We start from the raw sequence: 40,573 nt of genomic DNA, 5'->3' as shown, positions 1-40,573 counted from the left end.
AAATCCGATTGAGCGCCTAAACGGCGAGATCAAGCGCCGCACGGACGTGGTCGGGATCTTTCCTAATGAGGCTTCGATCCGCCGCCTCATAGGTCGCGATCCTGATGGAGCAGACCGAAGCATGGACCGTCCAGCGCGGTCGATACATGACACTGGAAACGCTGGCGCCAATCTGCGATGATGTCGTGGTCAGCTTGCCTGCAGCGCAGCGCGACTGATCAGCTCGGCCCGCCAGTCAGCACGAGGCCCGCTATGAGCTACACCATCAGTTGGGACACGATCAGAAAGCGGAGCGTCGAGAGGTCAGGGAAGACACGGGCCTTGCAGCTCATGCACTTGAATTTGCCGCGCCGGAGCGGTGTCTTGATCCCAGCGCGCTCCTGATGGAAGCGCGCGAGCTCCGCGCCACGAAAAATGCGCGGTTGATTTGCATCAGGGGGGAGTAGGCCGCTGGCGATCGAATTTCCCAACGTGTTGCGACAGATACTGTAGAGCGAGACCACCTGCTCGACGCTGTAAACGCGATCAAGCTTCGGGCGGATACTGGTATAGTTGCGGCTCATTGCTTGCGCTCCTGTGCCCGCAGGAGATCATGCGCATCGAGATCCGTAATTGCCCAGCGGGTCATGCCGGACCCAAACCGGTAGGGCTGCGGAAATTTATCGATCTTGAGCCAGCGGCAGATGGTCCGCACGGAAACCGAATAGCGCTGGGCCACTTCACCCACGGAGATAAAGCGCGGGCTCGCTTCGGCCACAGGGAGAGCAGCGTTGGCTTGCTTTCGGGTTTCTTGCGGTGCGGAAGGCGTGATGTGCCGCGATTTGGCACCTGCTACAGCGCTAGGCTGGGGCGTGGCACGAGACGGCTCTTTCGCGCGAGTTGGAGTAGGGAAAAGGCTGAATTGGTAGGTGTCATAAGACATGACGACGCCCCTATTAAGGTAGGCGCTCGGTCACATCTTGTGTCCAAGGGATTGGCCGATTCTGAGGGCATCGTGCCACATGAGTTCGACTGATCCTCATCAAAACGATCTGAAAGGATATGGCCAGTGGAGATTTATCGTAAATATTGTGGGGCGCCGGTAGGGATAATCGCAGATTTAATTCAATTAAATCATATTCTTGTGCTGACTTGTTGGCGGATGGGGTGGGATTCGAACCCACGGTACGGTTCCCCGCACGCTAGTTTTCAAGACTAGAGCCTTAAACCACTCGGCCACCCATCCGCAGCGCTCAAGCGAAGCCGCATGCGCCTGAGCGGGTCTAATCGGTTGCGGTGGGGCTGACAAGATCCTGACCGCGATGCGCCTGCATATTTTGCGGGCGCTTGTGGCAGGGAAGGCGCAACCTTCAAGAACTCGCGAGCGGATGCCTTCCATCTTGTGATCGGGCGGGCCTAATATCGGGAAAATTCGGAGCATAGTTACAGGAAGGTTCCGCCAATGACCCGTTTTGCTTTGTTGTCTTCTGCCGCATTCATGGCGCTCGCTTTGCCGGTCGCGGCGCAGACCACTCTGACCGTCGCCAACTGGCTTCCGCCCTCGCATCCGCTGGTCTCGGAGCTGATCGTGCCGATGACGCAGGCGATCGAGGAGGCGACCCATGGCGAGGTGAAAGCCACGCTCCTGCCGGCACCACTAGGGCCGCCCGCTGCGCATTTCGATTTCGCCGTCAATGGGGTGGCCGATATTACCTTCGGGGTGCAAGGCTATAATCCGGGCCGGTTCAAGACCACCAATATTGTCGAGCTGCCTTTCCTGGGCAATTCTGCCGAAGCGATCTCGGTTGCCTACTGGCGCACCTTCCACACCATGCTGCGGGATGCGGGCGAATATGATGATGTCCATGTGCTGGCCGTTTTCAGCCATGGTCCGGGTGAGGTTTTCCTGAAGGAGGGCGATGTCTCGGATGTGGATGTGCTCAAGGGGCGCAAGATCCGCGTAGGCGGGGGCATCGTGCATGAGGTGGTCTCGAAACTGGGTGCTGTGCCTGTCGAGGGACCGTCGTCCAAATCCTACGAGCTGTTGAGCCAGGGCGTGGCGGATGGCATCACCTTCCCCTATGAATCGGTGAATTTCTTCAAGCTGATTCCGCAGCTTGATAAGGCGATTGCCGTTGATGGCGGGCTGTATAACACCTCCTTCTATATCGTCATGAACAAGGCGAAATGGGAGGCGCTTTCGCCGGAAGTGCAGGACGAGATCAATTCGGTGACGGGTGAGGCACTGGCGCGCAAGGCGGGCCAGATGTGGGATGCCGCCGACGAGAAGGGCCGCGCGGCGATGGAAGGCAAGATCGCGATCACGCCCGCAACCGATGCGCAGATGGACGCATGGAAAACCGCACTGCAGCCCCTGGTGGATGCCAAGATCGAGGAGGCCTCCAGCACCGGTATCGACGGGCAGGCGGCCTATGAGTTCCTGACCTCCGAGATTGCCAAAGAAACGGCCGAGTAACCCGTGACCCGAGACAATTTTCCGCGCGTGCCCGAGACGGATCCGTCCTCGGGCCGCAAGGCGCCCGTGGTGCCGCGCAATGGCCCGCGGTTGGCGCTGGGACTATTATGCGGCGCGATGCTGCTGGCGATGATGGGGCTGACGGTGGTGGATGTCATCGGGCGCTATCTGTTCAACGCGCCGCTGATCGGGGCGACCGAACTGACCGAGATGCTGCTCTGTGCGGTAATCTTCCTCGGCCTGCCTGCGGTCTGTTTCGACCGTGACCATGTGACCGTAGATCTGGTGATCGACCGGCTGCCCGCATGGCTCCAGCCATGGCGCGAGCTGGCGGTGTCGGTCTTTTCGGTGGTGGTGCTGGGCGTGGTCTCGTGGCGGATCTGGGTCTATGCGGCGCAGAAAGCCAGCTATGGCGAGGCGACCAATTCGTTGCGCTTGCCGATTGCGCCTCTGGGCTATCTCTGCGCGCTGTGCTGTGCGGTGGGCGTGGTATTGACGCTTGTCGCCGCGCTCCGCCAGTTCCGTCTTCAGGTCAGGGGGCGGTGATGGAGCATTGGCCTGTCGGTCTGGCGATCCTTATCGCATTGTTGTTGGGCGGTGTGCCGATTGCCTTCGCGCTTGCGGGCGTGGGGCTTGTGGGCGTGGCCACGATCATCGGCTGGACGCCCGCGCTGTCGCTGATCGGCTCGGCGTTTTTCGACAACGGGCGCGATTACTCGCTCTCGGTGCTGCCGCTCTTCCTGATGATGGGCAATTTCGTGGTGCAATCGGGCATCGCGTCCGAACTCTACAATTCCGCCTATGCGTGGTTGCGCCACAAGAAGGGCGGGCTGGCAATGGCCACGGTGATCGCCTGCGGGGCATTTTCCTCCGTCTGCGGCTCGTCCATGGCCACAGCAGCCACCATGACGCGGATCTCGCTGCCCTCGATGCGGCGTTTCGGCTATCCCGACCGGCTCTCGACGGCCTCCATTGCCGCCGGTGGCACGCTGGGTATTCTGATCCCGCCCTCGGTCATCTTGGTCTTTTACGGGATCATGACGCAGCAGGATATCGGCAAGCTGTTTCTGGCAGGCATCATTCCGGGGATCATCGGGATCATCGGCTATGCGCTGGCGGTGAAGATCTCGATCCGGATGCGCGGGATCGACCTTCCGGTCGAGGATAAACTGCCGCTGGGCGCCCGTATCCGCGCGCTCAAAGGCACGGCAGGGGCACTGGTGCTGTTTGTGTTCGTGATGGGCGGCATCTATCTGGGCGTCTTTACCCCCACCGAGAGCGCCGGGATGGGCGCGGCGGGGGCGCTGTTGCTGGTGATCGGGTCGGGCAAGTTCTCGTGGGGCGGGCTCGTCAACGTGCTCTATGACACGATGAAGACCACGGCGATGATGTTCTTCATCCTCTTCGGTGCGCTGAGTTTCACCAATTATGTCAACATGTCGGGTATGACGAGTGATATCCAGAGCTGGCTCTCGGTCTTTGGTGACAGCCCGATGGCGATGATCTTGGCCATTCTTGTGATCTATCTGGTGCTGGGCTGCATGCTTGAAGGGCTCTCGATGATCATGCTGACCGTCCCGGTCTTCTACCCGATCGTGGCAGCCCAAGGGTTCGACCTGATATGGTTCGGGATCTTTGTCGTGGTGATCACCGAGATCAGCTATATCACGCCGCCCGTGGGGATGAACGCCTTCGTCCTGCGCTCGGTGGTGCCGGATGTGGCCTTGGGCACGATCTTCCGCGGGCTGGTGCCCTTTGTGGCGATGGATATCGTGCGGATCGGGCTGATCATTGCTTTCCCCGCACTCGTGCTTTTGCTGACCTGATCAGACCACACCGCTGCTGATGGCCCAATAGCCCACACCCACGGCCATCCCGATAAAGCACAGTCCGATCAGGGCGATCAGCCCGTCGCGCACCAGCAAAGAGAGCGCCAGAAGGGTGACGGCCACGCCGAGGATCGACGAGCTGAAGGGCACCAGTTCGAGAAACGGCATGGCGGCCCCGCAGAGAAGGCAGGCCGCCTGCGTCACCCAGCGGAAGGGACGATGGGTGAAAAATCGTAGCCGTTCGCGGGTGTGGCTGTCCATCCACCGTGCCACGCCTTGCAGTTTGTCGGTGGCCTTGCGCAGTTTGTCGCCAGCGATATGACGGTTGGTCAGCAGACCCGGCAGCCAGAGATGGCGCCGCCCGAGCAGCATCTGCGCCGAGATCAGCGCGATCAGGATACCGCAGGCGCTGGAAAAGAGCGGGATGCCCGAAAGCGGGCTGACCACGAAGAGGGCAGGCACCAGAAGCACCGGCACGAAAGAGGCCCCGCCGAGCGAGCCCAGAATATCCTCGATCCGCAGCCTGTCCACGCCTTGGGCGCGGCTGTCGATGGTGCGGACGATATCGGTGACGGAATGATTGTTGTCGCTGGAGTGCTGCATAAAAATACCTCTGCGGGTGAACCCCGCAGAGGTGATCTGGTTCCAGTGAGAAGGGCTGCCTCAGGGCTTCATCGAGCCTGTATCGATGAATCGCTGGTGCCAGCTCAGCGCCTCATTCAGCAGATGCGGGCTCTGCTGCGCATAGCTGCCCTTTTTCGCACGCTCGTAATAATCGCGCAGCATAGGGCGGTAATGGGGATGGGCGCAGGTCTCGATGATCTTCTCGGCACGCTGTTTGGGCGAGAGCCCGCGCAGATCGGCCAGACCCTGTTCGGTCACAATCACCTGCACATCCTGATTGATATGGTCGGTATGGCTGACCATCGGCACGATGGCCGAGATCGCGCCACCTTTTGCCGTGGAGGGCGTCATGAAGATCGACACATAGGCATTGCGCGAGAAATCTCCCGAGCCGCCGATACCGTTCTGCATCTTCGAGCCCATGATCTGCGTCGAGTTGACGTTGCCATAAATATCCGCCTCGATCAGCCCGTTCATCGCGATACAGCCCAGACGACGCACAAGTTCGGGATTGTTCGAGATATCCTGCTGGCGCAGCAGCAGCTTGTCGCGGAAGAAGGCGGCGTTATCATTGAAATACTCGGCCTTTTCGGGCGAGAGCGAGAAGGCCGTGGCCGAGGCCATGCGCAAAGTGCCCGCCTCGAGCATGTCGAGCATCCCGTCCTGGATCACCTCGGTGAAGGCGGTCATATCCTCGAACGGCGTGTCGATCAGGCCGGCCATCACGGCATTGGGCACGTTGCCCACGCCCGATTGCAGCGGCAGGAGCGAATTGGGCAGGCCCGCGCGCTTTGCCTCCCATTTGAGGAAGTCCAGGATATGGCCCGCAATCGCATTGGCGGTGTCATCTGGCGGCGCGAAGGGGGCGTTGCGGTCGGGGCTGTCGGTCAGCACCACCGCCACCACCTTGGAAGGATCGACGTTGAAATAGGGCTGGCCGATCCGGTCGTCGGATTTCAGGATCGGGATCGGTTTGCGATGGGGCGGCAGGGCGGTGCCGTAGTAAATGTCGTGCATCCCGTCCAGCAGCTCGGTCTGCCAGCTGTTGACCTCGAGGATGATCTTGTCGGCCAGTTCGAGCCACGTCTTGTTGTTGCCGACGGAGGAGGACGGGATCAGCTGGCCGTCCTCGGTGATACCGGAGATCTCGATCACAGCGGTATCGAGCTTGCCCAGAAACCCTTCCCATGCCATCGGCGCAACCTGGCTCAGGTGGATGTCGAAATAGGACATCTGGCCGCTATTGATCTGCGCCCGCGCGATAGGGTCGGAGTTGAAGGGGAGGCGGAAGTCGATGCCATTGGCCTTGGCCAAGGCGCCATCCAGTTCGGGGCCGGTAGAGGCGCCGGTCCAAATGGACACTTTGAACTGCTCGCCGCGGGTATGGGCCGCTTCGATTCGGGCGGCCAGTGCCTGCGGCACGGCCTTGGGATAGCCCGAGCCGGTAAAGCCCGACATGCCGATGATGGCGCCCGGATCGATCAGGGCTGCGGCATCTTCGGCGGACATGATTTTCTGTTTGAAAACATCACTGCGAATGCGTGAAGAACTAACTTTTACATCAAAGCTCATTGGGGTCCTCCTCAGGTGCTACCTTCGGGCCGAATTGCAGCGGGGCTCCTCGGCACCCGCCCAGACCAGCGTTTGGTGGTAGCTTATCATAACCAGAGTTCCTTTATGCTCCGTGATTGTCCATAGTCTGGCAGCTATGCGCTGTATGCATATGTATACTATGCCTATGATAATTCTGAATCTTGCGGGACTTTGGCCTAGATGCCGGCACAGTTCCCCGCCGCCCCATATACGGTCCGGAGGGCGTGCCGTGCCTTGATCCTGTCATCTTCCAACCATGCTCCGCCTCGGTCGCACCATTCTTCGGACGCAAAGAAGCGTAGTAATTTATCTAATGATATTTTCGCGTTTAAGGCGAATCGCGTTACATTGAGCGGGGTTACTATAACAGGAGGATATCATGTCATCTGTATTCCGGTTGCCGTCCGTACTGTTCTTTTGTTCCGCGCGTCGTCACGACAGGGTCGATATGCGGCTGGCTGAGCTGGGGCTGCGGCGCCAACGCCGTCATAACTGCCCCATCTCGCCGTTTCGGGTCAATCAGCGGGTGCCGTTCGTGCCTCGGATCGTCTGATGGCGCGTGTGCCGCGGCAGGTGCTCAGAAATCAACCTCGACGCCCGGAAGGTTCAACTCCTTCAGGAGGTCGCGCAGCTCTTGCCGTGCCGCGATATTGGACATGTTCAGGTTCTCGACGCCCAGATCCTTCAGGTCGAGCAGGGTAATTCCACGCGGGAACAGCTCGCGGAAGATCACCCGCTCGGAGAAGCCCGGGGCAACGCGGAAACCGATCCGCTTGGACAGCTGCTCGAGCGCGGCCCCCACCTTGCGCTTGTTGTGCATCTGCTGTGCGCCCAGCCGGTTGCGCAGCACGATCCAGTCGATGGGTTTCATACCAGCGCGGGCCCGCAACTGGCGAGCGGACCAGACCATCTCGGAATAGATCGAGGGTCCGGTGACCTTCGAGGTGTTCGGATCGATCCGCGCCAGAAGGTCGAAATCGATGAAACTGTCATTGAGCGGCGTGATCAGCGTATCGGCCAGCGAATGCGCCACCTGACTGAGGCGCGTATGCGATCCGGGACAGTCGATCAGGATGAAATCACAGATATCCTCCAGCTCTGTCACGGCCGCCGAGAGCCGGTAGTCATAAGGGTTCTCGCCCGCGGGCAGGCTGGCCGGATCGATTTCGGGCAGCACGCGGTAATCCGGGCAGGGCAGGGTTACGCCTTCGCGGGCCATGAAGGCGCGGCGGTTCTCCACATACCGCCCCATTGACCTCTGGCGCAGGTCGAGGTCCAGCGCCCCCACGCGCCAGCCCATGCGCACAAGCGCGGTTGCCACATGCATGGAGGTGGTCGATTTTCCCGATCCGCCCTTTTCATTGCCAGTCACGATGATATGCGCCAACTTCGCCGTCCTCACGTCATCTTGTGGGTGATGTCTCTGCCGTGACTATAGGCAGTAAGGTGCTGCGGGGAAAGCGGTCACGCGCAGGAGAGCTGCCAAGCGCGAAGAGGCGCGGGCAACTGATGTGCGCTTACATCATCCCGCCCGTCTTTCCGGCCAGGACCGCTTGCCGAAATGCAAAAGGGCGCGCCGATGGCACGCCCTTCGTAAATACCGCAAGGGGGATTAGAAGCCCAGACCCGCGTATTTGTTCTTGAACTTCGACACGCGACCACCGGTGTCCATCAGGCGCGAGCTTGCACCGGTCCATGCCGGGTGCGAGGTCGGGTCGATATCGAGGGTCATGGTGTCGCCCTCTTTGCCCCAGGTCGTGCGGGTCTCGTAGGAGGTACCATCGGTCATCTTGATGGTGATGGTGTGGTAGTCGGGATGGATTTCCGCTTTCATCGAACCGCTCCTCAGGCTTTTTTGGGTTTGTAGTTGGTGTCTTCGGCGATACGGGCCGATTTACCGCGACGCGAACGCAGGTAGTACAGTTTCGCACGGCGCACACGACCACGACGGACGACTTCGATCGAGTCGATGTTGGTCGAGTAGAGCGGGAACACACGTTCCACGCCTTCGCCGAAGGAGATCTTGCGGACGGTGAACGACGCAGCCAGCGTTTCGCCGCCTTTGCGAGCGATGCAGACGCCTTCATACATCTGGACGCGCGAACGGGTGCCTTCGGTCACTTTGTAGCCAACGCGAACGGTGTCGCCGGCTTTGAAATCCGGAATGTCTTTGCCGAGGCCGGCGATTTGTTCCGCCTCGAGTTGAGCGATCAGGTTCATCGCATATCCTTTCATATACTCACGGTGTGTCCGTGAAGGTGGTTTCACGCCTCAGAGCTCCGGGTCTTCGCGGGTCCGCCTTCATGCGCCCACCGGAGGATACAGGACATCCTTTATGTACAGATCCGGATGCAGCTTTAGGGCGGTGAAGCCTTCGCCGCGCGGCAAACGAAAAAGGTCCGGTCACCGATTCCGGCACGGACCTGTGCGCTATAGGGCCAAATGCCGTCCCGATCAAGCGCGGAATAGCCTGTGTGGTAAAGCAAATGCGCCCTAATCGGCGTTTTCGACCAGTGTCACCAGATCACGATCGGGGCGCCAGTGGCAGGCTTTCCAGCCGGCCCGCCGCGCGGCGGTAACATTGGCGCGGGTATCATCGACCAGTAGCAGCCCGTCAAGCGGGCAGCCAACCTGCTGTGCCGCGAGGGAAAAGAACCCTGCTTCAGGTTTGCGCAGGCCCAGAGCGGCAGAATACACCATGCCGTCGACATGGTCTGCCAGGCCCTTGTCCTGCATCAGATAGCGTGCGCGGTGGTGCTCCTGGTTTGTGGCCAGATAGATCCGGCAGCCCCTGCGACGCAACGTGTCGCAGGCTGCCAGCACGACCTGATCCAGATATGTATCATGCGAAAACCAGTATTCCATGAAAGCGCGTGCATCAGGGCTGCGGGTCAGATGCGGTAGAACGGCCTCCAGCACCTCGTGCAAATCGGCCCGTCCCGTCACTATATCTTCCCAGTGCTGGCGGAACAGAAGCGCTTTGAGCCGATCGGGATGGATGCCCATATCCTGCGCCAACCCGTCGGTCCAAGCGCCGCCTTTGCGATGCGTCACGATGACCCCATCGACATCCAGCATCAGGCAGCGCATGGCTTAGTCCTTCCGATCAGCCTTCTTGCGTTTGGGCGCCTTGCGGGGCGTGTTGGCCAGATGGGCCTCCCACATATCGGGACGGCGCTCGGCGGTGATCTTCTCGCTCATCTCGCGGCGCCACGTCTCGATATGGCCGTGATGGCCCGACATCAGCACATCTGGGATGGCGCGGCCTTCCCATTCGGCGGGGCGGGTATATTGCGGATGCTCCAGAAGCCCGTTGGAGTGGCTCTCTTCCACAGCCGATTCGGCATTGCCCAAAACGCCCGGTAACAGGCGCACGGTCGCATCGATCATCGCTTGCGCCGGTAATTCGCCCCCCGTCAGAACGAAATCGCCCATCGAGACCTCCTTGATGCCGAAATGCTCCAGCACGCGCTCGTCCACACCTTCAAAGCGACCGCAAAGAATGGTCATCCCGTCGGCCGCCGCAAAGCGCCGCGCCATGGCCTGATCAAACCGCTTGCCGCGCGGCGACATATAGACCACGGGCCAGTCGGCCTTCGGGTCCACCCCACGCGCGGCCTCCTTGAGGGCGGCACCTACCACATCGGGGCGCAGCACCATGCCCGCGCCGCCACCTGCGGGCGTGTCGTCGACATTACGGTGCTTACCCACGCCAAAGCGGCGCAGATCGATCGTATCAAGCCCCCATAGCCCCTGATCACGGGCCTTTCCGGTCAGCGATAGCCCCAGAACGCCCGGAAAAGCATCGGGGAAGAGCGTCACGATCTTGGCTTTCCACGCCCGCGCCAACTGCACCGGCTCGTCCATCAGGGACCGGATCTGGTGGCTCGCGCTGATCGACACCCGCCCATGCGAGCGGGTCGCGCGGGGCGGCGTATTCTCGGCCTGCGCATCAACGCCCATCAGGTTGCCAAGGCGCATCACGCCTTTTTTCGGGGTCTCTTCGGGAATATCACTCATTGTCTCAGACGTCTTCGGGCGGATCAGCCACGATACGGCCTGCGGTCAGGTCAACCGTGGGCACGACGGCCATGGTGAAGGGCAGGAGAAGCGGCTGGCTTTCGCCTGCGGTGGTGATCTCGAGGAAATCACCCGCGCCATAGTTCTGCACCGCCCGCACCGATCCGAGCACCGCGCCGCCGGTATCCACGACGGTCAGCCCGATCAGATCGGCATGGTAGAATTCGTCATCGGGAAGATGGGGCAGCATGTCGCGGTCCACCCAGAGCGAGACGCCCTTCAGCGCATCGGCCTCTTCCTTGGTCTCGACACCGCTCAGATAGGCGCCGATGCCGCCCTTGATCGCGCGCAGATCGGTAAGATCGAAGGCGCGTTTGCCATCCTCGGTATAAAGTGGCGCGTAATCGGCAATGGCCAGCGGGTCGGCGCAGAAGCTCTTCAGCCGCACCTCGCCCTTGACGCCGAAAGCCCCTGCAATTGCGCCCACACAGGTCCGTTCCGTCATTGCCTCATCTCCGTTCCAATCGGGCCAGCCCCTCGCGGGCCTCCCAGCCGAGCTGTTCCAGCTCGGGCGTAGGCTGCGCCTGTTCAGGCCAGCCGATACATAGATAACCGATCAATTTCCAGCTGTCAGGCACATCGAGCGATTTCGCCAGTGCCTCGGGGTCCAGAATCGAGACCCAGCCCATGCCCACACCCTCGGCACGCAGGGCAAGCCACATCATGGTCATGGCCGCAACCACCGAATAGGCGCGCATCTCCGGCATCGAACGGGCTCCCAGACGGGCGCCTTTGGTCGTGGCATCATCGCAGAACACCGCCAGCTGCACCGGCGCCTTCTGCATGCCCGAAAGCTTCAGCCCCGCGTAGAGCGTGGCGCGGTCGATATCGCCACCCGCGCGATAAGCGGCCAGTGCCTCGGCATTGGCGCTCTGGAAATTGGAAAGCGCCGCAGCACGGGCCGCGGCGCTTTCGACATTGACCACGCGCCACGGTTCGGACAGGCCGACCGAGGGCGCGAGGGCGAAAGCGTCCAGACCCCGTGCAAGGATATCGTCCGGCACCGGATCGGTGCGGAAGCGGCGCACATCGCGCCGCCACGCCATCAACCGGTGCAGATCCTCGCGGAACTCGGGGCTGAACGCGTCCAAGATCAGGCCTCGGATGCCTCTGCAGCAGCAGCGGCTTTCTCGGCTTTTTCTTTTGCACGCTCTTGGGCTTTCTTGCCCGGCTCTGCTTTCTTCATGTTCTTACGCTCGGTTTTGGCAACAACGCCGGCGTTTTCGAGGAAGCGGGCAACGCGGTCGGTTGGCTGCGCGCCTTTGCTCAGCCAGTACTGAACGCGCTCCATGTCCATTTTCACGCGCTCTTCGCTGTCTTTTGCCAGCAGCGGGTTGTAGGTGCCGAGCTTCTCGAGGAAGCGGCCGTCACGCGGCATGCGCGAGTCGGAAGCAACGATTGCGTAGAAGGGGCGCTTTTTGGAACCACCGCGTGCGAGACGGATTTTCATAGCCATGGGTTGATCTCCTTTGAATGGCTGGTATCGGACCTGTTTCGGGGTCCGTTACTTTTGGAACTGCTCGTGATGCCGGATGACTTCCGAGATCACGAAATTCAGGAATTTCTTTGCGAATTCCGGGTCGAGACCGCTGTCGTCGGCCAGTTTTTCCAGACGTGCGATCTGGGTCTTCTCCCGGTCGGGATCCGAGGGAGGAAGGTCGTGTTCCGCTTTGAGCTTGCCGACCGCCTGGGTCTGGGCAAAGCGCTCGGCGAGCGTATAGATCATCACCGCATCCAGACGGTCGATACTGTCGCGATGCTCTTTCAGAAGCTCCGCGGCGCGGGCGGTTGCATCACTCATGCAAGGTCCTCCGGCTTGGGATGGCGGTAAACGAGGCAGGTCTTGCCTGCGGGGCCTTGGGCGGTCGCATCAATCGTGCAGCCAAGCCGTTCGGCCAGGGTGATCGAGCGGGCATTGGCGGGGGCGATATAGCTCACCACGCTGTTCCAGCCCAGATCGGTATAAAGATGGCGACGCACTATCTGCGCGGCCTCGGCGGCAAACCCTTTGCCCTCATGGGCATTGTCCCAGATCTGCCACAAGATCTCGGGTTCGGGCCAGCCATGCGGTTGCCACGGGCCCACGAGCCCCAGCCCACGATCGCTTGCGTGGGTGGTTAGCACGAACGGGCCCCAGCCCTTCATGACCCAATGGCCGATCACGGCAGCCCATGCGCGCCAGACAAGCCCTTCGTCGAAGCTCTCCGAGACGCGGATGAAGCTCGGACGGTCCGTTTTGTGGAAGGCCAGCCAATGGGCGTAATCATGGGCGGCGGGCGCGCGCAGCACGAGGCGCGCGCTATGCAGCACGGGGGTGGGGGACAGCGCGATCATGCCTGACCTCCCATCGGATGGCGGTAAACCAGCTGCCCCGGCACGGCAGGCAGCGCATCACGGTCAAGCGTGGCGCCGATCCGCTCGGCCAGCGCGACCGAACGGGCATTGCCCGGCGTGATATAGCTCACCAGAGGGCGTTTCCAGTGCAGCTCGAGCGCCGCGAAATCGCGCATCTTGCGCGCGGCTTCGGTCATATAGCCCTGACCTTCGAAGCCCGTGAACGCGATCCAGCCCAGTTCACGCTCGGGAAAATGCGGCAGATCGTTCAGCGCCACCTGACCCACGACCTGACGGTCGGATTTGCGCACCACGGCTAGCGCGCCGCAGCCCTTGAGCGCCCATTGCGCCACATCGGAAGCAAAATGGAACCACGCCGCCTTCACATCATGAGGCCCGCCCATATAGGCCGCCCGCGCAGATTTCATCACCTCCGCAAAAGCGGGGAAATCCGACATGTCATGCGGACGTAGCGTCAGGCGCTCTGTATGAAGGACGGGCGCGACCATTATTTCTTCTTACCAAAGCCTCCGAGGCCACCGAGGCCGCCCATGCCACCCAGACCGGGCATGTTCTTGGGCAGGGACTGGCCCAGCATCTTGGTGGCTTCTTCCATCTTGGCGGGATCCATCTCGCCCGCCGCCGGCAGACCGCCGAATTTGCCGGTCATCGCGGCCATCGCGCGTTTCAGGGCGCCGCCCTTCATCTTGCCGAGCTTCTTCATGGTGTCGCCCATCTGGCGCTGCATCTTCAGAAGCTTGTTCAGCTCGGCCACATCCATGCCGGCACCCTTGGCGATACGTTCCTTGCGCGAGGCTTTCAGCATCTCGGGCTTGGCGCGCTCTTCCTTGGTCATCGACTGGATCAGCGCGATCTGGCGACGGATCATCTTGTCGTCGAAGCCGGCGGATTCGGCCTGCTTGGCGATCTTGCCCATGCCCGGCATCATCGACATCACGCCCTGCATGCCGCCCATTTTCTGCATCTGCTCGAGCTGGGACTTGAGGTCGTTCATGTTGAAGAGGCCCTTCTGGAACCGCTTCATCATACGCTCGGCGGCCTCTTTCTCGAAGACCTCCTGCGCTTTTTCCACGAGGGCGACGATATCGCCCATGCCAAGGATACGGCCCGCCACACGCTCGGCCTCGAAAGTCTCGAGCGCTTCCATCTTCTCGCCCAGACCGACGAAGCGGATCGGCTTGCCGGTGGTCGCGCGCATCGACAGCGCCGCACCGCCGCGGCCATCGCCGTCCATACGGGTTAGGACCACGCCGGAGATGCCGACTTTTTCCTCGAATTCCTGCGCGACCTCGACGGCAACCTGACCGGTCAGCCCGTCGACCACCAGAAGCGTCTCGCGCGGGCTGGCGATGTCACGGACCTGCTGGACCTCGGACATCAGCACCTGATCGATATGCAGACGGCCCGCGGTATCGAGGATATAGACGTCATAGCCGCCCAGCATCGCCTGCTGCTTGGCACGTTTGGCAATCTGCACGGCAGATTCGCCCTGCACGATAGGCAGGGTATCGACGCCGATCTGGTTGCCCAGAATCGCCAGCTGTTCCATGGCCGCGGGGCGATAGATATCGAGCGAGGCCATCAGCACGCGTTTCTTCTCGCGCTCCTTCAGGCGGCGGGCGAGCTTGGCGGTGGTGGTGGTCTTGCCCGAGCCCTGCAGACCGACCATCAGGATCGGCGCAGGCGGGTTGTCGATCTTCAGCGCACCAGCTTCATCATCACCCGCAAGCATCGCGATCAGCTCGTCATGGACGATCTTCACGACCTGCTGGCCGGGGGTGATGGATTTGGTCACGGCCGCGCCGGTCGCCTTGGCCTCTACGGCCTTCACGAAGGAACGCACCACCGGCAGTGACACGTCGGCCTCGAGCAGGGCAGTGCGCACTTCACGCAGCGCGGTCTTCACGTCATCAGCGGACAATGCCCCCTGCTTGGTCAGCCGGTCGAACACACCGCCAAGGCGATCTGAAAGGCTCTCGAACATGGCTCCCTCCTTGCATAAGGGCATCAGACAAACGACAAGCGCACCAGTGGGCGCAACGCGCTGACTGGTGGCGATCCCCGCCGTGTGCGGGGACCGGAGGGCTAGTCCTCCGGGGAATCTTGGGTGACTTAGTCAAAAAAGGGTGCGGAGTCAACCGCGCAAGGCAGATTAGCGACCCTCAGGGCCCTCATAGTGGCGTTCGACCTGTGCGACCCTGAGCGTGTAATGGTCATACCAGCGGGCTTTGCCAAGCTTCTGTGCCATCAGATGGGTGGAAATCTGTTTCCAGCCCAACACCGCCTGCGCGTCGCGCCAGTAGCTGACAGTGATGCCATAGCCGCGGCTGTCACGCAGCGACTCGGCCCCGATATAGCCGGGCTGTTTGCTGGCCAGATCCGCCAGAAGCTCGGCCATTTCATGATAGCCCGCGGTTTCCGCCCCCAGTTGCGAGGAAAAGATCACCGCGTGATAGGGCGGGTCGGGCATCGGCGCAAAGGTCGACATGGGCGGTCCTTATGAAAAAGGCCCGCAGCGCGAAGCTACGGGCCTGTGATGCACGCTATGCGCGATGGTCTCAGGCGGCAAGGCCTTTGATCTGCTCTTCGGCTTTCGCGAGTGCTTCGGCTTCGCCCATGGCAACGCCCTCGGCGGAGATGAAGGTGACATCGGTCAGGCCGATGAAGGCCAGAACCTGCTTGAGATAGCTCGATGCAAGATCATAACCCGAGCCTTGCGGCACGCCGCCCGAGGCATAGGCCACGAAAACGCGTTTGGGGTTCACCAGACCTTCGGGGCCGGCTTCGGTGTAGCGGAAGGTTTCACCAACGCGGCAGATCATGTCGACCCATGCTTTCAGCGGGCCGGTGACGCCGAAGTTGTAGAGCGGCATGCCGATGACGATCTCGTCGGCGGCCTTGATCTCGGCGATCAGCTCGTCGGAGACTTTCAGCAGCTCTTTTTGCTCGGCCGTGCGGTTTTCGGCGGGGGTATAGGCCGCGCCGAGCCATGCGCCGTCGATCAGCGAAAGGGTGCTGGTGTCACGGGTGACGACATCGCCACCGAGTTTTTCGCAGATCATACCAGTCAGTTTGCGGGTGACGGAGGCGTCGCCCTTGATCGAGCTGTCGATGCGCAGAATGGACATTGGGATCTCCATAAAAGGAAAAGGGGAGGAATTTTTAGTCTGACGCAGGATTGCCCCTTGCCACCTCGAACTCAACTGGCATGATCGCACGAAGTTTGTTCGCGGGTGCACAGCATGAGTTTCGATAACTGGGATGAAATCAGAACGGCCTATCAGGTCGCGCGCGTGGGGACGGTGTCGGGGGCCGCAGAAGTGCTTGGTGTGCACCATGCTACGGTGATTCGCCATGTCGATGCGCTGGAGCACCGGCTGGGCACGAAGCTGTTCCAGCGCCATCCGCGCGGCTATACGCCCACCGAGGCCGGTCACCAGCTTCTGGCAGTAGGGCAGGCCACAGAAGACCAGTTCAGCCAGCTGGCCGCACGGATTGCGGGGGCGGGCGAGGAGGTCTCGGGCGAGTTGATCGTGACTTCGGTGCCCACGATTTCCACCCTGATTCTCCCCGCGCTCGAGCAGATGCTGGTGGATCATCCCAAATTGCAGCTGCGCTATCTGACCGACCAGCGCGTCTTCCGTCTGGAATATGGCGAGGCGCATGTGGCCATCCGTGCGGGCAACCGCCCGACCGAGCCCGATAACGTTGTCCAGCAGCTCTGCGCCAACCGCACGGGGCTCTATGCGGGCAAGAGCTATATCGAGCGTTTCGGAATGCCGACCGAGGATACGCTTGATCAGCACCGTTTCATCGGCCCTGAACAGCGCGACAGCCGTGCGCCTTTCTGGCGCTGGATGTCGAATGCGGTGCCCGATGAATGTGTGGTGTTCCGTGCCAATGACCACGAGAGCCAGTTGGCTGCGGTGCGTCAGGGGCTTGGTCTGGGCTTTGTGCCCTATAACGAGGGCTGCTCCGATAGCCGGATGGTCGAGGTTCTGCCGCCGCGCCCCGAATGGGAATCGGCTCTGTGGCTGGTAACCCATGTCGATTTGCACCGCACGGCGAAGGTGCAGGCGGTTCTCAAAGTGTTGAAAGATCTGATCGGCAGCCCACGTCCGATGTGACGCCGCTTGACAGGATCTGCCAAGGGAAAAGGCCACGGATCGCTCCGTGGCCTTTCTGCTTTAGCATTTCGCGTCAGTATTCGGCGCGGCGCGGGATCTCGGGCTGGACGACCGGAATGGTCGAGGGCAGCGAGAGCCGCGGCAGCGACAGGGCAGGGCCACTGGGACGGAGATCGCCTTGGGTCTCCTCGCGCGGGGCAGGGGCCTCGCGCTTGGCGGGTTTGCGGCGCATCCATTCCGAGACCCAGGCGATGGCGTAAAGCAGGCCCAGCCCGCCCAGCACCAGAACGCTATCCTGCACGAAGCCGCCCGGATGCACGACCTTGACCGCCTGTGCAAAGATCGCCAGCACGGTCCCGAAGGCAAAGATCTTCAGCCCGTTACGGCCCAGCAGGCGCAACGGCGCAGCCGCCTTCGATGCAGCGATCTGCGGCGCGAGGAACGGCATCGACAGGATATAGGCCAGTGCCAGCACATGCAGCAGACGCGGCAATGACAGGAAGGTCTTGTCGAAGGTCACGAGGAAGAAGGGCACGCCATGGTCCTTCAGACTGCCAAGCGCGGGGCCGAGATTTTGCAGCATCCAGGTGTTGTTGACCCAGATCGCCGAGAATACGAGCCAGAGAGCCGCGGTGATAACCACTGGCTTATGGACACCCAGAAACCGTTTGCCACTCCGCATCGCCGTGCCGGTCAGGATGCCGATACAGAAGATCAGCTGCCACGAGAGCGGATTGAAGAACCAGCCGCCCTCATAGGGGAAGTTGGGGAAGTTCAGGCGGAACATGCCCGCGCTTGCCCAGACCACCAGCGAGATCGCCAGAAGTTTCAACGGCGCAGTTTGCGACAGTCGGATCATGAACGGGGCCGCGATCATCAGCACCGCATACATCGGCAGGATGTTCACATAGCCTAACTGGTGCGTCAGGGAGGCCAGCCCGATGAGCCATTGCAACGGCTGGTCGGCCAATGGACCGAAAGCATTCATCTCCAGCAGCTTGTCACCACCGAAGAACAATGCGCCACCCGCGAAGATCGCGATGACCCAGAACGTGATCACCAGATGTGTCATATAGAGCGTCCACGAGCGGCCCCAGATCTTGCCGAAGCTCTGGCGGTTGAACCCGTCAGCCAGCTTCGGCCCGTAGGCCAGAGCGGCTGCAAGGCCGGACATGAAGACGAAGCCCTCGGCGGCATCGGAATGACCGAAATTGCGCGAGGTGAAATTCTCGTAGATCTGGTGGGGGATGTGATTGACGAAGATCATCGCCAGAGCGATGCCGCGGAAGAAATCCAGCCGCGGATCGCGCGCGGACCGAGTTTCAGGCATGTTGTTGTTCCTCTATGGTCGAGGCCTCCGGTTCAGCCGACCAATTGTTGAGAATCCGGTCATGCAGCTCCATGATCGGGGCGGCATGATATTCTGTAGGGGTGCCGAAGAGATTCCCCTTGGCTGTACGCGAGGTCACAGAGATGACGAAGGGCGCCAGAATCATCGGGATGCCAACAGGCGAAAGCCACCAGAACAGCCCCGGTGCATACATGAAAATCGCGCACATTCCAAGCGCGCCGATGAGCACGATCCACCACGATGCCTTGAGCCCGTCGCGCAGGCCCAGCGTGCCATCGCCACGGTTGTTGGTGGGCCAGCCACCATCCGCACCGAAGATCACTTGCAGCACCGAGCGGGTCGAGAACATCAAGAGGATCGGGGCATTGACCGAGCTGATCAGCAACTCGCAGACGGTGCCGGCAAGCGCGTTGAGCCCGCCCCCGAAACCGCGCGAGGTTCCGTCGGCCCATGAGCGCAGCGCGATCAGCAGTTTCGGTAGCAGCAGAAGGCCGATGATCCCGATGAACAGACCGATCGCTTTCGACGCCTCCGAAGGCGGGAAATAGGGGAAGGGCCAGTTGGGCTCGGGGAAGTAGTTGGGCGGAGCGACAAAGGCCATCGCGCCGACCGATGCAAGGATGAAGGCCAGCCAGAACAACGGCGAGATGTAGGCCATGATCCCTTGCGCGAAGACGAAACGCGACCACATCCGCAGGTCGGGCGCGTTGATGATACGCGTATGCTGGAGGTTGCCCTGACACCAGCGGCGGTCGCGTTTGGCGTGATCTACGATATTCTCGGGGCCTTCCTCGAAAGAGCCATCCAGATCGTCATCCAGACGGACGGTCCAGCCGCCGCGCGCCAGCAGCGCCGCCTCGACGTAGTCGTGGCTCATGACGTGGCCACCGAAAGGCGGCTTGCCGCGCAGGGTCGGCAGGCCGCAGCACTCGGCAAAGGCACGGGTGCGCACCATCGCGTTATGGCCCCAGAACGGACCGGTGCGCCCCTGCATCATCGCAAGGCCACGCGCGAATACGGGCGAGAAGAAGGCGGCGGAAAACTGCATCGCACGCCCGAAATAGGAGCGGGCACGGATGACCTTTGGCAGGGTCTGCAACAGGCCCAGCCGTGGATCGGCTTCCATTCGGCGGGCCATCTGCAGGATAGTTTCGCCTTCCATCAGGCTGTCGGCATCAAGGATCAGAGCGAAGTCATAGGCACCGCCCGAACGGGTGATGAAATCCTCGATATTGCCGGCTTTCTTGCCGGTGTTGTTTTCGCGGCGGCGGTAATAATACCGCCCCATTCCGTTACGTTCCTTGACGAGCTTGGCAAAGAGGAGTTCCTCGCGGCGCGCGGTCAGATCGTTACGGGTGTCGGAGAGAATGGCAAAATGCACTTCGGCCGAAGTGCCTGCCTTTGTCTGGGCGTCCTGCAGGGAGGCATCCATCGCGGCGAGGCGGGTAAAGGTATAGAGCGGGTCCTCGTTATAGACCGGCATCAGCACGACCGTGCGCCCCTTGATCGGGGCGCTCGGGTCATATTCGGGCGCTTTGGCGCGGGTGGTCAGCCCGATCAGGGCCTGAACGGCCCCCCAAGCCAGCCAGAGCGTGGAAATCAGGATAAGAACGGCACGAACGACGTCAAACGCGTCCAGACCGTCGGCCGAGCCAAACTGGAGGAACAGAACGAAGGCACCGCCGCCCGCCACGAGGCTCAGTGCAATGGCAATGCTGCGCAAAGCCCAGAGGAACAGGCGTCCGACGGTCATCTCGATTTCCTATATCCAGCGATCAGCTACGATGCGCACGCATCGGCTGCGGCAGAAGGGCCAGCAGCGCCTGCCAGATGCCCGCGCCTTCGCGCTCGAGCACCTGCACCGGCATTGCCATCGGCGCATCGGGTAGGGCGCAGGGGCCCATGATGAGGTCCTGCGGTTCAGTCGTCACGGCGTCCACCGCCGCGGGGGAGGTATTTACGGTCATGCTTTGATCCATTGGTAGGCCCATGTTTCAGATTGCTTGGAACCATAACCCTCAAGGTAGGCGGTAAGTTCCACTGTGGAGCCTTCTTCGGCTTCTACATCCATCACGAGGCGCCAAATGTCATGGCCAGGGATCTTGGAGAAGCTCTGGTTGGTGATAGACCCTCCGCTGATCGTGTTGACGACTTTCAGGTCCTCAACCTTCTCGGACGGAAGATTCGCGATACGCCCGCCTGTGAAGTCCACTACGAACTTCCGGGTCTTATCGTTGCTGCCCGCAACCCCGCCGGCACCGGCGAAGGTTTCCTTTACATGTGCGATGTCCTCGTTCGGATCAAGGGGCAGATCGCCCCAGCTGAGCCGATAGGAGAATTCCCGCTCCTGTCCCGCTTTGGCGCCATCCTTGGGCACCCAGAACGCGACGATATTGTCATTGGCCTCCGCCTCCGACGGGATCTCCACCAGACGGACCATGCCATCACCCCAATCGCTTGTGGGCTCGACCTTCAGGGAGGGGCGACGCTCGTAGCGGGCCCAAGCATCCTGATACTGTTCGAACTCGCGGTCGCGCTGGTAGAGGCCGAAGCTTTTCGGCGCGGTCTCGCTGAAATAGCTCGAGGCAAGCCGGTCGGGATTGGCCAGCGGACGCCAGACGCGCTCGCCATTGGCTTTCACGATCATCAGCCCGTCGCTGTCATGCACCTGCGGACGGAAATCGTCGAACCGGTCGCGCGAACGGTCGGCATAGAGGAACATCGAGGTCAGCGGGGCCACACCGAGCTGCTGCACATCCTTGCGCAGGAACAGCCGCGCGGTGACCTCCATCACGGTCGCATCGCCGGGCGTGATCACGAAACGGTAGGCACCGGTCAGCGAGGCGCTGTCCATCGCGGCGTAGACGGTCACGGTCCGCGCGTTTTCGGCAGGGCGTTCCACCCAGAAGCGGCGGAAGCGCGGGAATTCCTCTGCGACCGACAGGCCGGTATTGACGGCGAGGCCGCGGGCCGACAGGCCGTATTGCGAATTGCGCCCGAGCGCGCGGAAATAGGAGGCGCCCTGGAAGGCCACCAGCTCATCGAGCACATCGGGACGGTTGAGCGGATAATGCAGCCGGAAGCCAGCAACCCCGGGGAGTGGAGCATGTTCAGGCACGATCTCGCGGGCTTTACGCTCGTAGATGAAATCATCCGTCGAGAAGGTCATTGCCTGCGCCTGACCGTCCTTGATCTCGTAGATCAGCACCGGCTCGCGGAAGAGCCAGCCCATATGGAAGGCCTGAAGCGTGAATTGCGGGTGGTCGCCATCGGCAAAACGCGCGTGCTCCGGATTGAAGCGGATCATGCGATAAGCGTCATAGTCCAGTTCCGAGAGGAACCCGTCCACCTTTTGGGGGGCTACGGCATCCTGCTTGGCCGCCTCGCGCATCTCGATGGTCAGACTGTCGAAGCTGAAGGGCTTGGTCTCGGCGGCGGGGGGCAGTTCGGGCTGCGGGGCCTGCGTCTCTGCGGGGGCCTGCGTGGCCTCCTGCGCCCAGAGCGGACGACCGGCCAATACCCCACCCAGCATCGTGCCAGCGGCAAGATGGGCCATCACCTGACGGCGGTTCGGAGAACGATGTGCGGGCTTGCCGGTTTTAATCATGTATTATCCAGTAATCTCAGGAAGTTCCCTAGGATGCGAACCTCTTACGCCGAGGCATACTCTTGAACCAATATGATGTGCAATAGAGGTTGATATTCAATGTGCAGAACAGCAAAGCACTGTGCTTTGTTCCGCATAATTGCGCTTGTTTCTGTAGGGGTATGGCGAAAACCCGCCCAAAACTCGGGCGAAACCGAGGGGTTTTCTTGTTAACCACGTCATAAAGGTTAATTTCTGTCGGTTTCTGCGAATGACACCCTCGTGAGAGGCCCGTGTTCGATTCGCCCCGCTTGCCCTTGACATGAGGGGGTGGAATTCGCAGTTAAAGGTAACCTGATCAGTCACGTTGCCGGTCGTTCCACGCGCAGGCAGGCCGTGCGCGAAGCCTTGAACGGACCGGAGAGCAATGTCACCAGCCTTAATTGCCGTCTTGCCATTTCTGGGGGCGCTGCTTCCCGGCGTCTTGATCCGCACCGGAAGAAATACCACAGCGATATCGGTTGCAATCTGCTCCGGCCTTGCGCTTCTGGGGCTGCTTTTGCATTTGCCGGAGGTCATGGCGGGCGAGGTGGTCCGCACGAAGATCGACTGGATGCCGTGGCTCGGCCTCAATGTCGAATTCATGATCGACGGGCTGGGAATGCTTTTTGCCACGCTGATCCTCGGGATCGGGCTGCTGGTGATCCTTTACGCACGCTATTATCTGTCCTCGAAAGATCCGGCGGGCCAGTTCTACACCTATCTGATGCTCTTTCAGGGCGCGATGGTGGGTATCGTTCTGTCCGACAACATCCTGCTTCTGTTGATCTTCTGGGAACTGACCTCGCTGTCCTCCTTCCTGCTGATCGGCTATTGGAAGCACCTCCCCGAAGGGCGTCAGGGCGCGCGTATGGCGCTGACCGTCACGGGGGCAGGCGGGCTTGCAATGATCGCGGGGATGATGCTGCTGGGCCATATCGCGGGCAGTTACACGATCTCGGATATCCTTTCGGCGAAAGACGCGATCCAGTCCTCCGATCTCTATCTTCCGGCGCTGATCCTGATCCTTTTGGGGGCGTTCACGAAATCGGCGCAGTTCCCGTTCCATTTCTGGTTGCCGCATGCGATGGCTGCGCCCACGCCGGTGTCGTCCTACCTGCACTCGGCCACGATGGTGAAAGCCGGTCTCTTCCTGATGGCGCGGCTCTGGCCGGTGCTCTCGGGGACGCCGGAATGGTTCTACATTGTGGTGACGGTCGGGCTGGTCACAATGCTGATTGCCGCCAAGATCGCGATCTTCAAGGATGATATGAAGGGGCTTCTGGCCTATTCGACCATCTCGCATCTGGGGTTAATCACCTTCTGCTTCGGGCTTGGCACGCAGGCGGGTGTGATCGCCGGTGTCTTCCACATCATTAACCACGCGACCTTCAAGGCCGCGCTCTTCATGACGGCGGGTATCGTCGACCACGAGGCCCATACCCGCGATCTCAAGCGCCTTGGTGGCTTGCGCAAGCTGATGCCGGTGACCTTCACCATCGGCACCATCGCGACGCTCTCGATGGCGGGCATCCCGTTATTCAACGGCTTCCTGTCGAAGGAGCTGATGCTCTACGAGGCGGCCAAGACCCCGTGGCTGGGCAATGAGTGGCTGATCCCCGTGCTGGCCACCATCGCGGCGCTCCTGTCGGCGGCCTATTCCTTCCGCTTCATCTGGCACGGCTTCATGGGTCCGGTGCGCGACGACTATCCGCATAAACCCCATGACCCGGGCTTCGGCATGTGGGCAAGCCCTGCTTTCCTCGCCTGCCTTGTGCTGCTGATCGGCTGCTTCCCCTTCCTGATGGATCCGTTCGTGGCGATGGTCTCGGAGGCCGTGATCGGCGCCCCGCTCGACGAGCATCTGCATCTGGCGATCTGGCACGGGGTGAACGCGGCGCTGATCATGTCGGTCATCGCGGTGATCGGCGGCATCATCGTGCTATCGGCCTTCAAACCGCTGCGGGCGATCTGGGACGCGGTTCCGCGCCCCGATGCCAAGGCGATGTTCGACTGGGGCATGGTGCGCTGTGCCTGCGCTGCGCGGATTTTCACCTCGGGCCTGCATAACGGCTCGATGGCGCGCTATCTGCTGATCTTCTCGGCGGCGGCGCTGGCGATCGGCTTCTGGGCATGGACCACAGGCAGCCAAGGGCCGCAGACCCGCGAGATGCTGCCCGTCAGCCCCGTGGCGCTTGTCGGTTGGATCATGCTGGTCACCGCGACCATCTGTGTCGCGGCCTTCCACCGCAACCGCTTCCTCGCGCTCGTTCTGGTGGGGATCGTGGGACTGATCGTGTCGATCTGCTTCATCTATCTCTCGGCACCCGATCTGGCGCTGACCCAGATCTCGGTCGAGGTGGTCACCGCCGTGCTGATGCTCTTGGCGCTCAATTTCCTGCCCAAGGTCACAGCGGCCGAAACCAGCAATCTCAAGCGCCATTTCGACAAGATCTTCTCGGTGGTCGTGGGGCTTGGCACAGGCTCGCTGATCTATGCGCTGATGATGCGCGATTTCGCCTTCCCCTCGATGTCGGAATACCATCTGGCCAATAGCTACAATCTTGCGGGCGGCGATAATGTGGTGAACGTGATCCTCGTCGATTTCCGTGGCTATGATACCTATGGCGAGGTCACCGTGTTGGGGATCGCGGCGCTGGTGATCTTTGCGTTGACCGAGGCGCTCCTGAACGGCACCGGCTCGCGCAAGCTGATCGCATGGCGTCCCGATATGCTGCGCGCAGGCGACAAGCACCCGATGATGATGCTGATCGCTACCCGCGTGATGATGCCCATCGCGCTGGTCTTCGGCCTGTTCATCTTCCTGCGCGGGCATAACCTGCCGGGCGGGGGCTTTATCGCCGGTCTGATCGTCGCGATCGCGCTGGTGATGCAATATATCTCCTCGGGCTTTGCATGGACGCAGGCGCGGCAGAAGATCTATTACCACCAGCTGATCGGGCTGGGCGTGCTGGCCGCAGGGATCACCGGCGTGGGCGCATGGTTCAACGGGATGCCCTTCCTGACCTCCGATTTCGGCTATTTCAAACTGCCGTTCCTCGACAAGTTCGAGCTGGCGACCGCTATGGGCTTCGACCTCGGCGTGTTCTTGGGCGTGGTGGGCTCGGTGCTTCTGGCCCTTGGCGGGCTCTCGCGTCTGGCGCGGCGTGCCGCCCTGCCGACCGAGGAACGTGCGGCCCATATCCTGGCCGAACGCCCCGAGGCACGCACCGTGGCCGAGGTCGGTATCGAGAACTTCCCTGAAGGATCGGTCGTGCCGCGGCGCTGGCTGGAACGGCGCGAGGATGGCAGTTTCGAGGAGCGTCACCTGATGGAGCGCGCGACCGATAGGCCTAATCAAAACGGGCCCAACAAGAATGAGGGAGACCACTGATGGAAGCCTTGGTTGCAAGCGCAATCGGCGTGATGACGGCGGCGGGGATCTACCTGATCCTGCGGCTCAGGGTCTTTCCGGTGGTTCTGGGCATGACGATGCTGTCTTATGCCGTGAACGTCTTCCTCTTTGCGACGGGGCGTCTGGCGGTGAATATGCCGCCGATCCTGCAGGAGGGCGTCTCGACCTATACCGACCCGATTCCGCAGGCCCTCGTGCTGACCGCTATCGTGATCAGCTTCGGGATGACCTCGGTGACGGTGATGCTGGCGCTTGGCGCCTTCATCGAGGCGGGCGATGACTATATCGACCTCGATGACGATAAGGAAAAACAAGACTGATGCTGGGCTTCTTTGATCAACTCGTTATCGCGCCCGTGGTGCTGCCGGCCTTTCTGGCGCCCCTGATCGTCTTGTGGATGCGGTTCGACCGCACAGCCCAGCGGGTGTTCTCCATCGTGGGGATGCTGGCGCTGGTCGCGATCTCCCTCACGCTGATGGTGCGCGCTTCCTCGGGCGTGCCGGAGGTCTACCGCCTTGGCGCATGGGAGGCCCCATTCGGGATCGTCCTCGTGCTCGACCAGCTCTCGGCGCTGATGCTGGTGCTGACCTCGGTGCTGGGGCTGGCGATCGCGCTCTATGCCATCGGCTCGGGCTGGGACAAGCGCGGCTGGCACTTCCATTCGCTGCTCCAGTTCCAGATGATGGGCATCAACGGTGCCTTCCTGACAGGCGATGCCTTCAACCTTTTCGTCTTCTTCGAAGTGCTCTTGATTGCCTCCTACGGGTTGATGATCCACGCGGGCGGGCGTGACCGGCTGAAGGCCGGCGTGCAATATGTGGTCTATAATCTCGCCGGTTCTACGCTGTTCCTGTTCGCGCTAGGGACGATCTATGCCACGACCGGCACGTTGAACATGGCAGATCTGGCGCAGAAAGTGGCCCAGATGCCCGCAGGCGAGGCCGCGTTGCTGCGCGTGGGCGCGGCACTGATGATCCTCGTCTTCGCTGTCAAGGGCGCTATCGTCCCCTTCCAATTCTGGCTTCCCGGCACCTATTCCAATGCCCCGGGTCCAGTGGCTGCGCTCTTCGCGATCATGACCAAGGTCGGGATCTATGCGATCATCCGGATCTATACGCTGGTCTTCACCCCCGAAAGTGCGGTGGGTTCGCTGGCCCATGACGTGCTGCTGCCTGCGGCGGCGCTGACGCTGATCATCGGGATGGTGGGCATTTTCGGCGCGCGCGATCTGGGGCGCCTCGTGGCCTTCTCGGTGATCGGCTCTGTCGGCACCATGCTGTTGGCCTTCGCGCAATTCACGCCAGAGGGCACGGCGGCAGGGCTCTACTATATGGTCCATTCGACGCTGGTGGCGGCGGCGCTGTTCCTTGTGGCCGATATGGTCAGGGAACGCCGCGCCATCGGCCTGAAGTTGATCCCGCAGCCGGTGATCGCGCAGAACGGTCTGCTGGCCGCGATGTTCTTCATGGCCGCGATCGGGATGGCCGGTATGCCGCCGCTTTCGGGCTTCCTCGGCAAGCTGATGATCCTGCATGCGACCTTCGAGCAATGGTGGATTTGGGCCGCGATCCTGATCACCTCGCTGATCGCCATCGTGGGCTTCTCGCGGGCGGGTTCGACCGTGTTCTGGAAATGCTATGCGACCCCGGACAGCAAGGACGAGACCCCGCCGCGTCTGGGCGTCGAGGATGCCAGCTCGCCCGCATTGGCTTTTGTGGCCACGGGGGGGCTGCTGGCGGGGCTGGTTGCGTGGACTGTCTTCGCGGGGCCTGCCACGACCTATGTTCAGGGCATGTCCTCGCAGCTCTATAATAGCGAAAACTATATCTCCGCAGTGATGGACGGGGCCTATCAGCGCGCCGAAGAGGCGGCGGAGGCCGGTGCCCATCCGCATGGCGATGACCATGATGTGCAAGACAGTGCCCATGAGCCCGATCACACCGTGATCGACGGCCATTGAGGAGGGGTAGACTATGATTAGACGCATCCTTCCGCATCCGCATCTGACCGTTCTTCTGACGGTGGTGTGGCTCCTGCTGGCCAATGCCTATACGCTCAACTCGCTGGTCTTCGGCATTATCGTCGGGATCGTGATCCCCTGGGTCACCGCGCCCTACTGGCCCGACCGGCCCGTCGTGCGCAATATTCCGAAGATGATCGAATATGCGCTGATCGTGCTATGGGATATCGTGGTCTCGAATATCTCGGTCGCCAAGATCATCCTGTTCAAGCGCAATGCCGATCTGAAGCCGGTCTGGATCTCGATCCCGCTCGACCTTCACACGCCAGAGGCGATCACCGTTTTCGCCGGCACGATCACCATGACACCGGGCACGGTTGCGGCGGAGCTGTCGGCCGATGGTCATTCGCTTCTTGTCCATTGCCTGCATGAAACCGACCCAGAGGGCGCACGCGACGGTATGAAATCCCGCTATGAGGCCCGCCTGAAGGAGATCTTCGAATGATCACCTATGCTCTGATCTTCGCCATCGGCTGCTATGCGCTGGCGCTTCTGTTCAACCTCTATCGCGTGGTGAAATCGCCGGGCGTGACAGACCGTATTCTGGCGCTCGATACGATGGCGGTGAATGCAATCGGACTGTTTGTCTGTTTCGGGATCTGGGAAGGCACCGCGATCTTCTTCGAAGCCTCTATCCTTTATGCCATGGTGGGCTTCGTCTCGACGGTGGCCTATGCCAAATTCCTTCTCCGCGGCGATCTGATCGAGTGAGGTAAGATATGGAACTGTTTTGGGAAATTCTTGTCTCGGCGCTTCTGGTCATCGGTGGCTTCTTCGGGCTTGTGGGCTCGTTCGGGCTGGTGAAACTGCCCGATGCCATGACGCGGCTCCATGCGCCCACGATGACGGCGACGCTCGGGGTGGGGGCCTGCCTGATCGCATCGATGGTGTGGTTCGGTGCGGAAAAGGGCGAGCTGTCCCTGCATGAGCTGATGATCACGCTCTTCCTCTTCATGACCGCGCCGATCACCGCGCATTTCCTGTCCAAGGCGATCATGCTGCGCAACATTCCGCGCGAGTCCTTGCCCAAACCCACCGAGGGCGACTGGGCGGTCTACACGCCCCTGTCCGACACGGCGGCGCATGAGCTGGATGAAGCCGTGGAGATCGAGAAGGAGCGCGCCGAGAAGGCGCGTAAGAAGGCCATTCTCGAGGACGAATACGAGGGTGAGGTCGACGGAACCGATCCGGTGGACGAGGGCAAAGACAACCAGAAGTGATTCATATTAAATAAAGATCGGTGTGATCATTATAGGGGGCAGGCCGATGGTCTGCCCTTGATTTTTGGACGATAACGATGGACACACCCGATCTCTTTTATGATGAGGATGTCTCCCTCGCGAAAGCGGTTCTCGATGGAGATCATCGGGCCGCCTTACAGCGCATAGAGACACTCTGGTCGCAGAAGGGACCAAGTCCAGATCTGATGTTACAGGCGATCCGCAGCAGCTGGGCGCTTGGTCAGGATGTACAGGCCCGTAAGCTGGCGCAGGAAGGGGTGACCCTCTGGGCGGATCGCGCTCCGCTATGGGGGATCTACGCCGCGATCCTGACGGCATTCGGCGCTGTGGACGAGGCGGTTGCCGCCTATGACCGTGCCCTGTTCTATGCACCGGAGGATGTCCGCCTGTTATCCGGGCGCAACCGGTTGCGCCGTTTTCCCAGCTCCGGCCGCGAGGCACGTCGTCTCGAGGCCACCTGCGAGGACGAGAGCACCAGCACGCGTCTGCGGGTGAGCGCCGAATTCGCGCTTGCCGCGATCGAGGATGCCGAAGGGCAGTATGACCGTGCCTTTGCCCATTACAGCCGCGGCAATGCGCTCAAGATGCGCGGCTATGATCCGCTGGTGACCGAACAGCGTCTGGCCGACCAGCTGGAATTCTGTCCCGATCTGGCCGATCTGGCGGGGGCGCCGCCCGCGCAGGGGCCGCGTATGGTCTTTATCGGTGGTCTGCCGCGCTCGGGCACGACCCTGACAGAACAGATCCTCCTGCGCCATGATCAGGTCTCTACATTGGGCGAGGCGCCCGATTTCCGGCTTGCGATACTGGATCTGATGCGGTCCGAGCAGGCCAACGGCCGGCTCGTTGCGGATTACTGGAAGTGGTTCGGCGTGCCGGGACAACCGCTGGTCCGAAGTCTGGAGGCGCTCTATCGCCAGCGGATCACCGAGCGGCGGGTCGAGACGCCGGTCCTTCTGTCCAAGACCCCGCTCGATCTGTCCCATGCGGGGCTGTTGCGGGCCATGCTTCCCGAGGCGCGGTTTATCGCGCTGGACCGGCATCCGCTGGATCTGGGGCTGTCTTTGTTCGTGACCGATTTTGCCAATGGTCACGGATTCAGCGAACGGTTGGACTGGATCGCTCATATGATCCAGCTCACCGACCAGTCGATGCGGGACTATGCGCAGAAGCTGGGGCCTGTGTTCCGCATCCAGTCACTGCAAGCGCTGATCGATTATCCCGAGCAGCAGATCCCGCAACTTCTGGATCATATCGGTCTGCAGATGCAGAGCGCCTGCTTCGACCCGAAAGCCGCGGTAGGGGCCGTGCGCACGGCCTCCGATTTGCGGGTGCGCCGCGGGATCAATCGTGATGGTGTAGCGCGCTGGCGCCATTACGAGGCCCATCTCCAGCCCTTGATCGAGGCATTGGGGCGGGACTGGATCGCCGAGTGGGAAGAGCGTGATGCTCAAGCCGCGCCCCGCCTGAACAAGGCCTCCTGACGAAAAAAGGCGCCCCGGGGGGCGCCTTTGATGCCGTTCCGTGCGAGGTTCAGAGAAGCCCTGCGAATTCCATCGCCTCGTCGATACGGGCCTTGACGCCATCGCTCAGGCCGACCAGCGGCAGGCGCACCTCGTCCGAGCACAGCCCCAGACGCGACATTGCGTATTTCGCGCCGCAGACGCCCGGTTCGAGGAAGATGGCGATATGCAGTGGCATCAGCTTGTCGGAGATCTCGAGCGCGCGGGCCCAGTCACCGGCCAGTGTGGCGTTCTGGAACTCGGAGCAGAGCTTCGGGGCCACGTTTGCGGTGACCGAGATGCAGCCGACGCCGCCCATCGCGTTGAAGCCGAGCGCCGTGCCATCCTCGCCCGACAGCTGCAGGAAGTCCTTGCCGCAGGTGATGCGTTGCTTGGCCACGCGCATCAGATCGCCAGTGGCATCCTTCACGCCGACGATCCGCGGCAGCTTGGCCAGTTCGCCCATGGTTTCCGGCGTCATATCCACGACCGAGCGGCCGGGGATGTTGTAGATGATGATCGGAATATTCGAGGCATCATGCATCGCGGTGAAATGCGCGATCATACCGGCCTGAGTGGGCTTGTTGTAATAGGGCGTCACGACCAGCGCGCCATCGGCGCCTGCGGCCTGCGCGTGCTGGATCAGCTCGATCCCCTCGCGGGTGTAATTGGAGCCGGCACCGGCGATGATCTTCATGCGCCCTGCGGCAACCTTCACGACCTCGGCCACGACGGTGTTATGCTCGGCATGACTGAGCGTGGGCGACTCGCCGGTGGTGCCTACGGGCACCAGACCGTGACTGCCCTGATCGGCATGCCAGTCGACGATCTTCTTGAGCGCGTCCAGATCCAGCTCGCCGTCCTTGAACGGCGTGATGAGGGCGGGGTAGGACCCTTTGAACATGACACGCTCCTTTGCAGTGTTGGGTATCCGAACGGAATCGTCGGGTTAAAATCGGGCGGACATTATGCGAGCTTGGCGCTCTTGCCAACTTGTGAATTGCACTGGCCTGTCACTATGGCACACAAGAGGCCAAGCAAAGAGGATCCCATGCATCGAAAGACCCTTCTCGCCAGCCTGATCGTTCTGACATTCGGGGCGGTTTGCGCCCTGCCGGACGTTGTGCATGCCGAAGACGCTCCTCGAGATGCTGGCGAGGCATTGGCGCAGGCGCTCGAACTGGCCGACCGGAAGGACTGGCCGGCGGCACAGGATGCGGCGCGCCATTCGGGCATGGTGGGCTTTGATCTGATCGAATGGGAGCGGCTGCGCGCGGGCGAGGGCAGCTTCCGCGACTATGCCGATTTCTCGGCCCGCAGACCCGACTGGCCGGGTATGCCGCTGCTGCGTCGCAAGGGCGAGGACAAGCTTGAGGGTGTGAGCCCCGATCAGGTGATCTCCTATTTCGCGCAGCACAAGCCGCAGACGGGCACGGGATCGCTGGCGCTGATCGCGGCCTATCAAGCCAGGGGCGAGAGCACATCCGCCGCGACCGAAGCCGAGAGGGCATGGCGCCATCTGGATCTGAGCGCGGACGAACAGCAGGCCTTTCTGGAGCGCTATGGTGTGTTGGTCGCGCCCTCGAATGGCGGGCGGATGCAGGCGATGCTGGACCGGGGTGATCTGACACAGGCGCGGCGGATGCTGGATCTGGTGCCGCCCGGCACCAGGGCCGTGGCCGAGGCCCGTATAGCACTGCAGGCGCGGCGCGACGGTGTGGACGGGCTCGTTGATGCGGTGCCAGACTATATGATGCATTCCTACGGGCTTGCGCGGGATCGTGCGGTCTGGCGCTGGCGCAAGAGCCTTGAGGACGGGGCGGCGGAGCTGATCCTCGGCTGGTCGTCCTCGGCCAAGAAACTGGGTGACCCCGAGATGTGGGCCGATGTGCGCAAACGGATGGCGCGTTGGGACATGCGGCGGGGGGATTTCCACCGCGCCTATCGCGAGGCCGCCAATCACCATCTGAAACCCGGCGGCTCGGATTATGCCGAGCTGGAGTTCCTTGCAGGGTTTGCGGCGCTGAAGCTTGATGATGCTCCCACGGCGCTGCGCCATTTTCAGGCGCTCTCGGCGGCCGTGGGCAGCCCGATCTCGCAATCGCGGGCGGATTACTGGCGGGGTCGCGCGCTCGAGGCGCTGGGGCGCAAGGCCGAGGCCGATCAGGCCTACGGGGCGGCGGCACGCTACCAGACGGCCTATTACGGGCTGCTGGCCTCGGAGAAGATCGGCAAGCCTCTGGACCGCGCTCTGGTGCAGCCCGATGCCCTGCCGGACTGGCGGGCGGGGGGCTATGACCAGAGCTCGGTGTTCCAGGCGGCCCTTCTCCTGCATGCTGCGGGCGATCAGACTCTGGCTGAGCGGTTCGTGCTGCAATACGAGGAGAATATCGACGATAGCCGCATTCCGGGGCTGGTCGATCTGGCGCTCGAATGGCGCGATCCCTATCTGGCGCTGCAACTTTCCAAACGTGCCGCTCTTAACGGGACCATTCTGGTGGCGGGCTATTTTCCGATCCCCGAGCTGAGAACCCATGATCTGGCCGTGCCCGAAGAGCTTGCCCTGTCGATCGCGCGGCGCGAGAGCGAGTTCAACCATACGGTGGTGTCCTATGTGGGCGCGCGGGGCCTGATGCAGCTGATGCCCGGCACCGCCAAGATGATGGCCGCCAAGCTGGGGGTCGACTACCGCCCCGATGATCTGACCAGGGATGTCACCTATAATATCCAGTTGGGGTCGGAATATCTCAAGGGGCTGCGCGACGAATTCGGCAATTCGCCCCTGCTGGTGGCGGCAGGCTATAATGCGGGGCCGGGTCGGTCGCGGCAATGGATCGAGGAGATGGGGGATCCGCGCGCGCCCGGCACCGATGTGGTCGACTGGGTCGAGATGATCCCCTTTGACGAGACGCGCAACTATGTCATGCGCGTCTCCGAAAGCCTGCCGATCTACCGTGCACGGCTGGGCGAACCGCCCGTGCCCTTCACGCAGGAGCTACGCGGCAACGGCCCCTGATCAGGGCTTGACCGCCGGAGCGGGCGGCACGGGGTCGATGTTCTTCTGCGCCTGCCGCCAGAGCGTGAACAGCCCCGCCAGCACCACGAAGCAGGCGCCGATGGCCACATTGGTGCGCAGCACATCATCAAAGACCGCCATGCCGATCATCGCGCCCCAGACGAGCTGAAGATAGCTGAAGGGCTGGATGGCCGAGGCCTCGGCCATCTCGTAGGCGCGGATCATCAGGGCATGGCCCAGAACGCCGGTGACACAGAGGATGGCCATCCAGATCCAGTCGGGGCCGGACATCGGTTGCCAAAACCACATGCCGACGACGGTGGAAATGATCGCCCCGCCGACGGCAGTCCAGAAGATCGAAGTGTTGCTATCGTCCTTGTCGGCGACCTTGCGGGTCAGGAGCCCGTAGACCGCAAACATCACTGCGCACAGGAAGGGGAAGGTCGCCGCCGGCGAGAAGACATTCCCCGAGGGTTTGAGGATGATCAGCACGCCGACAAAGCCGATGCCGATCGCGGTCCATCGCCGCCAGCCAACCTTCTCGCCCAGCACGGGGCCGGAAAGGGCCGCCACGATCAGCGGATAGCAGATGAACACGGCATGGGTCTCGATCAGGCCCAGCATCACGAAGGCCGCGATCATCACATAGATTTCGAGCACGAGGAAAATCGCACGGATCGCCTGCATCCACGGGTGATGGGCGCGGATGGCGCGCGCCAGCCCGCCCTGCTTGCGCCCCGCAAGCCAGATCGCAAAAAGCGCAAAGAACCAGAAGCGGATCATCACGACCATATAGGTGTTGTAGGTGTCGGCCAGATGGCGCGAGATCGCATCCTGCGCCGCAAAGACGATCGTCACGATGATGATCAGGATCGCCCCGAGTTTGTTATTGTTCTGGACGGCCATCACGCGGATTCCTTCGGGACGAGCTGTCCGCGTGACATATGACGTTTATTGCCGAAGCCCGAGACGCGCTCGACCTCAAACCCTGCAGCTTTCAGCGCGCGGCGCACGAAACCTGCGGCGGTATAGGTGGCGAAGGTGCCGCCCTGTGCCGTATGGCGGCCCACTTCGGCCATCAGATCCTCGCCCCAGAGTTCGGGGTTCTTGGCGGGCGAGAACCCGTCGAGATACCACGCGTCGGCGCGGCCCTCCCATCGCGGCAGAGCCTCGCGGGCATCCTCCATGAGGATACGCACCTGGATTTTGCCCAAGGTGAACTCGGTCTGCCCCTTCCCCCAGGCATCGATCAGCGGATCGGCAATGGCGCGGGCCTCGGGGAAGGCCTCGAGCGCGCGGCCCATCTCGGCGGCGGACATCGGAAATGCCTCGAAGCTGGTATAGTGCAGCGCCGCATCGGGGCAGGCCAGCGCCGTGGCCAGCAGGTTCAGCCCCGTGCCGAAGCCCAGTTCGGCAATCCGGAAGCCATCTTTCGCCCGCGCAGGCAGATCATTGCCGCGCAAAAAGACATGGCGGGTTTCCTCAAGCCCGTTTCCGAGCGAGAAATAGGGATCATCGAAGCGCGAGGACACAGGAATGGCCTCGTCGCGCCATGTCAGGTCAGCTTCACTCTGGTCAGTGCGGGTCATGCGGGGTAGGGCCTTGGATCAACAGGGCGCCGGACGCCCGAGCGGGACAATGCAGAAAGGCAAAGGCAATGACAAGCGGGCTTAGGGTCAATCCGGTCAGCCATGTCGGCGATCAGGTCACGGTGCGGGGCGCGGGGGTCTTCGGGCTTGCCTGCGCCTTCGAAATGGCGCGACGTGGCGCGCGGGTGCGGGTAATCGATATCCATGGCGTCGGGGCCGGTGCCTCGGGCGGCACGGTGGGGGCGCTTGCACCCCATGTGCCCGAGAACTGGAATCCCAAGAAGCAGTTCCAGTTGGAAAGCCTGCTGATGGCGGACGCGTTCTGGTCCGATGCCGCGCGGATCGGTGGCGGGGATGCGGGCTATGCCAGGATCGGCCGCCTGCAGCCGCTGGCCGACGAGGCTCAGATCGTCCGCGCCAGAGAACGCGGCGAGAACGCGAAGACGCTGTGGCAGGGGAAGGCGGTCTGGGAGGTGGTGCCAATGCGGGAGTTCGGCCCCCTCGGCTTTGAAAGCCCCAGCGGATATGTGGTGCATGATACCCTCAGCGCCCGGGCCTGCCCGAGGGCTACAGGCGATGCACTGGCACGGGCGATTATTGCTCTCGGCGGTGAGGTCCTCATCGGTGAGGCCGAAGAGACAGGCCCCGTGCTGCATGCAACGGGCGCGGCAGGACTGCAGGATCTGGGCCTGCAACTGGGCAAGAACGTAGGCGCAGGGATAAAAGGTCAGGCGGCGGTCTTTGCCTTCGACGCTGGTGACATGCCGCAACTCTATGCCGAAAGTCTGCATATCATCCCGCATTCCAATGGAACGGTGGCAATTGGATCGACCTCCGAGCGCGCGTATGACAACGCCCACCGGACGGACGATCAGCTGGAGGCGCTCATCGCCAGAACCCGCCAGATCTGCCCCGAACTGGCCGGAGCCGAAGTCGTGGACCGCTGGGCAGGGCTACGCCCCCGCGCCAAAAGCCGTGCGCCGATGCTGGGCGCTTGGCCTGACCGTGCAGGGCATTTCATTGCCAATGGCGGGTTCAAGATCGGCTTCGGCATGGCGCCCAAAGTCGCGCAGGTGATGGCCGATCTGATCCTCGAGAACAGGACGCAGATCCCTCAGGGCTTCCATGTCGAGGATAATCTCTGAGGAACGCGGAGGGGCTTTGCCCCTCTTCGGCTTCGCCGAATTCACCCCAGGATATTTATGGACGCTGGAAGTAACGGTTTTCCAGCGTCCATAAATATCCCGGGGGAGGCGGGCCTTGGCCCGACGGGGGCAGAGCCCCCTCTTCTACCAGCGATCTAGGGCGACCTCGTCGCTCTGCTTCGCGGCGACCCATTCGCTCCGATCAGCGAAATGCTCTTTTTTCCAGAAGGGCGCGCGGGATTTCAGGAAATCCATCAGATAGTCGGCCGCCTCGAAAGCGGCCTTGCGATGGGGACTGGCGGTGGCCACCATCATGATCTCGTCACCCGGCTCCAGCCGGCCAATCCGGTGGATGATGGTCACATTGGTCAGCGCCCAGCGGGTCTGCGCGTCTTCGGCGATCTTGACCAAAGCGCGTTCGGTCATGCCGGGATAATGTTCCAGTTCCAGTGCTTGTAATGTGCCGGTGTCGTCGCGCACGATCCCTGTGAAGCTGACCACGGCACCCGCACGGCCGCCATGGCCGAACCCTTTCAGCTCTGCGCCCAGATCGAACGGGGCCTCCTGCACCAGAACGCGCATGTCACCCTCCTGTCATCGGCGGAAAGAAGGCAATTTCGCGAGTCTCGCCAAGAGGTGTGTCGAAATCGGAGAGTTCTTGATCGAGCGCCACCCGCAGCGCCGTCAGATCGGCCAAGGCGGCGGCATGATAGTCGCTGCGGGTGCGCAGCTCCTCGACCAGTTCCGCCGCAGTCTGCGCCTCTGTCTCTACGGTTTCGCGGGCCGCGCCGATCCGTTCGCGCACCCATGCGAAATAGACCAGTTCGCGCTTCATTTCGGGCCTCTCAGATAGGGTAGTGCCTTGCGGAAATAGTCCCAGCCGGTGATCGCTGTCAGGATGGCCGCGATCCAGATCAGCACGATCCCTGCATGGGTGGCCAGATCGGCGGGCGTCAGGCCGGTGGGCAGGTCGCCCTCGCCCACGCGCGGCGGGCGGCCCGTTTCGACATAGGTCAGCCCTGTGCCGAGGAAGAGGATGGCGATTGCCACCATTTGCGCCGTGGTTTTCCATTTGGCGAGTCTGGTCACTTTCAGCTTGCCGGAATCGGTACCGAGGAACTCGCGCAGCCCTGCCACGAATGTCTCGCGGAAGAGGATGACCGTCACCGGCAGGATGAGCCATGGGTTCATCCCCGAATACCCCGTGAGGATCACCAGCGCGATCACCACCATCGCCTTATCGGCGATGGGGTCCAGCATCGCGCCGAATTTGCTCTCTTGGCCCCAGGAGCGGGCCAGATAGCCGTCGAACCAGTCAGTGATCGCCGCGACGATGAATAGCGCAAGGGCCAGAAAATCCGCCCAGGGGCGGCTGAAATACAAAAACATCACCGCAACACCGGGGGCGGCAACGAGCCTCAATACAGTGAGGATATTGGGAAGGGTCCACGTCATGGGGGCAAGTTAACCGCGTCGTTCAGGAAGGGGAAGGGGCTTCACCTTTTGGGGTCAAGATAGTCGTGAATCCGGCCTTGCCAATCGGTGACTTTCCAATGGCCCGAGGATTGTTGCGTAAAATACTCGGCCGAGACGGGCACTTTGCCAAAGCCGCCCGGAATATCGAGCACATAGGTGGGCAGGCAATGACCCGAAATCCGCCCGCGCAGGGCGCGCATCAGGGCACGGCCCTCATCGATCGTAGTGCGGAAATGCGAGGTGCCGCGGGCCAGATCGCAGTGATGCAGGTAATAGGGCTTCACCCGCAGGGCCGAGAGCGTGGTGAAGAGGTCGGCCAGCGCCTGCGTGCTGTCATTGACCCCGCGCAGAAGAACCGATTGCGAAATCACTGGGATGCCCGCATCGACAAGCCGTGCAAGGGCTGCGCGGGCATTGGGGGTCAGCTCGGCGGCGTGGTTGGTATGCAGCACCAGCCACGGCGCAAGGCGCAGGCTGGCCAGCAGCTGTGTCAGCTCGGGGGTGATACGCTCGGGGGCCACGACCGGCACGCGGGTGTGGAAGCGGACCATCGCGAGATGCGAGATGGCATCGAGCCGCGTCAGCACATCGCGCAGACGGCGCGGCGACAGGGTCAGCGGGTCGCCCCCTGTCAACACCACCTCGCGCAGGGTAGGGGTGGCGGCGATATAATCGAGCGCGGCATCCAGTTGGGCAGGTGGCAGCGGGCCGGTCTCGCCCACGGTCTCGCGACGGAAGCAGAAACGGCAATAGACATCGCAGGTCTTGGTGATGTGCAAGATCACGCGGTCGGGATAGCGATGGGTCAGTCCTTTGACCGGCGAATGCGCCTGATCGCCGATCGGGTCGGCCAGTTCTTCGGGAAGAGTGGTGAGTTCGGCGGCTGTCGGCACGAATTGCGCGGCAATCGCCTGATCGTCCATCTGCATCTCGGGCGTGATGCGGATACGGAACTCCTGTGCGACCCGCGCCAGTAGGGCAGGGTCTTCGGTACTCAGTCCGGCGGCGGCCAGATCATCGGGGGTGGTCAGCGCGTGGGTCATGGGCTGCGCGCTACGCCCCGGCGGCCAATCGGTCAACCCTTCTCGTTGAAGAAGTTGTAGACGGTCTCGGCGGTGGCCTCGGAAATGCCCGGAACTTCCATCAGGTCGGTCAGCCCTGCGCGGCTGACCGCCTTGGCCGAGCCGAAATGCGTCAGCAACGCCCGTTTGCGGGTCGCGCCGATGCCCGGGATTTCATCCAGCGGATTGGCGAGATTGGCCTTGGCGCGTTTGGCGCGGTGGGTGCCAATGGCCCAGCGGTGGGCCTCGTCGCGCAGGCGCTGGATGTAATAGAGCACCGGATCCTGCCGCGGCAGCGCCATGACGGGGCGGCCCGTGCGGTAGAATTCCTCCTTGCCCTGATCGCGGTCGATCCCCTTGGCCACGCCGACCATCGGCACATCGGCCACGCCCAGATCATCCATGATCTCCTGCACCGCCGAGACCTGCCCCGCGCCGCCATCGATCAGCAGTAGGTCGGGCCAGGCGTCGGTCTTGCGCTCGGGGTCTTCCTTCAGAAGGCGCTGGAAGCGCCGCGTCAGCACCTCTTTCATCATGCCGAAGTCATCGCCCGGAGTGACCTCGGTATCCTTGATGTTATATTTGCGATACTGGCTTTTGAGGAACCCTTCCGGCCCCGCCACGATCATGCCGCCCACGGCATGGGCGCCCTGAATATGGGAGTTGTCATAGACCTCGATCCGCTCGGGGATCTTGGGCAGGGCAAAGGCCTCGGCCACGCCCTTCAGCAGTTTCGCCTGTGCCTGGCTTTCCGACATCTTCCGGCCAAGGCTCTCGCGGGCATTGCGATGGGCGTTCTCCACCAACTCGGCCTTCTCGCCGCGCTTGGGGACCAGAATCTCGACTTTGCGCTCGGCCTTTTGGGAGAGCGCCTCGGTCATCAGGTCCTCATCCTCGATCGGATGCGACAGCAGGATCTGTTTGGGCGGTGGACGGTTGTCGTAGAATTGCGCCAGAAACGCCTCCAGCACCTCTGCCTCATCGGCACCCGAGCCCGTCTTGGGGTAGAAATCGTGATTGCCCCAGCTTTGATTGGCACGGATGAAGAAGACCTGCACGCAGGCCTGCCCGCCTTCCATATGCAGCGCCACCACATCCGCCTCGGCCACGCCGCGCGGGTTGATGCCCTGCGATTGCTGCACATTGGTCAGCGCCTTGATCCGGTCGCGCAAAGCGGCGGCACGCTCGAACTCCATATCCTCGGAGGCAGCCTGCATCTGCTCGGCCAGCTCGCGCTGGATCGAGGTGGTTTTACCCTCGAGGAAGCGCTTGGCATCCTCCACGAGCTGGGCGTAATCGGCTTCGGAGATCTTGCCGACACAGGGCGCCGCGCAGCGTTTGATCTGGTATTGCAGGCAGGGCCGCGTGCGCCCCGAGAACTGGCTGTCCGAGCAGTTGCGCAGCAAAAACACCCGTTCGAGATGGTTGAGCGTGCGGTTCACCGCCCCCGCAGAGGCGAAGGGGCCGAAATAATAGCCCTTCTGTTTGCGCGCCCCGCGATGCTTGGTGATCATCGGGAAAGGATGGTCGGTGGGGATCAGAATATTGGGGAAGCTCTTGTCGTCGCGCAGGAGCACGTTGTAGCGGGGCTTGAGCTGCTTGATGAGGTTCTGTTCCAGAAGCAGCGCCTCGGTCTCGGTGCGCGTGGTCAGGAACATCATGAAGCGCGTTTCCGAGATCATCCGCGCGATCCGTGCCGAATGACCCGAATGGCGCGCATAATTCGACACGCGCGCCTTCAGGTTGCGGGCCTTGCCGACGTAGAGCACCTCGTTCTGGGCATTCAGCATCCGGTAAACGCCGGGCGATGAGTCCAGACGTTTCACATAATCGGCGATCAGATCATGGCCGCGCAACGGGGCAGGCTGTGCATTGTCGTTCAAGGTAACCTCGTTCCGGTTGTCCTAAGGGGAGTTAATCATTCACCCCCGATTTTTTAACCATCCGATTCTATTGATCTCTTCGCTCCCCTTTCGGGAAAAGCAAGAGTGGAGACTTTCCACGACTCTTGTGGATAAGCTTGTAGATATCCGCGGGGAAAGCACGAATTTGCCTTGTAACACTGGCAT

General features: G+C 62.0%; 43 protein-coding genes, 1 tRNA gene and 1 pseudogene. 14 read left to right on the top strand and 31 right to left on the bottom strand.

Annotated features, from left to right (window positions below; all coding sequences use genetic code 11):
• Positions 1–218 (top strand): annotated as a pseudogene (locus tag VSX56_RS09070) (transposase); the annotation flags it as partial.
• A gap of 39 nt (positions 219–257) precedes the next feature.
• Here the strand turns inward: VSX56_RS09070 and VSX56_RS09065 are convergent.
• The 3 genes from VSX56_RS09065 to VSX56_RS09055 all read right to left on the bottom strand — a co-directional run bounded on the left by VSX56_RS09065 (position 258) and on the right by VSX56_RS09055 (position 1,225).
• On the bottom strand, positions 258–563 hold the full coding sequence (locus VSX56_RS09065) for a hypothetical protein (protein ID WP_350936529.1): 306 nt from the start codon (positions 561–563) through the stop codon (positions 258–260).
• The gene (locus tag VSX56_RS09060) at positions 560–922 is read right to left on the bottom strand and encodes a helix-turn-helix transcriptional regulator (RefSeq protein WP_339114094.1); all 363 of its coding nucleotides are present in this window, start codon (positions 920–922) and stop codon (positions 560–562) included. The genes VSX56_RS09065 and VSX56_RS09060 overlap by 4 nt, the downstream gene beginning before the upstream one ends.
• 213 nt (positions 923–1,135) lie before the next feature.
• Positions 1,136–1,225: transfer RNA gene (locus tag VSX56_RS09055), tRNA-Ser, on the bottom strand.
• A 216-nt stretch (positions 1,226–1,441) separates the two neighbouring features.
• Here VSX56_RS09055 and VSX56_RS09050 point away from each other — a divergent pair.
• From VSX56_RS09050 to VSX56_RS09040, 3 genes are read left to right on the top strand one after another with little or no spacing between them, the layout of a single operon-like run.
• Positions 1,442–2,455: a TRAP transporter substrate-binding protein gene (locus VSX56_RS09050; protein ID WP_350936526.1), complete on the top strand. Its 1,014-nt coding sequence runs from the start codon at positions 1,442–1,444 to the stop codon at positions 2,453–2,455.
• A 3-nt stretch (positions 2,456–2,458) separates the two neighbouring features.
• Complete coding sequence (locus VSX56_RS09045; protein WP_339114096.1) at positions 2,459–3,001, top strand: TRAP transporter small permease; 543 nt, start codon at positions 2,459–2,461, stop codon at positions 2,999–3,001.
• Positions 3,001–4,281, top strand: a complete 1,281-nt coding sequence (locus tag VSX56_RS09040; RefSeq protein ID WP_339114097.1) for a TRAP transporter large permease — start codon at positions 3,001–3,003, stop codon at positions 4,279–4,281. Before VSX56_RS09045 ends, VSX56_RS09040 begins: the two co-directional genes overlap by 1 nt.
• Here the strand turns inward: VSX56_RS09040 and VSX56_RS09035 are convergent, their stop codons facing one another.
• The 16 genes from VSX56_RS09035 to VSX56_RS08960 form a co-directional block, all read right to left on the bottom strand.
• The gene (locus VSX56_RS09035) at positions 4,282–4,887 is read right to left on the bottom strand and encodes an exopolysaccharide biosynthesis protein (RefSeq protein WP_339114098.1); all 606 of its coding nucleotides are present in this window, start codon (positions 4,885–4,887) and stop codon (positions 4,282–4,284) included.
• A gap of 60 nt (positions 4,888–4,947) precedes the next feature.
• Positions 4,948–6,480 carry a succinyl-CoA:acetate CoA-transferase ScpC gene (gene scpC / locus VSX56_RS09030; RefSeq protein WP_350936523.1) on the bottom strand — a complete coding sequence of 511 codons (1,533 nt, stop codon included), beginning with the start codon at positions 6,478–6,480 and terminating at the stop codon, positions 4,948–4,950.
• Between the two features lie 598 nt (positions 6,481–7,078).
• The gene (locus VSX56_RS09025; RefSeq protein ID WP_339114100.1) at positions 7,079–7,888 is read right to left on the bottom strand and encodes a division plane positioning ATPase MipZ; all 810 of its coding nucleotides are present in this window, start codon (positions 7,886–7,888) and stop codon (positions 7,079–7,081) included.
• Positions 7,889–8,113: 225 nt separating this feature from the next.
• Entirely contained in the window at positions 8,114–8,335 is a 222-nt protein-coding gene (gene rpmE, locus VSX56_RS09020; RefSeq protein WP_339114101.1) for a 50S ribosomal protein L31, read from the bottom strand.
• A gap of 11 nt (positions 8,336–8,346) precedes the next feature.
• Positions 8,347–8,721, bottom strand: a complete 375-nt coding sequence (rplS, locus tag VSX56_RS09015; RefSeq protein ID WP_339114102.1) for a 50S ribosomal protein L19 — start codon at positions 8,719–8,721, stop codon at positions 8,347–8,349.
• Between the two features lie 273 nt (positions 8,722–8,994).
• Complete coding sequence (locus VSX56_RS09010; RefSeq protein WP_350936520.1) at positions 8,995–9,591, bottom strand: HAD family hydrolase; 597 nt, start codon at positions 9,589–9,591, stop codon at positions 8,995–8,997.
• 3 nt (positions 9,592–9,594) lie between these two features.
• Positions 9,595–10,464: a tRNA (guanosine(37)-N1)-methyltransferase TrmD gene (gene trmD / locus VSX56_RS09005; RefSeq protein ID WP_339114456.1), complete on the bottom strand. Its 870-nt coding sequence runs from the start codon at positions 10,462–10,464 to the stop codon at positions 9,595–9,597.
• Between the two features lie 61 nt (positions 10,465–10,525).
• Complete coding sequence (gene rimM, locus VSX56_RS09000) at positions 10,526–11,026, bottom strand: ribosome maturation factor RimM (protein WP_339108363.1); 501 nt, start codon at positions 11,024–11,026, stop codon at positions 10,526–10,528.
• Positions 11,027–11,030: 4 nt separating this feature from the next.
• A complete protein-coding gene (gene bluB, locus VSX56_RS08995) occupies positions 11,031–11,672 on the bottom strand; it encodes a 5,6-dimethylbenzimidazole synthase (protein WP_339114104.1) in 642 nt (213 codons plus the stop codon).
• 2 nt (positions 11,673–11,674) lie between these two features.
• The gene (rpsP, locus tag VSX56_RS08990) at positions 11,675–12,037 is read right to left on the bottom strand and encodes a 30S ribosomal protein S16 (protein WP_339114105.1); all 363 of its coding nucleotides are present in this window, start codon (positions 12,035–12,037) and stop codon (positions 11,675–11,677) included.
• Positions 12,038–12,085: 48 nt separating this feature from the next.
• Positions 12,086–12,382 carry a chorismate mutase gene (locus tag VSX56_RS08985; protein WP_339114106.1) on the bottom strand — a complete coding sequence of 99 codons (297 nt, stop codon included), beginning with the start codon at positions 12,380–12,382 and terminating at the stop codon, positions 12,086–12,088.
• On the bottom strand, positions 12,379–12,915 hold the full coding sequence (locus VSX56_RS08980) for a GNAT family N-acetyltransferase (protein ID WP_339114107.1): 537 nt from the start codon (positions 12,913–12,915) through the stop codon (positions 12,379–12,381). The genes VSX56_RS08985 and VSX56_RS08980 overlap by 4 nt, the downstream gene beginning before the upstream one ends.
• Positions 12,912–13,424, bottom strand: a complete 513-nt coding sequence (locus VSX56_RS08975; RefSeq protein WP_339114108.1) for a GNAT family N-acetyltransferase — start codon at positions 13,422–13,424, stop codon at positions 12,912–12,914. The genes VSX56_RS08980 and VSX56_RS08975 overlap by 4 nt, the downstream gene beginning before the upstream one ends.
• Positions 13,424–14,920 (bottom strand): signal recognition particle protein, encoded by a 1,497-nt coding sequence (ffh, locus tag VSX56_RS08970; RefSeq protein WP_350936516.1) that lies wholly within the window; start codon positions 14,918–14,920, stop codon positions 13,424–13,426. The genes VSX56_RS08975 and ffh overlap by 1 nt, the downstream gene beginning before the upstream one ends.
• Positions 14,921–15,088: 168 nt before the next feature.
• Complete coding sequence (locus VSX56_RS08965) at positions 15,089–15,424, bottom strand: antibiotic biosynthesis monooxygenase family protein (protein ID WP_339114110.1); 336 nt, start codon at positions 15,422–15,424, stop codon at positions 15,089–15,091.
• A gap of 70 nt (positions 15,425–15,494) precedes the next feature.
• Positions 15,495–16,064: an FMN-dependent NADH-azoreductase gene (locus VSX56_RS08960; RefSeq protein ID WP_339114111.1), complete on the bottom strand. Its 570-nt coding sequence runs from the start codon at positions 16,062–16,064 to the stop codon at positions 15,495–15,497.
• A gap of 114 nt (positions 16,065–16,178) precedes the next feature.
• Between VSX56_RS08960 and VSX56_RS08955 the strand changes: the two genes are divergently transcribed.
• Positions 16,179–17,063 (top strand): LysR family transcriptional regulator, encoded by an 885-nt coding sequence (locus tag VSX56_RS08955; protein WP_339114112.1) that lies wholly within the window; start codon positions 16,179–16,181, stop codon positions 17,061–17,063.
• A gap of 73 nt (positions 17,064–17,136) precedes the next feature.
• On the opposite strand, the gene VSX56_RS08950 is transcribed toward VSX56_RS08955, so the two are convergent.
• From VSX56_RS08950 to VSX56_RS08935, 4 genes are read right to left on the bottom strand one after another with little or no spacing between them, the layout of a single operon-like run.
• Positions 17,137–18,393 (bottom strand): OpgC family protein, encoded by a 1,257-nt coding sequence (locus VSX56_RS08950; RefSeq protein WP_350936513.1) that lies wholly within the window; start codon positions 18,391–18,393, stop codon positions 17,137–17,139.
• Positions 18,386–20,167, bottom strand: a complete 1,782-nt coding sequence (gene mdoH, locus VSX56_RS08945; protein WP_350936511.1) for a glucans biosynthesis glucosyltransferase MdoH — start codon at positions 20,165–20,167, stop codon at positions 18,386–18,388. The genes VSX56_RS08950 and mdoH overlap by 8 nt, the downstream gene beginning before the upstream one ends.
• Before the next feature lie 22 nt (positions 20,168–20,189).
• On the bottom strand, positions 20,190–20,381 hold the full coding sequence (locus tag VSX56_RS08940; RefSeq protein WP_350936509.1) for a hypothetical protein: 192 nt from the start codon (positions 20,379–20,381) through the stop codon (positions 20,190–20,192).
• Positions 20,378–22,021: an OpgD/OpgG family glucan biosynthesis protein gene (locus VSX56_RS08935; RefSeq protein ID WP_339114116.1), complete on the bottom strand. Its 1,644-nt coding sequence runs from the start codon at positions 22,019–22,021 to the stop codon at positions 20,378–20,380. Before VSX56_RS08935 ends, VSX56_RS08940 begins: the two co-directional genes overlap by 4 nt.
• A gap of 406 nt (positions 22,022–22,427) precedes the next feature.
• On the opposite strand from VSX56_RS08935, the gene VSX56_RS08930 reads away from it, so the two are divergent.
• The 7 genes from VSX56_RS08930 (at position 22,428) to VSX56_RS08900 (ending at position 30,199) form a co-directional block, all read left to right on the top strand.
• Complete coding sequence (locus tag VSX56_RS08930) at positions 22,428–25,433, top strand: monovalent cation/H+ antiporter subunit A (RefSeq protein ID WP_350936506.1); 3,006 nt, start codon at positions 22,428–22,430, stop codon at positions 25,431–25,433.
• Complete coding sequence (locus VSX56_RS08925; RefSeq protein ID WP_350936504.1) at positions 25,433–25,774, top strand: Na+/H+ antiporter subunit C; 342 nt, start codon at positions 25,433–25,435, stop codon at positions 25,772–25,774. The genes VSX56_RS08930 and VSX56_RS08925 overlap by 1 nt, the downstream gene beginning before the upstream one ends.
• Positions 25,774–27,414, top strand: coding sequence for a monovalent cation/H+ antiporter subunit D (locus tag VSX56_RS08920; RefSeq protein ID WP_350936502.1), 1,641 nt, complete (start codon positions 25,774–25,776; stop codon positions 27,412–27,414). Before VSX56_RS08925 ends, VSX56_RS08920 begins: the two co-directional genes overlap by 1 nt.
• Before the next feature lie 13 nt (positions 27,415–27,427).
• Positions 27,428–27,919 (top strand): Na+/H+ antiporter subunit E, encoded by a 492-nt coding sequence (locus VSX56_RS08915; RefSeq protein ID WP_339114120.1) that lies wholly within the window; start codon positions 27,428–27,430, stop codon positions 27,917–27,919.
• Entirely contained in the window at positions 27,916–28,185 is a 270-nt protein-coding gene (locus VSX56_RS08910) for a K+/H+ antiporter subunit F (protein ID WP_339114121.1), read from the top strand. The genes VSX56_RS08915 and VSX56_RS08910 overlap by 4 nt, the downstream gene beginning before the upstream one ends.
• An 8-nt stretch (positions 28,186–28,193) precedes the next feature.
• Entirely contained in the window at positions 28,194–28,694 is a 501-nt protein-coding gene (locus tag VSX56_RS08905) for a Na+/H+ antiporter subunit G (RefSeq protein WP_339114122.1), read from the top strand.
• A gap of 77 nt (positions 28,695–28,771) precedes the next feature.
• Positions 28,772–30,199, top strand: a complete 1,428-nt coding sequence (locus tag VSX56_RS08900; protein ID WP_350936499.1) for a tetratricopeptide repeat-containing sulfotransferase family protein — start codon at positions 28,772–28,774, stop codon at positions 30,197–30,199.
• A 49-nt stretch (positions 30,200–30,248) separates the two neighbouring features.
• Here VSX56_RS08900 and dapA read toward each other — a convergent pair whose 3' ends face one another.
• Positions 30,249–31,121, bottom strand: a complete 873-nt coding sequence (gene dapA, locus VSX56_RS08895; protein WP_339114124.1) for a 4-hydroxy-tetrahydrodipicolinate synthase — start codon at positions 31,119–31,121, stop codon at positions 30,249–30,251.
• A gap of 147 nt (positions 31,122–31,268) precedes the next feature.
• Here dapA and VSX56_RS08890 point away from each other — a divergent pair, with 147 nt between their 5' ends.
• On the top strand, positions 31,269–33,233 hold the full coding sequence (locus VSX56_RS08890; RefSeq protein WP_350936497.1) for a lytic transglycosylase domain-containing protein: 1,965 nt from the start codon (positions 31,269–31,271) through the stop codon (positions 33,231–33,233).
• Here VSX56_RS08890 and VSX56_RS08885 read toward each other — a convergent pair whose 3' ends face one another.
• Positions 33,234–34,139, bottom strand: a complete 906-nt coding sequence (locus VSX56_RS08885) for a DMT family transporter (protein WP_350936495.1) — start codon at positions 34,137–34,139, stop codon at positions 33,234–33,236.
• The gene (mnmC2, locus tag VSX56_RS08880) at positions 34,139–34,822 is read right to left on the bottom strand and encodes a tRNA (5-methylaminomethyl-2-thiouridine)(34)-methyltransferase MnmC2 (protein ID WP_339114127.1); all 684 of its coding nucleotides are present in this window, start codon (positions 34,820–34,822) and stop codon (positions 34,139–34,141) included. Before mnmC2 ends, VSX56_RS08885 begins: the two co-directional genes overlap by 1 nt.
• A gap of 68 nt (positions 34,823–34,890) precedes the next feature.
• On the opposite strand from mnmC2, the gene VSX56_RS08875 reads away from it, so the two are divergent.
• Positions 34,891–35,967 carry an NAD(P)/FAD-dependent oxidoreductase gene (locus tag VSX56_RS08875; protein WP_350936492.1) on the top strand — a complete coding sequence of 359 codons (1,077 nt, stop codon included), beginning with the start codon at positions 34,891–34,893 and terminating at the stop codon, positions 35,965–35,967.
• A 144-nt stretch (positions 35,968–36,111) separates the two neighbouring features.
• Here the strand turns inward: VSX56_RS08875 and VSX56_RS08870 are convergent, their stop codons facing one another.
• From VSX56_RS08870 to uvrC, 5 genes are read right to left on the bottom strand one after another with little or no spacing between them, the layout of a single operon-like run.
• Complete coding sequence (locus VSX56_RS08870) at positions 36,112–36,549, bottom strand: molybdenum cofactor biosynthesis protein MoaE (RefSeq protein ID WP_339114129.1); 438 nt, start codon at positions 36,547–36,549, stop codon at positions 36,112–36,114.
• Between the two features lies 1 nt (position 36,550).
• Positions 36,551–36,802 (bottom strand): molybdopterin converting factor subunit 1, encoded by a 252-nt coding sequence (moaD, locus tag VSX56_RS08865; RefSeq protein ID WP_339114130.1) that lies wholly within the window; start codon positions 36,800–36,802, stop codon positions 36,551–36,553.
• Positions 36,799–37,422, bottom strand: a complete 624-nt coding sequence (gene pgsA, locus VSX56_RS08860; RefSeq protein WP_339114131.1) for a CDP-diacylglycerol--glycerol-3-phosphate 3-phosphatidyltransferase — start codon at positions 37,420–37,422, stop codon at positions 36,799–36,801. The genes moaD and pgsA overlap by 4 nt, the downstream gene beginning before the upstream one ends.
• Before the next feature lie 41 nt (positions 37,423–37,463).
• Positions 37,464–38,486, bottom strand: coding sequence for a lysine-2,3-aminomutase-like protein (locus VSX56_RS08855; RefSeq protein ID WP_350936542.1), 1,023 nt, complete (start codon positions 38,484–38,486; stop codon positions 37,464–37,466).
• Between the two features lie 32 nt (positions 38,487–38,518).
• Entirely contained in the window at positions 38,519–40,387 is a 1,869-nt protein-coding gene (uvrC, locus tag VSX56_RS08850) for an excinuclease ABC subunit UvrC (protein ID WP_350936489.1), read from the bottom strand.
• Positions 40,388–40,573: the final 186 nt, after the last annotated feature.

Source organism: Thioclava kandeliae (assembly GCF_040297545.1).
GTDB classification, from domain to species: Bacteria; Pseudomonadota; Alphaproteobacteria; order Rhodobacterales; family Rhodobacteraceae; genus Thioclava; species Thioclava kandeliae.
The sequence above is the reverse complement of the archived record's forward strand: the minus strand, read 5'-3'. Positions and strand labels throughout refer to the sequence as shown.

Bases quoted from the DNA above. Each gene is read 5' to 3' on its own strand.
- VSX56_RS09065 (WP_350936529.1), bottom strand. From the start codon at position 563: ATGAGCCGCAACTATACCAGTATCCGCCCGAAGCTTGATCGCGTTTAC.
- VSX56_RS09060 (WP_339114094.1), bottom strand. From the start codon at position 922: ATGTCTTATGACACCTACCAATTCAGCCTTTTCCCTACTCCAACTCGC.
- VSX56_RS09050 (WP_350936526.1), top strand. From the start codon at position 1,442: ATGACCCGTTTTGCTTTGTTGTCTTCTGCCGCATTCATGGCGCTCGCT.
- VSX56_RS09040 (WP_339114097.1), top strand. From the start codon at position 3,001: ATGGAGCATTGGCCTGTCGGTCTGGCGATCCTTATCGCATTGTTGTTG.
- VSX56_RS09035 (WP_339114098.1), bottom strand. From the start codon at position 4,887: ATGCAGCACTCCAGCGACAACAATCATTCCGTCACCGATATCGTCCGC.
- scpC (WP_350936523.1), bottom strand. From the start codon at position 6,480: ATGAGCTTTGATGTAAAAGTTAGTTCTTCACGCATTCGCAGTGATGTT.
- rpmE (WP_339114101.1), bottom strand. From the start codon at position 8,335: ATGAAAGCGGAAATCCATCCCGACTACCACACCATCACCATCAAGATG.
- rplS (WP_339114102.1), bottom strand. From the start codon at position 8,721: ATGAACCTGATCGCTCAACTCGAGGCGGAACAAATCGCCGGCCTCGGC.
- VSX56_RS09010 (WP_350936520.1), bottom strand. From the start codon at position 9,591: ATGCGCTGCCTGATGCTGGATGTCGATGGGGTCATCGTGACGCATCGC.
- trmD (WP_339114456.1), bottom strand. From the start codon at position 10,464: ATGGGCGTTGATGCGCAGGCCGAGAATACGCCGCCCCGCGCGACCCGC.
- rimM (WP_339108363.1), bottom strand. From the start codon at position 11,026: ATGACGGAACGGACCTGTGTGGGCGCAATTGCAGGGGCTTTCGGCGTC.
- rpsP (WP_339114105.1), bottom strand. From the start codon at position 12,037: ATGGCTATGAAAATCCGTCTCGCACGCGGTGGTTCCAAAAAGCGCCCC.
- VSX56_RS08985 (WP_339114106.1), bottom strand. From the start codon at position 12,382: ATGAGTGATGCAACCGCCCGCGCCGCGGAGCTTCTGAAAGAGCATCGC.
- VSX56_RS08980 (WP_339114107.1), bottom strand. From the start codon at position 12,915: ATGATCGCGCTGTCCCCCACCCCCGTGCTGCATAGCGCGCGCCTCGTG.
- VSX56_RS08975 (WP_339114108.1), bottom strand. From the start codon at position 13,424: ATGGTCGCGCCCGTCCTTCATACAGAGCGCCTGACGCTACGTCCGCAT.
- ffh (WP_350936516.1), bottom strand. From the start codon at position 14,920: ATGTTCGAGAGCCTTTCAGATCGCCTTGGCGGTGTGTTCGACCGGCTG.
- VSX56_RS08965 (WP_339114110.1), bottom strand. From the start codon at position 15,424: ATGTCGACCTTTGCGCCGATGCCCGACCCGCCCTATCACGCGGTGATC.
- VSX56_RS08960 (WP_339114111.1), bottom strand. From the start codon at position 16,064: ATGTCCATTCTGCGCATCGACAGCTCGATCAAGGGCGACGCCTCCGTC.
- VSX56_RS08955 (WP_339114112.1), top strand. From the start codon at position 16,179: ATGAGTTTCGATAACTGGGATGAAATCAGAACGGCCTATCAGGTCGCG.
- VSX56_RS08950 (WP_350936513.1), bottom strand. From the start codon at position 18,393: ATGCCTGAAACTCGGTCCGCGCGCGATCCGCGGCTGGATTTCTTCCGC.
- mdoH (WP_350936511.1), bottom strand. From the start codon at position 20,167: ATGACCGTCGGACGCCTGTTCCTCTGGGCTTTGCGCAGCATTGCCATT.
- VSX56_RS08940 (WP_350936509.1), bottom strand. From the start codon at position 20,381: ATGACCGTAAATACCTCCCCCGCGGCGGTGGACGCCGTGACGACTGAA.
- VSX56_RS08935 (WP_339114116.1), bottom strand. From the start codon at position 22,021: ATGATTAAAACCGGCAAGCCCGCACATCGTTCTCCGAACCGCCGTCAG.
- VSX56_RS08930 (WP_350936506.1), top strand. From the start codon at position 22,428: ATGTCACCAGCCTTAATTGCCGTCTTGCCATTTCTGGGGGCGCTGCTT.
- VSX56_RS08925 (WP_350936504.1), top strand. From the start codon at position 25,433: ATGGAAGCCTTGGTTGCAAGCGCAATCGGCGTGATGACGGCGGCGGGG.
- VSX56_RS08920 (WP_350936502.1), top strand. From the start codon at position 25,774: ATGCTGGGCTTCTTTGATCAACTCGTTATCGCGCCCGTGGTGCTGCCG.
- VSX56_RS08915 (WP_339114120.1), top strand. From the start codon at position 27,428: ATGATTAGACGCATCCTTCCGCATCCGCATCTGACCGTTCTTCTGACG.
- VSX56_RS08910 (WP_339114121.1), top strand. From the start codon at position 27,916: ATGATCACCTATGCTCTGATCTTCGCCATCGGCTGCTATGCGCTGGCG.
- VSX56_RS08905 (WP_339114122.1), top strand. From the start codon at position 28,194: ATGGAACTGTTTTGGGAAATTCTTGTCTCGGCGCTTCTGGTCATCGGT.
- VSX56_RS08900 (WP_350936499.1), top strand. From the start codon at position 28,772: ATGGACACACCCGATCTCTTTTATGATGAGGATGTCTCCCTCGCGAAA.
- dapA (WP_339114124.1), bottom strand. From the start codon at position 31,121: ATGTTCAAAGGGTCCTACCCCGCCCTCATCACGCCGTTCAAGGACGGC.
- VSX56_RS08890 (WP_350936497.1), top strand. From the start codon at position 31,269: ATGCATCGAAAGACCCTTCTCGCCAGCCTGATCGTTCTGACATTCGGG.
- VSX56_RS08885 (WP_350936495.1), bottom strand. From the start codon at position 34,139: ATGGCCGTCCAGAACAATAACAAACTCGGGGCGATCCTGATCATCATC.
- mnmC2 (WP_339114127.1), bottom strand. From the start codon at position 34,822: ATGACCCGCACTGACCAGAGTGAAGCTGACCTGACATGGCGCGACGAG.
- VSX56_RS08875 (WP_350936492.1), top strand. From the start codon at position 34,891: ATGACAAGCGGGCTTAGGGTCAATCCGGTCAGCCATGTCGGCGATCAG.
- VSX56_RS08870 (WP_339114129.1), bottom strand. From the start codon at position 36,549: ATGCGCGTTCTGGTGCAGGAGGCCCCGTTCGATCTGGGCGCAGAGCTG.
- moaD (WP_339114130.1), bottom strand. From the start codon at position 36,802: ATGAAGCGCGAACTGGTCTATTTCGCATGGGTGCGCGAACGGATCGGC.
- pgsA (WP_339114131.1), bottom strand. From the start codon at position 37,422: ATGACGTGGACCCTTCCCAATATCCTCACTGTATTGAGGCTCGTTGCC.
- VSX56_RS08855 (WP_350936542.1), bottom strand. From the start codon at position 38,486: ATGACCCACGCGCTGACCACCCCCGATGATCTGGCCGCCGCCGGACTG.